We start from the raw sequence: 56,260 nt of genomic DNA on the forward strand, positions 1-56,260 counted from the left end.
GGGCGGCGGTGTCGTCCAGATGAAAAGGCTGGGGGTCAAACTGCGCAGCAAAGGCTTTGATCTGGGCCTCGTCCATGGCGTGTTCGCCGCTTTTGAACTGGTCGCCGACAGCCAGGTCGTCCAGGTACCTGGGTTGCAACGCAGCCGCTGCAGATTGCTCGATGGGGTTGGAAGCCTGGGTGTCCGTCATGGCGTGGGCGCTTTCATTGGAAGATGGAGGTGAGTGAATGGCGCGCTCAAGCCGCAGCCGGGCGGGCTAAGCGGGCTTCACGGATCGGCAGATTGACCAGTGCCGCGCCCACGGCCAGCACGATGTCGATGTACCAAACCCAGTCATAGCTGCCCGTGGCCTGGAACACCGTGCCGCCCAGGTAGGCGCCAAAGAACCCACCCACCTGGTGCGCCAGCATCACGATGCCAAACAGCATGGCCATGTTGGCGGTGCCAAACATCTTGGCGACCAGGCCGACCGTGGGCGGCACGGTAGAAAGGAACGTGACGCCCATCACCGCTGCAAAAATCAGCACCACGGCGGGCGTCTTGGGTGCAAACAAAAAGATCAGCACCGCCAAACCGCGCGTGGCGTACAGCAGCGACAGCAGCGACTTCATGCGCCAGCGCCCCACGGCCCAGCCCATGGCGAGGCTGCCCACGATGTTGAACAGGCCAATCATGGCCAAGGCCCAGCCGCCCACCTCGGGCGCCAGACCGCAGGCGGCGATCACGCCCGGCAGGTGCGTGGCCAAAAACGCCACATGAAAGCCGCACACCAAAAAGCCCGCCGCCAGATACCGGTAGCTCGGGGTGGCCAGCGCCTGGGCAATCGCCTCGCGCGCAGTCAGCGCCTTTTGCCCTGACGCGGCAGCGGCTTGCGCCGCCAGCGCGTTGGAGTTGCCCTTGAGCACCCACACCGCTGGCAGCGCCAGCAGCACCAGCACACCCAGCCACTGCATGGCGCTGGCCCAGCCCACAGCCGCCGTCAGGCCAATGGCGATAGGCGCCATGATGAACTGGCCAAAAGAGCCGCCTGCATTGACGATGCCGCTGGCCAGCCCGCGTTTGTGCGCGGGCACCAGCCGTGCCGTGGCGGCCATCAGCACCGATGGCCCCGCCATGCCCGCGCCGCCTGCGGCCAGCACGCCAATCGCGAAAATCAACCCGGCCGTGGTGGTCATGTAGGGCGTGATGAAGGTGCCCAGCGCTACCAGCGCCACGCCCAGCAAAATCACCCGTCCCGTTCCAATGCGGTCGGCCACGGCTCCGGCAAAAGGTTGTGTCAGGCCCCACCAAAGCTGGCCAAACGCAAACGCCAGGCTGATGCTGCCAATGCCCAAGCCCGTGGATGTATTGAGGGACGAGAGGAACAAGCCCATGGTCTGGCGTGTGCCCATGGTGAGCGCGAAGGCCCCGGCGGCGGCCAGCAGCACCAGCCACAGGGCCAGCGGCACGGCGGCCGGGGTCGTCGTTTTTGCGGGGCTGTTATTCGCCATGGTCCGCCTCCTGCGCGGGCAGTGCGGCCAGCAAGGCCAGCGAGTCGTCCACCAGCGCGTGCAGCGCCATCACACGGTCTGCGCCCAATGTTTCGTTCAGTGCCAGTTGGGCCGCCTTCCAGTGGCGCTTGGCTTCGGCGCGCTTGTCGCGACCGGTGTCGGTGATGTGCACCAGGCGGCTGCGGGCATCGGCGCCCGCTTCCAGCGTCACCCAGCCCGCATCGATCAGGGGACGCAGGTTGCGCGTCAGTGTGGAGGCATCCATCTTCATGACCACGGCCAAGTCTCCCGGCCGGATGGGCCCGAGTTTGAGCACATGCGACAGCAAGGAATACTGTGTCGTCTTGAGCCCGCTCTGCGCCATCTCGACGTCGTAATGGTGGGCCACGCGACGCATCAGCTGGCGCAGTTTGAAGTTGGTGCACCCCTGCGGCAGAACCTGTAGAGCAGGCGGTGCGGCAGAGTCCACGGTGAAGGTGTTGGCTTGCATAGATTTAATTGTATCTGCAATAATTGCATATGCAACTTAGTGATTAAGACCCCATTTCTGACCAGGACACCCCATGACATCACACAACCACCTTGAACACTGGCTTGCGCAAGAGCGCGACATCCTTGCGCAGCTGGACGCTGGCCCCGGCCCGGGCGTGGCCCGGCGTGAGCAGATCGCCCACATGACGGGCCTTGAACAAATGCAGGCCATGCTGCGCGCCGAACTGCCCTACGCCGCCATTGCCAAGACGCTGGATTTTCTGATCGTGGAAGTGGGCGAAGGCACGGCCATTTTTCAGGGCACACCGCGCCTGGAGCACCTCAACCCCATGGGCACGGTGCACGGCGGCTGGTTTGCCACCCTGCTCGACTCGGCCCTGGGTTGTGCCGTGCACACCCGCATGGAGCCAGGGCGCGGCTACACCACGGCCGAGCTGGGCATCAACCTGGTCAAAGCCATCACGCCCAAGGTGCAGCGCGTGCGTGCCGAAGGCCGTGTGATCCACTGCGGGCGCCAACTGGCCACGGCCGAGGCGCGCCTGGTGGGGCCAGACGGCACGCTCTATGCCCACGCCACCACCACCTGCCTGGTTTTTGACTTGCCCGCACAATCAAAGGCATGAAATTCCTCCACACGATGCTGCGCGTTGGCAACCTTCAACGCTCGATTGACTTCTATACCCAGGTGCTGGGCATGCAACTGCTGCGCCAGTCTGAGAACCCCGAGTACAAATATTCGCTGGCCTTTTTGGGCTTTGACGGTGGCAACCCGGGCCAGGCCGAGATCGAGCTGACCTACAACTGGGGTACCGAAAGCTACGACATGGGCACGGCCTATGGGCACATCGCCTTGGGTGTGCCCGATGCGTATGCCGCGTGCGAGAAGATCAAGACCTCGGGTGGCAACGTGACGCGCGAAGCGGGCCCCGTGAAAGGCGGCACCACAGTGATCGCGTTTGTGACCGATCCGGATGGGTACAAGATCGAGTTGATCCAACGCGCCGAGGGCACGGGTGGCGCGGGTCTGCGGTAATCAATTGCTGCTAAAACGATAGCTACTTGCACATGATTCACTAGCGCAAGCAGCCATTTTTGCCATAAAAAACCCGGCAGCGCCGGGTTTTTTGTTGCAGGCACAGGCAACGCTTACAGGGCGCCCAGCGTCACTTCCACGCGGCGCGCTTCAGCGTTGCTGCCGGTAGCCGTGGTTTCTTCGGGCTTCTTCAGCTCCACCTTGTCTTCGGCCACGCCCAGGCCCTTGAGCGCATCGCGCACGGCAAGGGCGCGTTGCTTGGCCAATTCTGCGTTCAGAGCAGCGTCGCCCGTGGCGTCATGAAAACCCGACACCACCGCCTTCTTGCCCTCTGCCACACCCTTGACCACGTCGGCCAGGGCTTCGTTGGCGCCAGCGGCAAGGTCTGCCTTGGCGCTGGCAAAGTAGAACTTCACCACGCCGTTTTCCACACGCACGCTGGCAGTGTCATCTGCTGCCTCAGCAGCAGCGGGCGCGGCTGGCGCGTTGCTTGCAACCGCTGCCGCCTCGGGCTTGGCCGAAGCCTTGGCGCCCACACGCTGGACCACCACAGTGCCCACGACCACAGAGATCACCAGCGCAATCAGTGCAAACAGAAAACCGAGGGCAAAACGTTGTTGGCTATCGTCGTCAGAGCTGGACATGGATGATCCCTGTAGTGAGTAAGAAAAAATGGATGCCGTGGCCGTGGTAAACCCATCGAAACACAAGCCCCTGGCCACTTGTAGCAAAGCTTTCGATTGTAGAGTGATCCCATGACGAATCTGCCCGCGCCCTTGCGAGATCCGGCCCCCATGCTGGAGCGTGCTCTGCTGGACTGGGGCGGCCACGAGGATTTGTGGGTCTTTGGCTACGGCTCGCTCATCTGGCGCCCGGATTTTGACTATGCAGAGCGCCGCCCGGCCAAGGTGCATGGCTGGCACCGGGCCCTGAAGATGTGGAGCCGCATCAACCGGGGCACCCCCGAATGCCCGGGCCTGGTGTTTGGCATGCTCTCGGGCGGCAGTTGCCGGGGCATGGTGTTCCGGGTGGACAAGGCCCATGCCCGGCAGGTCATGATCAACCTGTGGCAGCGCGAAATGGTCACCGCCGTGTACGACCCGCGCTGGCTGGTCTGCCAGACCCCCCACGGCCCGGTGCGTGCCCTGGCCTTTACCCTGTCGCGCAGAAGCCCCAACCATACGGGCGAGCTGCCTGACCACGAATACCGCCGTATTTTTGAGCAGGCCTGCGGGCGCTATGGCACCACGCGCGACTACGCCCAGGCCACCTTTGACGAGCTGCGCAAGCATGGTATTCACGACCGGGCCCTGGCCCGTTTGATGGCGCTGGCAAAAAAAGAGATGTAGTTCGCGGCTGGCGCAGATAGGATGGCAGGCCACCGCTTGCGGCTGACCGCGGTGCTGCGCGGTGTTCCTCTGTCTATGTTTTAAGGAGAGTGGGTCATGAAGGCTCGTTTCACCCTGTCGATTCTGTCGTCGCTTGCTGCATTGGCGCTGGCAGGCTGCGCGTCGTCCTACATCAGCAACCGCGCCAGTGCCAAACTGGAACCCACGCGTGGCAACACCACGAGTGGCAGCGTGACCTTTGTCCAGACCGGCGATGGCGTGCGCATTTCTGGAGAAATCCGGGGCCTCAAGCCCGATTCAGAGCACGGTTTTCATGTGCATGAAAAGGGCGATTGCTCCAGCGGCGACGGCATGAGCGCCGGTGGGCATTTCAACCCCACAGGCAAGGCGCATGGCCACCACGGCGCAGGAGACCACCACACCGGTGATTTGCCTAGCCTCAAGGCCGACAAGTACGGCGTGGCCGCGTTCAGCTTTGTGTCGCACAGCGTGAGTGTGGCGGGCCCCACCACCGACATCATTGGCAAAGGCCTGATCGTCCACCGAGACCCCGACGACTACAAGACGCAGCCCACAGGCAACGCCGGCCCCCGCCTGGCCTGCGCTGTCATCACCGCAAGCAAGTAGCCCCAGCGGCCTTTCGGACTTGGAAACCGTCAGCGGCAACGGGGCCGCAGCGGTTCATTTTCGCGTTCGGCAGGCCAAATCCGACAGACTCCCTGAAGGGAGCCGTTGACTGCGGGCCTTCTTTCATGCCAACAGGGCGCATGAATGCGGGTGTTGACCGCCTTGTGGCCCCCATGAAAAGACTGTGAACAGCGCCTCAGAACGCCGTCACCCCTGAGGTGAGCACCGTGGTGCGTCTGCCAACAATCGCGCGGCGCGGTCCAGGTCCTGCACGGTGTCTACATCGGTCACCGTGCCCATGTCTTCCACCTCCACCCAACGCACCCTGCCCTGCTGCGCCTGCTCGCGCACCACGCTGGCAGCCCCCTGCTCGCCTGTCAGGGCCAAAAGCCCCGGCAGGCATTCTGCTGCAAAGCCCACCGGGTGACCACGCTCGCCGTGGTGCACCGGCATGGCTACGGCGCAATCCGCCAGGGCGGCTGCGATGGTGCGCAGGGTTGCAGGTTGTATCAGTGGCAGATCCCCTGGCAGCACCAACCAGCCGGCGGCATCCGCTGTCGTGCGCACCGCCGCTGCGATCGAATCACCCATGCCCGGGTGCCCCACATCCTCCAGATGCCAGGGCAAACCGCTGGCGCGCACGGCGGCCAGCGTGTGCTCCAGCACCGTTGTGCTGCCCAAGGGCGCGCGCAGCTTGTGCACGGCGCCGCCTGATGCCGCAAACCGCTCACCCCGGCCGGAGGCCAGGACCAGCACCACGGGCTGGGTGGGTGACGAGCTGCGGCTCTCAGTGGCCATCACGCCAGTTTGAACGGCAGCTCACGCGGCGTTTTGCCCGTGATCTTCGCAATGGCGTTGGCAAACGCCGGTGCCAGCGGTGGCAGGCCGGGCTCGCCCATGCCCTTCGGTGGGTCGGCGCTGGGCACGATGTGCACAGTCACTTGCGGCATGTCGGTGATGCGCGGCACGGCGTAGTCGCCAAAGTTGCTTTGCTCTACAACCCCATCCTTCAGCGTGATGGCGCCACCGGTCAGGCACATGCCCAGGCCCATCAGCGCAGCGCCCTGCACCTGCGCCTCCACGCTTTTGGGGTTGACCACCAGGTTGCAGTGCACACCGGCCGTGATGCTGTGCAGCTTGGGTGTGCCATCCTTCACGGAGGCCTCGACCACATACGCCACCACCGACTCAAACGACTCGTGCACCGCCACGCCCCAGGCACGGCCGACTGCCAGTTTCTTCTTGCCATAGCCCGACTGGGCCACGGCCAGCTGCAGCGCGGCCTTGTGGCGCGGGTGCTTGTCGCCCATCAGGGCCATGCGGTAGGCCACAGGGTCTTGCTGGGTGGCGCGGGCTACTTCGTCGATCAGCGTTTCCATGGCGTAGGCGGTGTGGGTAGAACCCACACTGCGCCACCACAGCACCGGTACGTTCACATCCGGGTGGTGCACCGACAGCTTCATGGGCACGTCATACGGCTCCTTCATGCCCTCCACAGCCGTGGCATCGATACCGTTCTTGACCATGAAGGACTCGAACGGTGAGCCCTTGGTGATGGACTGGCCGACGATGGTGTGGTCCCACGCCAGGATCTTGCCCTGCGCGTCAAAGCCGATTTCTGCGCGGTGCACATGCATGGGGCGGTAGTAGCCGCCCTTGACGTCGTCCTCGCGGCTCCACAGCGTGCGCACGGGCGCGGTAATGCCCGCCGTGCGTGCCGCCTTGGCGACGCCACAGGCTTCCACCACGTAGTCGCTAGTGGGAATGGCGCGGCGGCCAAAGCCGCCACCAGCCATCTGGGTGTGCACCTTGATGTTCTGCGGCTGCAGGCCCAGTGTTTTGGCGGCAGCCATGGCGTCCAGACCGGGCATTTGGGTGCCCATCCAGAGTTCGGCCTTGTCGCCGTCGAGTTTGACGGTGCAGTTCAGCGGCTCCATGGGAGCGTGTGCCAGGTAAGGGAACACAAATTCAGCGCTGATCTTCTTGGGTGCGGTGGCCAGCGGCGCCATGTCGGCCTGCATGGCCACGTTGCCGGGCTTGGTGGCCAGCTCGCGGTACTGCGCCAGCAGTGCCGTGGTGTCAGGCTTGCCCACCGCGCTGGTGTCCCATTCCACCTTCAGCGCATCGCGCCCCTGCTTGGCGGGCCAGTAGCCGTCGGCCACGATGGCCACGCCCTCGCCGCCCCGGTCGGTGGGCACGCGCAGCACAGCCTTCACCCCCTTGAAGGCCTTGGCGGCACTGTCGTCCAGCGATTTGAGCTTGGCGCCAAACACCGGCGGGCGTGCGACCACAGCGGTCAACATGCCGGGCAGGCGCACGTCAATGCCGTAATCCTGCTGGCCGCTCGACTTGGCCTTGGCATCCAGCCGCCCGGTGGGCTTGCCGATCAGGCGGAACTGCTTGGGGTCTTTCAGGGTGACTTTTTCGGGCACGGGCTGTTTCATGGCCGCTTCGGCCAGCGCGCCGTAGCCCAGTTTTTTGCCGCCGGGGCCGACAACGAAGCCGCTGCTGGTGCGCAGTGCCGAGGCATCCACGCCCCACTGTGCCGCAGCGGCAGACACCAGCATGGCGCGGGTGCGGGCGCCCAGTTCGCGGTACTGGGTGTACGAGTTCTTGATGGAGTTGGAGCCACCCGTGAGGTGCATGCCCATCATCGGGTCGGCATAGGCCTGGTTGGCATCGCCGTGCACGCTGCGCACACGGCTCCAGTCGGCATCCAGCTCTTCGGCCAGGATCATGGGCAGGCCGGTTTGCACGCCCTGGCCAAAATCCAGCCGGTTGATGGTGACGGTGACCGTGCCATCGGCGTCGATGCGCACAAAGGCCGAGGGTTGCTCGAAGGGCTTGAGGCCGGCGGGTGTGCTGGCGGCACCGGTGCCCTGCGCGCTGGCGACCAGCGGGAACGCGCCCAGCGCAAAACCCGAAGCGGCCGACACCTTGAGGAAGGTGCGGCGCGCCACGCCATTTAGCCCGTCAGGCGCTCCTGAATTAGTAGCTTCTTGCGCTTTATCCATAAGCGCTTGAAGGTGTTTTGGCATTAAACGATGTGCCTGGCCCTGCAGGGCATTGGAGTCGAAGTGCATGGTGTTCTCCTTCAATCAAGCCAAGGTTTTGGCAGCGTCATGGATGGCCGCGCGAATGCGCACATAGGTGCCGCAGCGGCACACATTGCCTGCCATGGCGGCGTCAATGTCGGCGTCGGTGGGCTTCTTCTTGCCTTGCAGCAGCGCCGTGGCGCTCATGATCTGGCCGCTCTGGCAATAGCCGCACTGCGCCACGTCGTGCTTGACCCACGCGGCGTGCACCGCCTTGCCCACCTTGTCGTTGGCCGTGACGGACTCAATGGTGGTGATCTTCTGGCCCACAGCGGCCGAGATCGGCGTGATGCAGGAGCGGATGGGTGCTCCGTTCAGATGCACCGTGCAGGCGCCACACAAGGCCTGGCCACAGCCAAACTTGGTGCCTGTCATGCCCAGCGTGTCGCGCAGGGCCCAGAGGATGGGGGTGGATTCATCGGCATCCACTGCCGTGTTTTTGCCGTTGATATGGAGGGTGGGCATCGTGGAACTCCTTGGGGTGAAGGACAGCGCTCAAAAGCACAGCGCAAGCAGTTGCGGCTTGGGCTTGCGCTTGGGCCGCATGGTTTTTTTAAGAGAATAATTATTCGATTAAACCGCAAAATACAAAACCGTGCTCGTCAGGCCTTGAGTGCATCCCAACACAAGCCGAAGGCCATTTGGTGCACCGCATCGTCGTCGGGTAGCACCTGGGTGCGGATCAGATTGCCAGTCTCGCGCACCGACCCGACCAGGCTGGCAGTGAGCAACGGTATGGGCACCGCTTTCAGAATTTCTTGCCGCTGGCCTTCTTCCATCAACGCAAAGAATCCGGCCATCAGGCGGGTCGAAAACTCGCGATTGCCATCGGTGAACCAGGGCGAGTTGTAGTACTGCTCCTGAAACACCACTTCAGCGTACTGATCCAGTCGATGCCGCAGCAGGTTGCCCCAGGCGCGCCGTACGCGTGCACGGTAGGGCATGCCGGGCACGATGCCATTCATGATGCGGGCCGCTGTCACGGTCTTGGCATCCTGATAGAGCTGGCTGATGAGTTCATCCTTGGACGGGTAATACACGTACAGCGTGCTGGTGGCCATGCCGGCCGTGCGCGCAATCTCGGCCATGGTCAGGCCACTCAGGCCGGTCTGGGCCACCAGATCAAAGGTGGCCTGGGCTATGGCACGTTGCTTGTCGTCGTCTTTGGGTTTCATCGCCGGGCCAATGTAAGCGAATATTCATTCGACGACAACCATGACACCGCCGCCCCCTGAAGCACGGTGGCCACCCGCTGAATCACGCCGTGCACAATCGCACCCATGACCACCTCCATCGCCGACCTTCGCAAGAGCTACGAGCGCGCCGAACTCAACGAAGACGCCTCGCACGCCGCCCCGCTGCAGCAGTTTGACCAATGGCTGAAAGAAGCCATCAGCGCCGAAGTGCCCGAACCCAACGCCATGACCGTGGCCACCGTAGGCAGTGACCTGCGTCCCAGCACCCGCATTGTGCTCATCAAGGGCTATGACGAGCGTGGCATCGTCTGGTTTACCAACTACGACAGCCGCAAGGGCCGCCAGATTGCTGGCAACCCCTATGCCGCGTTGCAGTTCCACTGGGTGGAGTTGGAGCGCGTGGTGCGCATCGAAGGCATTGTGGAGAAGGTCAGCGACGCAGAAAGCGACGAATACTTTTCCAGCCGCCCGCTGGATTCCCGCATCGGCGCCTGGGCCAGCCCACAAAGCCAGGTGATCTCAGGCCGCGGTGTGCTGGTGGCCAACGCCGCCAAGTACGGCGCGCAGTTCATGCTGAAACCGCCCCGCCCGCCTCACTGGGGCGGCTATCGCTTAAAGCCTGACCAGTGGGAGTTCTGGCAGGGGCGCAAGAGCCGCCTGCATGACCGGTTGCGGTACCGGATGGATGGTGGCGAATGGGTGCGGGAGCGGCTGGCGCCCTGAACCTACCCTCTGGCGTACAAGCGTTGACGAGGAGCGAGGGGCTCTCGCAGATCTTGGTGGGCGTCAACGATTTCGTCAGCGCCATGATGTGCCACCAGCCCGTCACGCCCACCTTGGGTGCCACTCAGCGCTGGGTGCATCTCTCCCTCGCTCTTCGTCGGCCGACCTTGTCTCACGGCCCACGCCCTGGGGGCTTGCCAGATAACGGCTTTTGCCGCCGGCCGCCACGCGCCGGTTGATCGCCGTGCTGGCCGGGGCACGTCACCCATGACGGCCACTGCGATGGAGTGGTGGCCGCTCGAACTGCCGTTCATGGCGCCAACCACCTGCGCTGCAACTCCCGGTCCTCCCTCATTTACAGGTAGGACATCATTGTTGTATGATGGGCATCATGCGAAAAACGCCCGTTAACCAACGCACGGCCGCCAAAGAGGCCTCGCACGAGCGCATCGTGGATGTAGCGTCGCGTGCCATCCGCCGCAGCGGGTACGGCGGTACGGGTGTCGCTGACATCATGAAAGAAGCAGGGCTCACGCACGGCGCTTTCTACGCCCACTTTGATTCCCGCGAGGCCATGCTGGCGGAGGCCGCCGACCGAGCAGGCGCCGTCGCCAATGCCGCCGCCGCCGAGATCGTTGCGGCAGTGTCGCCGGAACAATCACTGCGGGTCCTCCTGAACACCTACCTGTCCAAAGAGCACATTCACGGAGTTGAAAACGGCTGCCCTGTGTCGGCCCTTGGGTCGGAAATGCCTCGGCAATCGCCAGAGGTGCGCCGAGCAGCCACGCTGCGCATCAAAGAAATGATCGACCTGGTTGCGCGGCAGATGCCCGACTGGGGACAGCCCGGCGCCCACGAGCGCGCGCTGGCCACGGTAGCGTCGATGGTAGGTACGCTGATGCTGGCCCGTGCGGTGGACGAGGCGGCGTTGTCCGATGCATTTTGCGCGGCAACCCTTAAAAACCTGGGCTGCGCAGACGCGTGATGGATTTCAATTCCACACGCGGTTTTTTTAATCTTTATGTATGATGATTATCATGTGAAATTAATAATGTCCTACCACCAAATTATTTTAATTTTCGCCCAGTTCAACAGGACATCGAACGCATGAAAGCATTCATCCTTGAGCGCTACGGAAAAACCCAGCGACTCAAAGCCACTGATATTCCTGATCCAGACCTGCGTGATGATGAGGTGTTGATCGAAGTCCACGCAGCCGGTGTCAACCTGCTGGATTCCAAGATTCGCAGCGGTGAATTCAAGCTGATATTGCCTTACCGCACACCCTTTGTTTTAGGGCACGACGTTGCCGGAGTGGTCACCGGGGTGGGTCGCAGCGTCAAGCGCTTCAAGGTCGGAGACGAGGTGTATTCTAGGCCCGACGATTTTCGTATCGGCACCTTTGCAGAGTATGTGGCGGTCAAAGAATATTCAGTCGCCATCAAGCCTCGCAATCTCACCATGGCAGAGGCCGCCTCCGTTCCACTCGCGGGATTGACCGCGTGGCAAGCGCTGGTCGAAACGGCCCAGCTGAAAGAGGGGCAGAAGGTTTTCATCCAGGCGGGATCTGGTGGCGTTGGCACATTTGCCATTCAACTGGCCAAATACCTGGGTGCCACGGTGGCGACCACCACCGGGCCCGACAACATCGCTTGGGTCAAAGATCTGGGTGCCGATATCGTTATCGACTATCGCAAGAACGATTTCGAACAAATCGTCAACAACTACGATCTGGTGTTGAACAGCCAGGACAGCGAGACGCTCACCAAGTCCATCAATGTGCTCAAGCCTGGCGGGCACCTCATTTCCATCTCCGGCCCGCCCGATCCGGCGTTTGCTGAAGCCATCCGGGGCCCCTGGTTTCTGAAGCTGGCCACTCGTATCCTGAGTTTTGGCGTGCGCAAAAAGGCCAAGAGCCACAACGTGCAGTATTCATTTCTCTTCATGCGAGCCAACGGCCACCAATTGAGCCAGATCACGCCGCTCATCGAATCCGGCGCTATCCGCCCTGTGGTGGACAAGGTATTTCCGTTTGATTCGACCAATGAAGCCTTGGCCTACGTCGAAAGTGGACGCGCCAAAGGAAAGGTGGTGATCAAGGTGCGCTGATAAACCGCCGCTTCATTCAATGGCATGCACTTTAATATGATGATCATCATATTGAATGGATTTTCAATACCCAGGAGCTTTTTATGAATATTCAAAATGCAGTTGTTCTCGTCACCGGCGCCAACCGTGGAATCGGTTTGGCATTTGCCCGCCAGTTGCTCGCACGGGGGGCGCGCAAGGTTTATGCAGCCGCTCGAGACCCTTCCACAGTGATGTTGGAAGGCGTCGAGGCCTTGCAACTCGATGTGACTTCGATGGAGCAGATCCAGGCGGCCGCCCGCAAGGCATCGGACGTAAGCCTGGTCATCAACAATGCGGGTGTCGCCCAGCCCGGGGGCTTTCTGGCAGAGGACAGTGATGCCGTCGCACGCCGGATTTTCGAAACCAATTTCTTCGGCGTGCTGAACATGAGCAGAACATTTGCGCCCGTGCTCAAGGCCAATGGGGGTGGCGCACTGCTCAATGTGCTGTCGGTCGCGTCCTGGGTCAACGCAGGCGATCTGGCGGCATATTCAGCCAGCAAGTCGGCAGCATGGTCGCTGACCAACGCGCTGCGCCACGAGCTGTTGAACCAAAAGACCCAGGTGCTGGGCTTGCACATGGGCTATGTGGATACCGATCTGACGCGGGGTTTTGATGTACCCAAAACCAGCGCCGAAGACATTGTTCAGCGTGCACTCGATGGCCTTGAAGCCGGCTCCGATGAAGTGCTGGCCGACGCGATCACCCAGCAGGTCAAGCAAGGGTTGACGGCACCCCACCCTGTCTACCTGACTGCTGTGAAGTAGGCGAATCTACAGCTCCGACATGCCAGCGCCCCCGGCACGCCCGGTCCATACGTTGGGTGCGCAGGCGTGTCGCGCCAAAAAAAAAACGTCAAGCCACCACCCAGCGCGTCACCGCCACAATCACCACTGGCATCGTCACCAGCCCAAGTGCCGTAGACACCGCCACGCTCGCCGTCACTTCATCTTCAGCCACCCCATACCGCTGCGAAAACAGAAACACGTTGGCCCCCACGGGCAGTGAGGCCGCTACGATCATCACCGCCAGGGGCATGCCCGACAGGCCCAGCGCCCAGCCCAGGGCAGCCAGCACGATGGGGTGCACCACACATTTGACGAGTGCGATGCGCATCGCTGCCTTGAACTGGTGGCCGACCTTGGTGAAGGCCAGCGTCACGCCCACCAGCAACAGTGCGATGGGCCCCAGGGCCTGGCCCAGCAGTTGCAGCGGCTTGCCCACCACCTCGGGCAGCACCAGGCCGGTCTGCGCAAACACAAGGCCTGCAATGATGGGCAGCGGTACCGGGTGCACGATGCCATTGCGGATGGCTTGCAGCACCGTGCGCCACATTGGCTGGTGCACCCCGCCCTCCCGGCCTGCATGCTCACGCGCAGCGGCCAGCTCAAACACCACGGTGGCGGCCGTGAGCAGGATGAGCGAGTGCACCGAGATCAGCGTGAACAGCGTAACCAGCCCCGCATCGCCAAACACCAGGCCCACCAGCGGCACGCCAATCATCAGCGTGTTGCTGAAGGTGTTGGCCAACGCCCGCGCCGCGCCCAGGCTGGTAAAGCCCTGCACTGCCAGTGTGGCCGCGTACACCACGCCAAAGGCCACGAAATAAATGCCCACGGGGCCAAAATTGAGGTCTTCAATGTGCACCGTGCTCATGGTGCGAAACAGGAGTGCGGGCGTGAGCACCATGAAGACCAGGTTGGCCAGGTCCTTCACCGCTTCGGCGCGTATCCAGCCACGCCGTCCCACAAAGAAACCGATGGCGATAAACAAAATAACGGGGATCAGTGAGGCAAAGACAGGGGAGTTCACGGAGAAAGGCGCACCATGGCAACAACAATGGGCGCCGATTGTCCCCCATGGGTCTACTGCGTGGGTGGGTGAATGGCCGTGGTCAACCCGCCAGTCTGCGGCGCAGGTGGTGGGCTGTTGCGCTCAAGCGGGCATGCACCACCGCTCAGATGGCCTGATTGCAGTTGCAGTCGCCGTCGAAAGTGCATTTTTCTGTGCCTGGGTCACGTTGTTGTCTCCTTGCCGTATGCTGCCCTGCCACGAACCTCCAGCGACCAGGTTGGTCATGCCTGTGGTGGTGTGTGCCACCCTGGTTTTGGTGGGCCCGCGTGCCCACCCGTGCGCTGGAGCTGACCGGCACGCGGGTGGCGCTTTCACTGGGCCCGTCCGTCCCTATCGTTGCGCGGCCGCCAGCGGACTAGGCCCCAGCCACAGGCCACTGCGCAGGCCCTCAGGCCGCTCTGGCGACCACACCTGCGCGCTGGACTCCCAGGTTTCCTGCTGCACATTCAACCCGGCAAATACCCCATAGCCCTGGCCTGCGCGGATCTCGCCGCCCGCACACAGGCCCTCTCCGGCGCGGATTGATCCGCGGACGCGGATCCCTTCACCCGCCTTGATGCCCCAGCCCGCCTCCAGATGCTGCACCCCGGCAATGGCACCGCCCACAAGGATGCCCTGCCCCACGCGCAGGCTCTGGGTGCCGGTCAAATGGCCGCCTACCCGCAGGCCCTTGCCGCACTCCATTGGGCCGTGGCCGATCAGGTCTTGCCCCACAACGGCACCGCCCTTCAGTGCCAGCTTGCCGTGGCACACCGCGTCCCACCCGGCCCGCAGGTCGCCGCCGCAGATGATGTCGCCCTCGGCCTCCACCCCCCAGGCTGCCCGCACATCGCCACCCGCCTGCAGCAGGCCCTGGCTCACGACGCCACCCGCCACGCGAATGTCCTCCCCCGCCGCGATGGACAACCCGGCCCGCAGCCCGCCACCCGCCCGAATGGAGCGGCCGGCCTGAATCACCGTGGACACATCAATGCTGCCGCGTACCTCCACCGTGCCGGCAAACACAATGGCATCGGCCTCCAGCCGATCTACCAACAACACAGCGGTGGTGGGGCCAAACTGCGACAGCAGCCAGCACGCATCACCCACCCGCCCGGCGTTGACCAGCGTGTCCAGCGCCTCCTGGTAGCCACTGCCGTCTTCTACATGGCGGCTGAACCACCGAAACCCTTCGGCGCAAGGGTTCTTGGCCCGGAGGAATTTTTTGGTGAACTCCATCGCTCTCACCCCTGGCGCAGGCGTTGGGACGGTGGATGAACAGGGTGCGACCAGATGGGCGTGGGCCCACGTGCATGAATGGGGTGCATGAGACATCTCCGAAAGGGAGCGGCCCGCGCTGATGCAACGCTCGACGAATCGGGGTATCAGTGGGCCGCCATCGCGCTGAGTGGGTGCCCGGCGATGGATGTGGTGCGCAAAAGAGGGGGAAAGTGTTATCGCCGGGCGGAGGAATGTGCGACCGGCTTGTAGGGCCAGATCTCACGCACCACCATGGCGCCCCCGCCCACACACCAACAGCCGCACATGGGGCCGGGGTGGGGAAATGCTGGGGGCTGAAAACGCACAGGGCGGATGGTATCAGCGCACGGGTATCGCACTGAATCACGAGGGTTTGGGGCAGCCATTCGGGCTTTAAGGCCGAACGCCGCCATTCTTTTAAAACCAAAACGAATAATAAGCAGCACCAAAATGCACCTTGGGTTATACTTCGGCCCGTTGCAGTCACGGCTCTTGACGCGTGCAGTCACCGCAACGCCTGCCAAAAGGCGTAATCCTTTCCACGCAGGCCGTCTTTAGCGACCTTTGTTTGTTGCCCAGTGGGTCTGTAGAGCTGCAGCCCACCGCGTCCCTTGATGCTCACGCAGGTCGTTTACAAACCTGCCATCCCGATTGAATTCCATTTCACAGACCGCTATTTCCATGGGCCAGTACGTCGTTTCGCCCTCGACACACCCGACCGACTGTGGCCGCTTTCGCGCCTCCTTCTCGGTCCAGCGTTCCCAGAGCAACGGCAGCTACTGCCGCGTGTTCCGTTTTGACAAAGCCTTTGCTTCGCGCGAAGCCGCCCGGCTCTTTGCCGTCACCCAGGGCTGGCTGCAAACGTGCATGCAGCACCCGCCCGCGTGCTGATTGGTTGATTAATTGATTGATGAATGACGATCTGCTCAAACCAGATCCCATCCACCCCCATTTCCGGTTGCTGCGGGCTCCCGATCCGCACATTCGTACCCCCATGGTGCGCCATGCGTTGCACACCTCAATTTAGAAAGGCTCTTCTTCCATGAGTATCAAAATCTATGTGGGCAACTTGCCCTACTCCGTCACCGATTCCAGCCTGGAAAGCAACTTTGCCGAGTTTGGCGCCGTCTCGTCCGCCAAGGTCATGATGGACCGCGAAACCGGCCGCTCCAAAGGCTTCGGTTTTGTCGAAATGGCAACGGCTGAAGTGGCCCAGGCTGCCATCACCGCCCTGCACGGCGTGTCCGTGGACGGGCGCTCGATTGTGGTCAACCTGGCCCGCCCCCGCGAAGCCACTGGCGGCGCTGGTGGTAACAGCAGCACGAACGGCTATCGCGCAAGCGGCCGCTCGGACGTGGGTTATGGCACAGGCGGCTACGGCGGCGGTCGTTACTGATCCGACCCAGTAACCACCCGGTGAAAAACCGGCTCTGAGGAGCCGGTTTTTTTTCGTCCCGTGTGAACGTTGAGGATTGGGCCCAATCCACTATATTAAAGATAGCTACCAGCGCTTGATGTATATGCGCTAGAGGCCAAAAACAATCAAATTCTGGTGATTAAAATAACGGGCTTGCCCCGCTGATGCTGTCGGTGTCTTGAGAGACGCCCACACTCCAAATCGGTGGATAGAGCCTATTTTTGGGGAAAACAAGACATGACAAGCATCACCGAAGACCTGCGCTTTGTAGGCATTGATGACGAAGGCTATGCGCAGGCGGTTGCCGCCGCCAAGGCCTTCACCTATGGCGATGACCAATCGGGCTTCGCCTTCACGGGCAAGGCCACGCTGATGTTCCAGCGTGAAAGCGAAGAATGGGGCCACGGCGCGTTCAGCAGCACGCCCCTCATTCGTTTTATTGACCCGATGCAGGGCGCGCCCGAGGCGCAAGACCCGCAAGAGGAAGATTTTCTGCAGGCAGTCGGCGACCGCGTCACGTTCTTGCACGTTCCATCACAGTGCCAGGACATGTTGGTCGATGACGTGTGGGGCATCGATTGCGAGTTTTTGATGTTTGCCATGCCCCACCCTCAGGACGAAGGCGCAACGGCCTGGCTGCTCATCCCAGGGCCCGACCACCGCGTCATCTCGTCCAAGCAGACCATGCAGGACTACCAGTTCGCAGAACTGAAGAACGCCGCCGCAACGCTGGGTTTTGACGACTCCGAAGCGCCAAAGCCGCACTGATCCCCTGACGAAGGGCTGCTGAGCTGAACCGGCCTTGTCGTCGGCCGCTCAGCGTTTGCGGCGACCTTACAGGTGGAAGTCGCCCGCAGCTTCCGGCTGATACAGGACTTTCTCAATGCGGATATGGCGTGTCCGATCGTTCACGCGCCAGTCGAAGGCATCGCCCTCTTTGTAGCCCAGGATCGCCATGCCAATGCCAGAGCAAATCGACAGCTTCCCGGCACGGTCGTCCGCGTCCTCGGGGTAGACCAGCGCCACTTCTGCGTCCTCATCGTCCAGCCGCACCAAGGCCCTGGAGTTCATCGTGACGACGTCAGGCGCTACCTGCCGCGAGTCGACCACGATGGCCCGCTCGATCTCATGCTCCAGCTCAAAAATATCGGGCGCCCGTTCCACCGCGAGCAAGCTCGTGAGTCGGGCTTTGTCGATTTCGGTGATGTGGATATCGGTGACGTAATCTGCAGGGCTGTCGCGCAGAAGCTGGAGATAGCGGTTCGACGTGATCGAGAACGAGTGGGGGGCATGGGCCTGGCTCTCCCGCAAAAACCCACAGTGCTCAAAGGCCCGCAACGAGCGTGTGTTGTCTGCGTGGATCTTGGCGATGAGCTTCTCGGCCCGCATGTCGAAAAAAGCCAGCTTCATGCCTTCGCGAAGGGTGCTGACCCCCAGCTTGCGCCCCCAGTTGTCGCGGTTGCCAATCACCAGCACCATCTCGCAGTCGGTGCCCGACTTGACCAGCCGCACAAACCCCACGGGCACGTCATGCCGGTCGTAGGCCATGAAGAAACGGCCACCCTGGTTGAACAAATGGGTCAGCGTCGGCAGCTGCACCCGGCCGACGACCTGTTCAATAAAGCGTGACACATGGCGCGAATCGCTCAGGTAGCGGGTGACGTCCTCGTCCTCCAACCAGTCCATGAGCTTGAGCGCGTCGGCCCGAGTGATCTCGGGACACAGAGAAATGAAAGGCTTGGTCATATCTTCACCACGGTTGGCTGTAAGAATGAAAGCCCTTCCTGGCGGGCTGAACTCAGCCACGACGGTTCTTTCGATAAGGCGCGGATTGTAGGACAGCGCGGGTGCGGGGAATTGAGGCGTTGTGGAACCCGTACGGATGAGTGCGGCAAGTGGGGCGTGTTCCGGTGAGTCGCAACGGGCTACGTCGTACCTCAAAGCGGACAAATGCACTGGAAGTCCCCCAGCGAAACCACCGAAAACCAGAACGGAACGAGGAAGGCAAGCTATGTGACAGCCTCGCAGGCAACTGTCCCTGACACGCTTTATTGAAACACGCACACACCCAATGACTGGCTTTTGGCGCGGTACATGGCGGTGTCTGCAGCGCGCAGGTAGTCGTCGACCGTCGCCAGCCTGGACGCGCTGCTGATCAATCCGATACTCGCACCACTGATCACGGTGTGCCCGCCAATCACGTAAGGTACTTCCAGGGCGGCGGTAATCTGTTGGGCGCGCTGGCGGGCTTCAGCGGGATCAATGGACTCCAGCAGCACATTGAACTCGTCGCCACCCATGCGGGCGACCAGATCCACCGCCCGCACGCAGGATTCGAGCCGCCGCGCCACCTGTTGCAATAGCTGGTCACCCACATGGTGTCCGTAGCTGTCGTTGACGGCCTTGAACCCGTTGAGGTCCAGGAGCAGCACGGCGAACATCGTGGCTCCATCGCGTGTCGCCACGCCACCACCGTTCACCCCCTCGTTCTGATGCAGCGCGATGAGTTGCGCGAGGCGATCGCGGAACAGTGGCCGGCCGGGCAAGTTGGTCAGCGCATCGTAGGAGCTGCCACGCTCGGCCAGATCGCTCAACGATCCCGCCATGCGCACCGCAACGCCCTCTTCCAACTCGGCGAGCCCGCGCCAATTGACCCACACCGGCCGCCCAGCCCCGTGAAACGCGCGGAAGTCCACCGAAAAGTTCGGGCTGTTTCCGGACAGGTGCCGGCGATAGGCCTCCTGCACGCGCCCGCGATCCTCGGGATCGATGAGTTGCTCCAAAAAGCGCCAGCCTCCGTCATGCACCAAATCGGCGCTACCCAGCCCGACGATCTGGAGAAAACGCCCGGACACATGCAGGGCGTCCGTTTGCAAGTCCCAGTACCAGATGCCGTCATTGGATCCGCGGGTCGCCAGCGAATAGCGGTTTTCGGACCGCACCAACTCGAGTTCGGTGTTCTTCTGTTGGGTGACGTCGATCATCAGGCCGATCATGCGGTTCGGCCGCCCCGGCTCGACCACCGCGCGGCACAGATCGCGCACCCACACGACCTTGCCAGACTTGGCAATCAACCGGTAACTCATCTCATAGGCACGGCTGTGCGTGGCGTTGTAGGCAGCATCGTCGATCACGAGGGCCTGCGCCAGGTCATCGGGATGCACATGCGCCCGCCAGAAGTTAGGGTCAGCCCGCCACTCCTCGACGGAGTAACCGAACAAGCGTTCGACTTGCGGGCTCAGAAAGGTATTGCCCACGCCGATTTCAGCCTCCCAAACCACGCCGTCAATGGTTTCCAGCAAGCGCAGAAAGCGCTGGCGAATTTCCACCAGCACCTGCTCGGTGACCTCGGTGATCTCGATCAGGACACCCTGGCGGCTGATCACCCGATCCGCCGCATCCGTCTCCGGGTGGAGCTGCAGACGCACCCAGCGATAGTCCGCGTTGGCAAAACGCAAGCGGAACACTGGCATGCCCGAGCGCATGGTGCCGATATCGTCGGCATGCACGAATTCAAGCAAAGATCTGCCGAGCGCCTCCGCCACCGAATGGCCGGTGAGCTTGCACCACGCCGGATTCAGATAAGTGATCTCCCACAGCGCATCGGTTTGCACCACCGCCTCGGGTAGCAGTTGCAGCAGGTTTGCGGACGGCGTGGGCGTGATGGGCATGCAGGGCTATTGCAAGATAGGGTCAGATATATACCGGGCAGCGCTGAACCAGTCCTTCGCGCGTCGCGCAACCCGGTTTTGGGCGGCCTGCTGCAGTGCCAATCCCATTGTTAAATCGGGCGCGCGTCATCACCAGGACTCAGGCAGCGTCGCCTGAACGGATCGGAAAATCAACCGCTTAAAACCGAGTATGGCATGCATCCAAGCCGCCTTTGGACTCGGTGCTTTGGATGGTTTTAGGCCGCATGAGGTGTGCGAGCCAGCAACGCCCTCCCTCGCCACTGGCTCGCTCGCATCGCGACGGCATCACCCGTCAGAACGCTACCTTCACCCCCACCGTCACATTGCGGCCCATCAATGGCGCGGCGTTCTTGATGAACGAGGTGTGGGCATACGCCAAGCGGTCGGTCAGGTTGTTCGCCTTCAAATACACCTGCCAGGGCGAGCCGTTGCTCAGCTGGCCGTTGTAGCTGATGCCCAGGTTCAGCATGCCGTAGCCGGGCGTGGCGGTTTCAAAGTCGGCCACGCGGTTCTGGCGGGCCACCTGCACCCATTCCACCTGGCCTTCCCAGGCCTGCCAGTTGGCGTCCAGCCGCACACCGGCGCGGGTGGCCGGGATGCGCGGCAGCAGGCCACCGCCGTCGGCCAGCCGGGCGCGCACGGTGTCGCCAAACAGGGTGATGCCGAAGTTGCGGTTCAGGCGCTGGCGCACCTGGCCTTCGATGCCGGTGAAGGTGGCGTCGGCCTGGCTGTATTGCAGCAGTTGCAGGCCGTCCACTTCATCCAGCGTGCGGCCGTAGATGTAGTTGTTGATACGGTTCTTGAACACACTGACGCCAAAGGTGGTGTCGCCGCTGGTTTTGCGCAGGCTGACGTCGATGTTTTGCGAAATTTCTGACTTCAGGTTGGCGTTGCCACGCTCATACGTGCTGGTGGCCATGTGCAGGCCTTGGGCGTACAGCTCTTCGGCGGTGGGGGCGCGGCTGGCGTGGGTGAACGAGGTGCCCACCTGGTAGCCAGGCGTGAACTTCCACACCGCGCCCAGCGACGCGGACGTGCCGTTGTGGCTGCGCTCGATGCTGCTGGTCTGGGCCTCGGCCGTCTGGCGGTCGTGGCGCAGTGCGGCTTCAAAGCGCCAGTCGCCCAGGCGGTATTCCTCCAGCGCAAAGAAGCCGAGCTTGCGGGTGATGGTGGGCTCGACATAGGCTTCTGCGCCGTCTGCGGCGAACTTGCGTTGCGAGGTTTGCAGGCCGATCAGGCCCTTGAACCCAGCAATGGGCTCGTGTTGCAGCTCGACGCGGGTGTCGTAGGCCTTGTTCTTGAAGGTGGTGCTGATGGCACCGTCCTCGACCTCGTCGTGTACGTAGTCGGTCACGCCTGCGCGCAGGCGCAGGGCCGAGAAGCCTGCAAACGGGTTGCGCAGCTCGCCCCGGATATCGAAGCGTTCACTGCGCAGGTCGACCACGGGCACATCCCCCGCAGCGGCGCCATGGTCGTGGCCGTCGCCTTCCTCTTCGCCCGCATGCGCGCCGCAGTGCAGGTGGTCACCATGGGTGTGGCAGCCTTCAAAACTGTGGTTGTGGCCGGGCAGGCCGTATTTGGCAGTCTGGCGCGTGTAGGCGGCGCCCAGGTAGCCCTGGTCGCCCACCCACGACAAGCCCACGCTGCCGGTGTCGGTGCGGTTGAAGCTGCCCAGCACCTTGTTGCCGCCTGACCAACCTTTGCCCACACCGTAGTCGCCTGCATCGCGCGCCACGCCTTCGACATGCACAGCCAGGTTGCCAGCGCCACCGGTCAGCGAGAAGGCCCCTGCCCCCTCGCGGGCGCCGGTGTTGGCGCGCAGCTCGGCGCTGCCTTCGTAGCCCTTTTGCGGGACGGCGGTGGGGATTTTTCCGTCCAGCACGTTGACCACACCGCCCACTGCGCCGTTGCCGTACAGCAGGGCCGACGGGCCGCGCAGCACCTCGATCTGCGTGGCCAGCAGGGGCTCGGACACCACGGCGTGGTCGGGGCTGATGGTGGAGGCGTCGTGCAGCTCGGCGCCGTCGCTCAGCACCTTGACGCGGGGGCCGTCCATGCCGCGAATGATCGGGCGGCTGGCACCAGCGCCAAAGTGGCTGCTGGTGATGCCGGGTTCGCTGTTCAGTGTTTCGCCCAGCGTGCCCTCGCGGCGGCGCACGAGTTCGTCGCCCTCCAGCACGGAGACGGGAGTGGTCATGTCGTTGGCGCCCAGTTGCAGGCCGCTGGCGGACACGGTGACGGGGGGCAGGCTGGGCGCGGCATCAACCGCCGCAGGGGTCGCTGCGCTTGGTGGGGTCTGTGCATGGGCGGTGCCCGCGCCTGACAGCGCCAGCAGGGTGGCGAGCGCCACGGGGTGCAGGGTGGGACGGTTGCGGCGGGTTGCGCAACGGGGGGCCAGGGAGGGGTGAGTCATGGTGGTTGTTTGCAGAAGGGGCATGCGCGGCGCTGGCCAGGTCAGGCCAGATGCGCTCACGCACGCGGCCTCACGCCACAGGGCGCGAGGCTATGAATAAAAAATGCCTATCGCGCTTGATGAACAAGCGCTGGCAGCTATGAAATCAGGAGTAATGAGCGGCGCCCAGCCGGTACGCCCCCAATGAGGCCTGCTCGGCCTGTGCACGCGACGCCACAGGCGCATGTGCCATCCATGCCCACACAGCACAGCACAGGGCCTGGCGTGACGGCGATTGCGCAGCAACGCAGGAGGTTCAGGGGCGCGGCGCGTCAGGCCATCGGCGGGCCGCGCGCCTGGAACAGCGCCACATGCACAGCGCCTGTCCGCCCTGCAGGGGGCATGGGCAGTGCCTGCGGTGGCACCGCTTCGGGCAACGCCAGGGGGGCGCTGTGCATTGCATCGCCCAGCGCCAACTGGTCGAGCAACAGGCAATCCACTGCAGCAGCGTGGTGGGGAAGCAGCAATGGCAGCAAATACCCGTGGCTCTGTGCCGCCGGTGGAGGCGCTGCATTTGCCGTAGATTCCGTGGGGGACGTTGTGGCCCATGCCAGGGCTTGTTGCCCCGCATGCACCCGGCCCAGCGTGCTGCCGTGCGCCACTTGGTGCAGCCGCCCCAGCGTGGGCACCACCACCAGGGTCAGTAGCAGCCATGCCAACGCCAGGCGCTGCGCGACACTGCGCCAGGGCGCGCCCCGCCCCGTGCTGCGCAAGGCAGCGGTCAGCGCGAAGGGGTGTGGGCGAAAAGTGCGGATCACTGAAACCGGGGTCGACGTTGCGTGGGAAGGTCCTCGATTATTTCACTGGCACCGCTTCCACCACTCGGTAATACAAGCCGTACTGGTCGTTGGTGAGCACGGTGAATTTGCCCTCTACCACCACGGGTTCCAGCGAGTAGCGCACCGGCGTCTTGGCCTTGACCTCGACCATGCTCTCGGGGCCGCCGGGCGTGCAAAAAGAGCAGGTCAGCGGCACGGACGTGAGCAGAAAATGCGTCTGCGTCGGCTTGGCATCCAGTGGCACCATAAAACCCTGGATGCGCTGCACGGTCTTGTCCATGCCCTTTTGTGCCTCGTTGAACACGGGCAGGATGCCGTCCTTCGTGGTTTTTTTGGTCAGATCGGTCAGCACCGACCATGGCACCACATCATTGCGCTGGGGCAATGGCGCGATGGGGCTGTTGGGGCTGTGGTAGCCAGCGCCCGAACCCGATGGCACGGCAGTGCCTGTGCCCGCAGGCAGCGGCGACGACAGCATCGGTGGGGCCGCCGACGCCTCTTTGGCACGCTCGAAGGCGCCGGGTGCAGGTTTGGTGGCACCGCCTTGCTGGGCCTGTGTGCCGCCCGCCAACGCCAGTGCGGCCACCATGCCAATGAGGCGGAGCGTTGGGCCGTGGGTGGGTGTGGGGGTCAAGGCACGGGGCATGGCGGGCAATCTCGGTAAAAGCGGGGAACAGGCGATCAATGCGCGTGTTTCATGCCGCAGTATTTTCCGATAGCCAGGCTCTTGCAGGCGGCTTGCAGGTCTTTCTGGCATGGCTCGTGGCCCTTGCCCGACTCCAGGCATTTGGCCGCGGCCTCGTGCGCAACGGCCATGGCGCGGTGGCGCGCGACATCTTCCTGGGTGTCTTTGTCGTTGTGGGCCTGGGCGTGTGCCAGGGCACCGACGAGCAGCATGGGGGCCACGGCGAGTGCGGTGAGGAGCTTTTTCATGAAGAGCCTTTCAGGTCGGTTGATTTGAAAACAGGAATGTGCGGACGGACTGATCAAGGCTGGCCGAGCAGGTCTGCCACGTCGGTGTTGTAGGCCTGCAGGGCGGGCAACAACGCCGCCAGCGCTGCCACACCCGCTGCCAGCAGCGGCACGCCCGCCTCGGCAGGCAGCCACACCAGGCCGGTCACCGGCAACAGCCCTTGCGCCTGCAGCGCCCAGCCCAGGCCATGGGCCAAAACATGGCCCAGCAGCAGGCCCAACGCCGAAGCCAGCGCGGCCAGCCATAGCGCCTCCCACAGCACCAGCCCGGCCACACGGCCTGGTGGGGCGCCCAGCATGCGCAGCATGGCCAGGTCGGCCCGGCGCTCGCGCACGGCGTTCCACAGCGCGATGAACACGCTGAGCGCGGCCACGGCCAGCAGCACGCCGCCAAAGGCGCGCAGCACATCGGCGCCCACACCCAGCAGGCGCAGCAGGCGCGTGACCTCGATGGCGGGCGCTGCCGCCTGCAGGGCGGTGTCTGCGTTGATCTGGCGCGGCAAAGTGACGGCGGCCATGGGCGTGCGGTAGCGCACCAGCGCCACGGTCACCTCGCGCTCGTCCTTCAATATTTCCAGGTCTTCGGCATCGTTGGCCGTGGCGGTCTCGTGCACCATCCAGACCGATTCGGTGCTGGTGAGAATGAGCCGGTCGAGCACACAGCCGCAGGGCGCCAGCACGCCGCTCACGCGGTAGGGGTGGTTGCCATGGGCGTGCCCTCCTCCACCCAGCCCGTGGCTGCCGATGAAGGTGGCGCCCACCAGCGGCGCGTCTGCATGGCTGGCTTTCACAATGCCGCGCGCTACGCTGGCACCCAGCACAGCATCCATGGGCTGCGGCCACAGGGCGCCTTCTGCCAATGTGGCTTCGTAGTGCGCCACGTAGTCGGGTGTGGTGCCCACGATGCGAAAGCCCTGGTAGCTGTCGCCCAGGCTGAGCGGGATGACCTGCGCCACTAGCGGGTTCTTCTGCAGCGCCTGCACCTCTTGCAGCGGAATGTTGCCGGTGGGTACGTCGATGTGGAACACCCCCGCCAGGATGAGCTGCAGCGGGCTGCCCTTGGCACCCACCACCAGATCAATGCCCGCGAGGTCGCGTTCAAACGCATCGTCGAGCTGCGTGGCCACCAGCAGCACCAGCGTGATGGCAGCCAGGCCCAGCGTGAGCACCAGCAGGTTGAGCACGGCGGCCAGAGGGCGGGACCACAGATAGCGCCAGGACAGGCGGGCCAGTTTGAATACTCCTGAATTCATAGCTGCTCAGGCATATTCAACCGGCGCTCCGTGCCGATTTCATTCAAATCGAGGGTCTGGACACCCGCCAGGGCGGACACCACACGCTGGTCGTGCGTGGCAATCACCAAGCTGGCATCGCAGGCGACGGCGCTGTGCTGCAGCAGGGCCAGCGCATCGGCAGCGGCCTCGTCGTCCAGGCTGGCGGTGGGTTCGTCGGCCAGCAGCACCTGCGGCACCAACAGCACCGCCCGCGCCAGCGCAACGCGCTGCGCCTGCCCGCCGGAGAGCTGGTGCGGCTTGCGGGCGGCCAGCTCGGCCACACCCACTTGGGCGAGTGCGCGGTGGATGGCGGCATCGTCACGCGGCAGCCCGGCCGCAAAGTACGCCAGCGCCAGGTTGTCCGCCACGGTGAGTGCGCTGCTGAGGTACAGCTTTTGCGGCAAGAAGCCAATGCTGCGCGCGCGCCAGGCATCGATCTCGGCCCCGCGCTGCGTGCCCAGCTGCGTACCCGCCACAAACAAATCGCCGCTGCTGGCACCGCGCAGCCCCGCCATCAGCGACAGCCAGGTGGACTTGCCCGTGCCCGAGCGCCCCCGCACCAACAGCGTGCCGCCTTGGCGCAGGTCTACATCGGGGAAGCGCAACGGAGCGGCGCCGCCCGTGGCATAGGTATGCGAAAGGCCCCGGGTGCGGATCATGCGGCGGCGCCCTCAGCGGGGTGCGCGCAGTCTGCACAGCGCCCGTGCACCGCAATATCGACCGCCAGGCTTTCATGCCCCGCCGTGGCCAGCGCCTGCAGCACCTGCTTGAGCGCGGTCTGCACCTTGGCCGATCCCTGCGACAGTCGGAACTGGCGGTGGCAGTCGTCGCATTCAAACCGGGGCGCCGCGCCCTCTTCCCCTGCGGCGCCCGTGCGTAGCGTGTAACGCGGGCGGTATCGACTTGTTTGTGTAGCAGCCCGGCCGCCGCAAACCGGTCGAGCATGCGGTAGACGGTGACCTTGTTGACCGCAGCGCCGGCATTGGCGAGTGCGGCTTCTACTTCGGATTCAGACAGCGCGGCTTCGGGGCGGGCCTGGTACAGCGCCGCCAGTGCCCGCGTGGCACGGGTGGCGCGAAGGCCGCGCGGCAGCGACCAAGGCTGGGCATGTTCGGATGAAGTGGTCGGGGTGGGCATGGAAGGTACGGTTGGCGGACAAGGGCCGCAACGCAATTGGGTTGCATTATGCCTGCCCAAAACGCACGCACAGACTCCACTGCCGCGAGCAGCAAAATGAAGGCAACCCAGGGTGATGCAGCGACCCAGCCGCTAAGCGACCAAGCAACCCAGGGCAAAGCCCTCGTTTTGCCACAAGCAAACCCGATTTCCTGGTGCGGGTGGGTTGTCTGCGGTCGCCAACCTGAGGGCGCTGGCCGGGGCGCGGTGTGCGGCGCTTCAACACCCAATGAGCTACTAATCAGGTTTGGCAGACCCATTCGGCTGGCCTCACCCGCCACCTGTGGCTTCATTGCAGCACCCAAGCGCGGGGCGTCCCCGCAGGCCGTCAAAGAGTGGCGTGCATCTGGCGGGCCCGGTTAGGGAATCCTCTGCACGAATCAGGTGGTAAGGGTGCGCTGCGGATCGGGATGGGGCTGCAAGGCGCAAAACGCAGCAATAGCCGTAGCTATGGCGAGTATTTGCAACACGGCAGACCGCCCGGGGCCGCAGATGCACACGGCACGCTGATTCGTTCAGAGGGTCCTTAACCCCATCAGGTGATTGAGGGCCCGGTGCGGAGCGATTACCCCCCGATCTTGGTGACCGAGTTGGTTTTGAACAGTTTGGTATCCGCATCTGTTTTCAAGGCGCTGAAGGCGTTTTCCCCCAGCCTGAATCCATACCAGCACAGATTCGTACTGTTTCCCCATTTGGTGAATTTTTTGGGCGCGCAGAATTTTCCGTCTTCCTCCACAGTCCAGGTGCCTTCTACCGGTGAGTCTGTTCGGCTTGAATAATGCGATCCAGTGCCGGTTATTTTGCCGTCCACCGAAAAGAACAACTCTTCTTCGCCTTGGCCGTTGGGCCATTTTTGCTGAATCCGCATCGGCATTAATGCCATGATTTCGGCTTTTGTGTTTTGTTTTCCGCCCTTTTCCAACAGCTCGCCCACTGTGCTTTGCGCCATTGCGCCAGCGCCCAGGGTAAGGCCCATCAAGGCAAATATCCACCGAACAGATTGATTTTTCATGACCAAATGCTCCATCAACAAAGAGGCTCCATCGCGGATCCAAAAATTTTACGAAGCCACCGCGCTGCCCGGTCTGCGTGAAAACCCTGCGGAGCTTCATTCAAAGCAGCCAAAATGGCAGTGGCATTTCTTTGGGCGATGAATCCCCATAATATCGCCTTACTGCACAGACCTCTCTGGCACCACCCCAAGGGTAGGGTGAAAAATGCCGCTCCGGGCCGTCGCCCAGTGGTATGGAAGGACGCGGGGCGTTATCTCACCCCTTCAAATACCGCGCAAACGTCTTGCGAAACTTCTCGACCTTCGGCCCCACCACAAAAGCGCAATACCCCGCGTTCGGGTGGTTTGCAAAGTAATCCTGGTGATACGCCTCGGCCGTGCTGTAGTTTTGCAGCGGCTTTACCTCGGTAGTGATGGGCGCGCCAAACAGTTTGTCTTGCGACATCTGGCGGATCATGTGGCTGGCCGCCTCGCCGTCTTCGGGCTTGTCGAAGTAAATACCGCTGCGGTACTGCGTGCCCACATCGTTGCCTTGGCGGTTGAGGGTGGTCGGGTCGTGGGTGTGGAAGAAGATTTCCAGGACTTCTTCGAGGCTGATCTCGTCGGCGTCGTAAGTCAGGCGCACCACCTCGGCATGGCCGGTGTCGCCCTGGCAGATCTGCTCGTACGTGGGCTGGATGGTTTGGCCGTTGGTGTAGCCACTTTCCACGTCGGTGACGCCGCGCACGCGGTCAAAAACCGCTTCGGTGCACCAAAAGCAGCCACCGCCCAGGGTGATGGTTTGCAGGTTGTGGGCCATGTATTTCTCCATGCGATGAAAGTTCTAAGCATGGTACGCGGCCACGTTCGCCGCCGGGCGAGCGGGGGCATTGCGCGGCCCCCACGGCAGCGCTACTCGTATCGGCGCCCCTGCGCCATCAGCTCGGGCGTGCCAATGACAGCGTTCAATCCGTCAAAGTCGAGCATCTGGTCTTTGAAGGGCGCAGTGGTTTGGTGCGCGTGCAGGCTGGCGTAATAGCCCTGCAGCGTGTGCGCCACGGCGCGGGCCGTGCCACCCGGGAAAATCACGATGCGAAAGCCGCGCTGCTGCAGCTCGGCCGCGCTCTGAATGGGTGTCTTGCCGCCTTCGACCATGTTGGCCAGCAGCGGGATGCGGTGGGCAAAGCGCTGGCAGGCCGCGTCCATCTGCTCGGGGGTGCGCAGGGCTTCGATGAAGAGCGCGTCCACACCGCACTCCAGATACGCCTCGGCGCGGTCGAATGCGGCGTCGATGCCCTCCACAGCCAGCGCGTCGGTGCGGGCCAGGATCAAGGTGTGGGTGCTGCGGCGTACGTCCAGCGCGGCCTTGAGCTTGCCGCACATCTCGGCCACCGGCACCACGGTTTTGCCGTCGAGGTGGCCACAGCGTTTGGGAAAGCCCTGGTCTTCAATTTGCACCATGGCCGCACCCGCGCGCTCAAAGCCGCGCACGGTGCGCTGGGTGTTCAGTGCGTTGCCAAAACCGGTGTCGGCATCCACGATGACCGGCGTGCGCACGCGTTCGGTGATGCGGGCCAGGGTGTCTTCGACCTCGGTGTAGGTGGTCAGGCCCACGTCGGAGCGGCCGAGGCGCGTGTAGGCAATGGACGCGCCGGAGAGGTACAGCGCCTCGAAGCCCGCCTGCTCGGCCACCAGGGCGCTCAGGGCGTCGTACACGCCGGGGGCCAGGATGGCGCGGGGTTCGCGCACGCGTTGGTGCAACGATGGATGGTGGGATGGGGTGGTCATGGTTTCAGTCTTCCGAATACTTCACCAGTTCGGCCGCCGTGTGCGCGGCGATGTACCCACCGGCCACGGCGCTGAGCAGGCCGTTGCCGGAGAGATACCCCCACACGGCATCGCCCGACACGCCACGTGCCGCGCCGCCTGCGGCCAGCAGATTGGGAAAAGGCTGGCCGCCCTGCCCCAGCACGCGGCACTGGGCGTCGATGTCGAGCCCGCCCTGGGTGTGGAACAACGCGCCGGTCACCTTGACCGCGCAGAACGGTGCCTGCAGCGGGCGGGTAAACATGCGGCGATTTGAGTCTTTTTGGCCGCTGGTGCCTGTGGTACTTGCCAGAGTAGCTATCAATTTTGATTCTTCGCAACCGATGACCGCCGCCAGCGCCTGCACGCTGTCGCAGTGCTTCACGGCACCGGCTGCCTCGGCATCGACAAAGTCAGGGAAAGTGCGCGCCAGCGCAAGGATGGGCGCGTCGAACACGTTCCACGCCACGCCGCCCGGTTGCGCCAGCACATGCACCGAAGCCTCGGAGTAGCCCTGCGTCTCGTCGTGAAAGCGCTCGCCCAGCGCATTGACCTGGATGCCGCCTTCCATCATCAGCGCCCATGAGATCAGCGCGCCCTGCGGAATGGCCCAGGAACCGTGGCCTTGGTAGCCGCCCAGGTCGGCCAGCTGCGCGCCCAGCTCTCGGCCCCAGGCGATGGCGCTGCCGTCGTTGCCGGTGTGGCCTGCGAACAGGGCATCTCCCATCTCGGGCAGCAGCTCGCGCACCATGGCCGGGTTGCCGCCAAAGCCGTTGCAGGCCAGGATGAGTGCGTCGCAAGCTAGGTGCTCCAGCGTGCCGTCAGGCCGCTCGTAGCCCACGCCGATCACGCGCTGCTGGGTGTCGACCCACAACTCGCGCACCGTGGCTTCGGTGATGAGGGGAATGTCGGCTGCTGTGACCGCATTGGCCAGACGTCCCATCAGGCCCACACCGGTCTTTTCGGGCGTGGCGTGCATGCGGCGCACGCTGTGGCCGGGGTACAAGAATCCATCGAGCACCTGCCACTGCAGCCCGTGGCGCTGCTGCAGCGCGTCGAGCGCGGGGCCGATGGCCTGGGCATAGGCATCGACCAGATGCGGCGCAGCCCTGCCCTTGGCCTTGGCGCTGATGTCGGCGGCGAATTGTGCAGGGCTGTCGTTGATACCCGCCGAACGTTGCACCTGTGTGCCGGGCGCGGGGATGAAGCCGGATGACAGAGCGGATGAGCCCTGCGGCGTGGCATCGCGCTCCAGCACAGCGCAGTCCACACCGGCGTCGTGCAGCATCAGCGCCGCCGTGAGGCCACAGGCGCCGCCGCCCACGATGAGCACAGGCACATGTGCGTCCTGCACGACGGTGCCGGGCATGTGCTCGGCGTGGCAGATGCGGGGCGTGCTGATGCGCGTATTTGTGCGCGTGTTCATGCAGAAGCGGCCACCACTGCGGCAGCAAAATCGGCACAGGTCAGCACCCGGGCCACGTTGGCCATGTCGGCCACCGAGGTGTCGTGCACCTCCTGCTTGAAGGCCGCGCAGCCATCGGACAGCACCAGAGTGTTGTAGTCGCGCATGTGCGCGTCGCGCACCGTGCTGGCCACACCGCCGTTGGTGACGATGCCGCACACCGCCACGGTGGTGATGCCCGCGCGGCGCAGCACCCAGTCGAGCTGGGTGTTGAAGAAGGCCGAGTACGCGACCTTGCACACTGACACATCCACCCACGGCGCGATCTCTGGCACATGGGCCTGGCCCGCGCTGCCTGGGGCAAAGTCGCCGCGCCGCAGAAAGGGGCGCAAGGCCTTGAGGTGCGGCGACACCATGGGTTCGCCCTGCGCATCGGGCCACAGGGTGAACTGGCTGCCCACCACCATGCCGCCTGCCGCCTTGAGCGCCTTGGCCACCGCTGCCACGCGGGGTGGCAAGGCCTGGGCGGCTGCGCTCACCGCACCGCCGCGCGCGTAGGCACCGTCGGCGGCCAGAAAGTCGTTTTGCAGGTCGATGATGACCAGCGCCGTATGGCGCGGGTCGATGGTGCCGTGGCTCATGCCGCGCCCTCCGCGTCGGCCCGCACCAGCAGGTTGCCCAGCGGATCGACCGTGGCGCTGAAGCCAGGTTCCAGCCACACCGTGGTGTCGGGTTGCTCCAGGATGGCCGGGCCGTCGATGCGGGTGCCTACGGGCAGGTCCAGCCGTGCGTGGCGCGCAGCGTCCCACCAGCGGCCGGCATGGAACACGCGCTGCACGCCGAGGGACGGGTTCACCGTGGTCGTTTGGGGTGCCAGCACCGTCAGGTCGAACTTGGGGCGCACGCCCACGCGGGCGTAGCGCAGGTTCATCACCCGCACCGCAATGCCGTCGAGCACGCGGCCAAAAGCGGCGCGGTAGGCGGTCTCGAACGCGGCGCGGATGCCGTCGTGGCTCAGCGCATCGGCGGCAACAGGCACCTGCACGGTGTGCGTCTGCCCGGCGTAGAGCATGTCGAGCGCAATGACTTCCTGCACGCTCACAAACTTCACGCCCGCCGAATCCAGGCGCTGCTGGCAGGTGGCCGCGAGCGTGGCCACTCGCTGGCGCAGGTCGGCCACGTCCAGGTCGGCCAGGGGTTTGTTCAGCGTCTGCACCGCGTCGTGGCGCATGTCAGCCATCACACAGCCCAGGGCCGAGGTGACGCCGGGGTAGCGCGGCACGATGCCTGTGCCCACACCCACTTCGCGCATCATGGCGCACACGTGCAGCGCACCGCCGCCGCCAAACGGCATGTAGGCAAACTGGCGCGGGTCGTGCCCGCGCTCGATGGACACCACGCGCACGGCGCCCGCCATCTTGGCGTTGGCCACCGTGAGGATGGCTTCGGCGGCTGCCATCACGTCCAGGCCCAGGGGTTGGGCAACATGGGTCTCAATGGCGTCACGCGACTTTTGCGCGTCCATGGCGGCCAGCAGGCCACCGCCCAGGGGCCGGTCGGCAGCGATGCGGCCCAGCAGCACATTGGCGTCCGTCACTGTGGGGCGCGTGTTGCCCCGGCCATAACAAGCCGGGCCGGGGATGCTGCCGGCCGACTCGGGGCCCACCTGCAGCATGCCGCTGGCGTCTACCGAGGCAATCGATCCGCCACCCGCGCCGATGGTCTCGATCTGGATCATGGGCGAGCGCACGACCATGCCGAACTCGATGGCAGTCTGCGCGGCCAGTGCGGCCTCGCCCTTGGCGACCAGTGACACGTCGAACGAGGTGCCACCCATGTCGCCCGTGATCGCGTCGGGGAACCCTGCCGCCCGCGCAATGGCGGCACAGGCAATCACCCCCGCTGCGGGGCCCGAGAGCGCGGTGCGCACCGGTACATCACAGGCCGTTTGGCGCGACATCACGCCGCCATTGCTCTGCACGATGAGCAGCTCGCCGCCAAAGCCCTGCGTGCGCAGATCGCCTTCGAGCCGCTCCAGGTAGCTGCCCACCACGGGCTGCAGGGCGGCATTGAGCGTGGCGGTGGAGCAGCGCTCGAACTCGCGGATTTCGGGCAGCACCTCGCTCGCGGCTGTCACATGCGGGTTGGGCCACAGGCTGCGCACGGCGGCCACGGCGGCCTGCTCGTTGGCCGGATTGGCGTAGGTGTTGATGAAGAACACGCAGACGGCCTCGCAGCCCGCGTCGATCAAGGCCTGGGCCTGGGTCTTGACCTGTTCGATGTCCACGGGGGTGTGCACCGTGCCATCGGCCAGCACGCGCTCGTCCACCTCCAGCCGCAGGTTGCGCGGCACGATGGGCTCGAAGCTGCCGCGCAGGCCCCAGGTCTGCGGCCGGTCGCGGCGGCGCATTTCCAGTACATCACGAAAGCCGCGTGTGGTGATGATGCCGGTGCGAGCCACCTTGCGCTCCAGCAGCGCATTGGTGCCCACAGTGGTGCCGTGCACGATGGTGGCGATCTGCGCGGCCGAATCGGCCACGCGCGCCACGCCGTTCATGAAACCGCGCGCCTCCTCGCCCCGGGTGCTGGGCACCTTGACGATGCGGGCGCTGCCATCGCGCTCGTCCAGCACGAACAAGTCGGTGAAGGTGCCGCCCACATCCACGCCGACAACGTACGACGCCTCGCTCGAAGCCTGATCCGAAACCTTGCCGTTCATTCCTTGCCTTTCAGTGCATTCAGTGCGGTTGGCGCCGTCACATAGCCCATTGCCAAATCCTTGTCACGGGCTACCGCATCCCGTGCGGCCGGGGCCCCGTAGCCGCCGCCGCCGGGTGTTGACAGTTGCACGCGCTCGCCCTGCTTCAGACGGATGCCGATCATCTTGGAGCGCATGGGTGGCTGCTTCCATTCACTATTATTTTCATAGCTGAAGACGTTCATGGAACCTGCACTACCGCCCGAAATGCCTTGGGGTGCTGCCTTGCCGCGCTCGCCAAAGATGAACACCTCGGCGTCTTGCTCCAGCAGTTCGATCTCGTAGATGGCTCCCAGCCCGCCGCGGTGCTGGCCGTCGCCGCCCGAATCGGGTCGCAGCGCCCATTGGGTGAAGCGCACGGGGTAGGCAGCCTCCAGAATTTCGAGCGGCGGGATGGTGGCGGTGGAGATGGGCGCGTTGCCGTGGCTCAGGCCATCGCCATCGCTGTGCCCGCCGTGGCCGCCACCAAAAAAGCTGAACATCACCCAGCGCTGGCCCTTGCGCGCGGCGTCGGTACGCAGCCCGGCGATGGACAGTGCGTTGATGGTGCCGTAGGCCTGCGCCATGGCACGCTTGGGGTCGGCCTGCGCGGTGGCGCTGAAGATCACATCGATCATGCGCAGGATGGTCTCGGTGTAGCCGCCCACGGGGCGCGGGCGTGCGGCACTGATGACGAGGCCATCTGGCAGCACGAAGTCCACCGCGTCCAGCACGCCCGCGTTGGCGGGCACGTCGGGAAACAGGTGCTTGAGCGCCACATAGCACGCCGCAATCGCCGTGGCGCGCGAGATGTTGACGGGCCCCGCGCACTGCGGCGAGGTGCGCGAGAAGTCGAGCGTGAGGCGCTCGCCCAGCACCGTCATGTCGAGCGCAATCGTCAGCGCCTCGTCCTTCACGCCATCGTTGTCCAGGATGTCGCTGAAGCTGTAGCGGCCATCGGGCAGCGCGGCAATGTGCGACTGCATGAGCTTCACGGCGCGGGTGCGCAGCTCGCCCATGGCCTGCTGCACCACGGCGTCGCCATACTGGTCCAGCAGGTCGTTCAGGCGGCGTTCGCCCAGGTCCAGCGCCGCGAGCTGGCCGTTCAGGTCGCCCCACAGACTGTCGGGCAGGCGGGTGTTGGCCTTGAGGATGGCGAGCACGTCGTCCTCAAACACCCCGGCGCGCACGATGCGCACGGGCGGAATCTGCACCGCCTCTTGCCAGCACTCGGTGGCGGCCGGGTTGTAGTTGCCGGGCACGTTACCGCCCACGTCATGCCAGTGCGCGGCCGAGGCCAGAAAGCAGTAGAGCTTGCCGTGGCGAAAGAAAGGCCGCACCAGCTTGAAGTCGTTGGCGTGGGTGCCGCCTTCGTAGGGGTCGTTGAACAGCCAGGTGTCGCCTGCGGTGATGCCGCCGCGCTCGCCCGCGGCCCGCATGGCCGCGCGCACGGCAAACGCCATGGCGCCCACAAACACAGGCAGGCCCGATTTGCCCTGCACCAGCGTGTCGCCACTGATGGCGTCGTACAGGCCGTGGCAGGCATCGTGCGCCTCGGCAATGATGGGGTTGAACGCGCTGCGGTACAGCGTGGCGTCCATCTCGTCGGCGATCTGCTCCAGCCTGCCGCGCAAGACGGCCAGGGTGACGGGGTCCATCGAGGGCGGTGCGGTTTTTGTGTCGTGTTCAGCCATTGATGGCCTCCTTGCCAAAGCGGGTGCGCAGCTGGTTCAGCAGGCCGCCAGCGCGCACCATGTCCATGAGAAACGGGGGAATCGGGTCGCAGGCCAGCGCACGGCCCTGGGGGGTGATGACGGCGGGTGCCTGCCAGTCGAGCGTGATGGCATCACCTTCACCCAGTGAATCCACTGCATCGGCCTCGGCGCAGGTCAGCAGCAGCAGGCCCAGGTTGAAGGCGTTGCGAAAGTAAAGGCCGCTGAACGACGGCGCGATGACCGCCACAATGCCCAGGCGCACCAGCACGGCAGCCGCCTGTTCGCGCGAGGAACCGATGCCGAAGTTGGGGCCTGCAACGATCACATCGCCCTTGCGCACGCCCCCCACGAAATCGGGGCGCACGGATTCGAGGCAGTGGCGGGCCAGCACGTCCAGACCGTGCTTCATGGCGTGGCCGGGGGCGAGCACATCGGTGTCGATGTCGGCGCCCAGTTTCCAGACCCTGTGGGTGCTTGTCATGCGAGTACCTCCCGGGGGTCGGTGATGCAACCGCGCACGGCCGACGCTGCCACGGTGTAGGGCGATGCCAGGTACACCTGTGCGGTGGCCGAGCCCATGCGGCCCTTGAAGTTGCGGGCAGTGCTGGAGATGACGGTGGTGTTGTCGCCCACCGTGTCGCCGTAACCTGCGCACGCACCACAGGTGGTGGGGAACAGCTCGGCACCCGCGTCCTGCAGTACCTGCAGCACGCCCTCGTCGCGGGCGGCGGCCTGGTCCTGCTGGCTGGCGGGGGCCACCATCAGGCGCACGCCGGGTGCGACGCGCTGGCCACGCAGCACGGCGGCGACGGCGCGCAGGTCGTCGAGCTTGGCGCCGGTACAAGCGCCGATGTAAGCCACATCAATCGCCTGGCCTGCGTGCTGGGCCACTGGTGCGGCGTTGGCCGGGCTGTGGGGCGCAGCGACCTGGGGGGCGAGCGTTGCGGCATCAAAACAGTGGCGGGTGAGCGGTGCGTCTGCGTCCGTTTGCCAAGTGTCCAGATTCTGCATTTCGGAGGGTGGTACGCCATGGGCAGCAAGCCATTCGCATGTGGTGGCGTCCGGCGCAATCAGGCCCACCTGCGCGCCCAGCTCGGCGCTCATGTTGGAGAGCGTCATGCGCTCTTGCATGCTGAGCGCCTGCACAGCAGGGCCCGCAAACTCCACCGCCTGGTACTGGCCGCCATTCATGCCAAAGCGGCCAATCATGTGCAGCATCATGTCCTTGGCCGTCACACCTTGGCCCAACTGGCCGCTCCAGTGCATCTGCAGGGTGTGGGGTACGCGCAGCCAGATATCGCCGGTCACCACCACGCCCAGCATCTCGGTGCTGCCGATGCCAAACATGTAAGCACCGAACGCACCACCGGTGGGCGAATGCGAGTCGCCGCCCACGCAGAACATGCCGGGGCGAATGTGCCCATGCTGGGGCACCACCACATGGCAGATGCCCTGGCCGTCGTACACATGGGGCAGGTTTTGCTCCTTCGCCCAGTCGCGCGCAATGCGCACGATGCGGCGCGATTCTTCGTCGCGCTCGGGCAGGTAGTGGTCCATGACGAGGACCACACGGGATTTGTCCCAGATCTGCGCGCCCAGCTCATCAAGCATGGGCTTGAGGCGCCGGGGGCCAGACGAATCGTGGAACATCGCCAGGTCCACCCGGCAGTTGACGATGTCACCGGGCGTGACGCTGGCGCGGCCGCTGGCGCGTGCCACCAGCTTCTGCGCCAGGGTGCTGGCGGCAACAGGATGGGCGGCAGTCATTCGGGTTTGGCTCCGGCAAACTTCACCACCTTGGCCCAGCGCGGGATTTCGGCCTGTACAAAGCGCGCGAACTCTTCCGGGCTGTTGCCCACGGGCACGGCACCCTCCAGCTCCAGGCGCTTTTTCACGTCGGGCGTGGCAATGGCTTGGCGTGCCGCGTCGCTGAGGCGTTTGGCCAGCTCGGGGTTCATCTGCCCCGGGCCAAACAGGCCGAACCAGGCGCTCGATTCGTAGCCTGGAAGCACCTCGGCGATGGCGGGCACATCGGGAAAGGCAGGCAGGCGCTTGGCACTGGTCACGCCCAGTGCCTTGAGCTTGCCTGCGCGGATTTGCGCCTGGGCATTGCCCACGGCGGCAAACATCAGGTCGACCTGCCCTGCAAGCACGTCCTGTAGCGCCGGGGCCGTGCCACGGTACGGAATGTTCACGATATAGGCGCCCGACTGCATCTTGAAGGCATCGCCCGCCAGGTGCAGCGACGAGCCCACCGCACCAATCGCAAAGTTGAGCTTGCCGGGCTGGGCCTTGGCCAGCGCAATCAGCTCACGCACATCTTTGGCAGGCAGCGAGGGGTGGGCCACCAGCACCGAGGGCGAGGTGGCCACGCAGGTCAGCGGTGTGAAGTCTTTGACAGGGTCGAACGGCAGTGTGGGGTACAGGCTGGCGTTGATGGCATGGCTGGTGAAGCTCATGAGCAGCGTGTTGCCGTCGGGTGCAGCCTTGGCCACTGCATCGGCGGCGATATTGCCGCCCGCACCGGGCCGGTTCTCGACGATCACGGTGCGGCCCAGCAGGCGGCCCATTTCAGTGGACAGGGTGCGCGCCAGGGTGTCGGTGGAGCCGCCGGCCGGGGCGCCGACCAGGATGCGGATGGGCGCAGACTGCGCCCAGGCCCGCCCGCCCAGCAGCGCGGCGCAAGCGGGGGCCAAGGCTTGGAGGATTTGGCGGCGTTGGATCATGGTGTGTGGTCTCCTTCGGTCACAGCGCAGGCATCGGCGTGCCTTTGGGCAGGAATGGCATGGACAGATGGCATGGGGTGCGAGTCACAAGCCCAGATAGGCGCGGCGCAGGTCATCGCTGCGCAGCAACTCATCGGGTGCACCTGAAAAGCGGATGCTGCCGTTTTCCATCACGTAGGCGCGGTCGGCAATTTCCAGCGACTGGCCTACGTTCTGCTCGACCAGCAACACTGCCAACCCGGTGGAGCGCAGCTGGCGGATCAGGCCGAACATCTCTTCCACCAGCAGGGGCGACAGGCCCAATGAGGGCTCGTCCAGGATCAGCAGTCGGGGTTCGGCCATCAGGCCTCGGCCAATGGCCAGCATCTGCTGCTCGCCGCCGCTCATGGTGCCCGCGAGCTGGGTGGTGCGTTCCTTGAGGCGCGGGAAAGTGGCAAACACCTTGTCGATGTTGTCTGCCCGGCGTTCTCGCGCGCGGGTGAAGCTGCCCAATGCCAGGTTCTCCAGCACGCTGAGGTTGGGGAAAACCTTGCGCCCCTCGGGTACCTGGATCAGCCCGGCCTTGACCACCTGCGTGTAGTGCGCGCCACTAAGGTCGGCCCCATCAAACACCACCCTGCCCTGCCAGGCTTTGTAGATGCCGCACACCACGTTGTTGAGGGTGGATTTGCCCGCACCATTGCTGCCCAGCAATGCCACGGTTTCGCCGGGGTTCACATGCAGGTCTACCCCCCGCAGCACCTCGACCCTGCCGTAGCCGCCGCGCAGGCCCTGGATGTTCAGGAGTGGCGTGGTCTTAGGGGAATCGGTAGCGTTCATGCTGCCACCCCCTGCGCTGCGGCACGCAGCCGTGCGGCGGTGCCATGGCCCAGATAGGCCTCGATCACACGCTCGTCCGCCGTAACTTGCGCCGGGCTGCCCTGTGCAATCAACTGGCCTTGGGCCAGCACCCACACATGCTCGGCCAGGTTCATCACGGCCTGCATCACGTGCTCGATCATCAGCACAGTGACACCACCGTCGGCAATGCCGCGCACCACGGGAATCATCTCGGCAATCTCCTGGGGGTTGAGGCCAGCCAGCACTTCGTCGAGCAGCAGCAGGCGCGGTTGGGTGGCCAGCGCACGGGCCAGCTCCAGGCGCTTGCGGCCAGCCACGGTGAGGTCGGCAGCGGGCTTGTCCAATTGGGGCAGCAGGCCCACCCGGGCCGCCACGTCGGTGGCCAGCGCCAGTGCGGCACGGCGGTCGGGTTCTTTCAGGTGGGCGCCCACCGCAATGTTTTCGCGCACGGTCTGCGCAGCAAAAGGCTGAACGATCTGGAAAGTGCGCGTCATGCCCAGGCGGGCGTTCACGTGGGGTGCCTGGCCGGTGATGTCGTGGCCCGCAAAGCGCACCGATCCCGTATCGGGCCTCACAAAACCAGACATCAACGCAAACAGCGTGGTCTTGCCTGCGCCGTTGGGGCCAATCAGCGCGGTCAGCGAGCCCTCGGGCACGGTAAGGCTCACGTTTTGCACGGCCTTGAGCCCTCCAAACGACTTGCTCAGGCCACTGAGTTGCAACAGGTCATTCGCCATGGCGGCCTCCCGAGCGTTTCCATACGGCAATCACCGATTGCCCGATGCCCGCAATACCGCGCGGCAAAAACATCACGATGAGCACCAGCACCACGCCATAAATCACCATGTTGATGCCCGGCAGCTGGCCAAACAGGTTGCGCGTAACGTCTGCCAGCACGTGCAGCACCAGTGCTCCCAGCACCGGGCCCCACACGGTGCCGATACCGCCCACGATGGCGGCCACCAAGGCCTCGACCGATGTCACCGAGCCATAGGCAATGCCGGGATCGATGTACTGAAACACCTGCACATAGAAGGCCCCGGCCGCGCCCATGAAGCCACCCGAGAGCGCGATGGCACCCATCTTCACCTTGAAGGGGTTGACGCCAATGGCGCGTGCGGCGTCTTCGTTGTCACGCACGGCCTGCAGCCAGGCGCCGAAGCGCGAGTTCTTGAGCCACCAGCTCACCAGCAGCGCCAGGGTGACGAGGGCCAGAATCAAAAACACATAGCCCTTGCGCGAGCCGAACTGCATGTTGCCCAGCGATTCCTTGAGAGGCAGCATGAGGCCCACGCCCGCGCCGGTGAACGGCACCGACAGCGCCAGGATGCGGAACACCTCGGCAAACGCCAGCGTGACCAGCGCAAAGTACGAGCCTTTGAGCCCGTAGCGGAACGACAGCCCGCCTACAAACAACCCCACCAGCGCACTGCCCGCCACGGCCATGGGCAGGGCTACCCAGGGGTTGATGCCCCCTGCATCTGCGCGATGGCCTGAATGTAGGCGCCCGTGCCAAAAAACAGCGCGTGGCCAAACGAGAACTGCCCGCCGAAGCCGCCCAGAATGTTCCAGGCCTGGGCCAGCAAGGCGGCGTAAAGCGCCATCATCACGAAGTTGAGCAGCACGCCGGAGTCCGAAATGCCGGTGATCGCCGCCACCACAGCGGCGAACAATCCAATGGTCCAGAGTTGCTTCACGGCTTGGCTCCAAAAAGGCCCTGCGGGCGAAACAGCAACACCGCGATGAAGATGGCAAAAATGCCGATCTGCCCCAACGATTCGCCCAGATACAAGCCGCCCAGCGACTCCACGACCCCAATCAACAGGCCGCCCACCAGCGCCCCCGTAAAGCTGCCCATACCGCCCAGCACCACGATGGTGAAGGCCACCAAAACAAAGCCGCTGCCCACCTGCGGGTTGACGTAATAGGCTGGGAGCAGAAAACACGCGGCGGCCCCCAGGCAGGCCAGGCCAATGCCAAAACTCATGGCGTACACATGGTCCACGTTGATGCCCATGAGCTTGGCGCCGTGTTTTTCACGCGCCACTGCGCGGATCGCGCGGCCCAGGTCTGTTTTGCCGACGATCCACAGCAACACACCCGACACCACCAACGCCCCGGCAAACGCCACCAGCTTGGGCAAGGCGATCATGGCGGGCCCTACCGCCACCGTGGTCAGGGTGTAAGACGTTTCGATGGTGCGGGTGTCCGACTTGAAGAACAGCAACGCCAGGTTCTCCATCACGATGGAGATGCCCAGCGTGACAAGAAGAATGTTCTCGTCCTTGCCGTGGCTGGCGCGGTTGATGACCAGCCGCTGCAGCGCATATCCCAGTGCGAACATGCCGGGCACCAGGATAGGCAAGGCCAGATAAGGGTCCAGCCCGAAGTGCTGCTTGAGCAGGTACACCGCATACAACGCCAGCATCAGCGATGCGCCGTGCGCAAAGTTGATGATGTGCAGCACGCCATAGATCAGCGTGAGACCGAGCGCGATCAGGGCATAGACCGCGCCCGTCGTCAGGCCGTTCAGGATGGAGGGAAAGAGAATGCTGAGCTCAAACATGGGTGTGGAGTCCGGCGTTCAGGCAAAGGCGCGGCCTGGCACCAGGGTTTCTGGCGCCTTGCTGGCCCGTGCATGCACGGCCGGTGATTGCGTGGTTTCAGGCCTTCAGCGGGAAGAGCGGGTCGGCTTCGCGGTAGTCGCGCGGGATGATGACCTTGATGTCTTTGTTGAGCACCTGGGTCATGAGCGGCTGGGCACCCTGGTTCTGTCCATTGACGAATTTGGTGGCACCGTACGGCATGATGTGGTCGGCAAAAGTGCTCTTTTCGAGCGCGTCGATGAGGGCGGCGCGGTCCATCGACTTGGCGCGCTCCAGCGCATCGGCCAGCAGCCACATCGAGGTGTAGGTCATGAACAACTCGTAGCTGAAGAACAGGCCCTTGGCCTCCACGCGTTTTTTCAGATCCTGCGCGCGCTTGTCTTTGGGGTTGAACCAGTGGTTGCAGTCGATGATTCCGTTGGCCGCGTCCGGAAACTCCTTGACGAACTTGTAGCTCGATGCCGCGCCGCCCAGCACCGAATAAATCGCCTTGGGCGTGACCTTTTGCTGCTGCATGGTGCGCACCAGCAGCGCGTATTCGTTGTAGTAGTTGGCGGGGATGACGATGTCGGGGTTGATCGCCTTCATGCGCAGCACGATGTTGTTGAAATCGCGCGTGGGGTTGGCGTGCTTGACGGTTTCCTTGACCTCGTAGCCATAGCCGGGCAGCTCACGCGCCAGCAATGCCGCCGTGCCCGAGCCAAACAGCGACTCCTCATGGATGATCATCACGGTCTTGGCGGGCTTGCCGGCTGACGTGTTCAACACGTGCAGGTTAGCCACCGCCGTTTCGGCGCATTTTTTGTAGCCGGGGCCAAAGCGGAAGGTATTTTTCAGGCCCCGCTCGACAATCTGGTCGGCCACGCCCACATCCACGATGTGTGGCAGGTTGTATTTGGCAGCGGCCTGGGTGGTAGCCAGACAGATGGCCGATGCAAAGGCACCGACCACGGCCGACACACCGGCTTCGTTCATTTTTTCGACCTCGGCCGCACCGGCCTGGGGCTGCGACTGTGCATCGCCCAATAGGGGCTCGATCTTGGCGCCGCCCAGAGACTTGATGCCACCGGCCTTGTTGATGTCCTCGATGGCCATCATGGCGCCTTCGCGGCACTGCTGGCCCGAATACGCCAGCGCCCCGGTCACAGGGTGGAGCACACCGACCTTGACGGTTTTGGCCTGCGCGCCTCCCACCAAAGGAAACGCCATGGCCGACGCGGCGGCGGCCGACTGTGACATGAAATGACGGCGGGTACTCATGGGCATTCTCCTGATGTGAGGGTAGGAAGGGGTGAAGTGGGGCGTGATGATTTCAGTGGAACTGGGCGGACAACTCTTTGCTCACCCAGACCTTGGCGTCGATGCTGCCCACGCGGGACAGCTGCATTTCATACTCGTAGCGATCGGGCCGGTACAAACCATGGAGCCACTGCACCGGGCGCTCCTGGTCGTCGTAGATCAGGCGGCGCACTGCCAGCAGCGCAGAGCCCACGGCAATGTCCAGATGCCGTGCCACCACGGCATCTGCCAGCTTGGCCGAAATCGTCTGGTGGGCGCGACCCACCTTCACGCCGGACTCTTCCAGCAAGACCAGGATGGGCTTGCGCGCCAGTTCACGGCGGCCAAACTGCCGCGCAATATCCGCGGGCACATAGGTGGTGATATGGGACAAGGGGCCCTCGCGTGTGCTGCGCACGCGTACCGCTTTCTGTACGGAGTCGCCTACCCCGATCTGCAGGGCTGAGGCCACGGCGCTTGATGCGGTGACGGTGTCCACATCCAGCACCTTGACGGAGGTGCGCAGGCCCATGCTGACCAGGTTCTCCAACAGGCCGGTGAGGTGCGCACGGTTGCTTTCGCCCTCGCCCGCCGTGCCGTTGGCAGTGCCCAGCGCGGGTGGCACAGGGCGTGTGCCCCGGCCGGGCTCGCGCGAGATCATGCCCTCGCCTTCCAGCAACTCCAGCGCGCGGCGCACGGTCACGCGTGCTACCGCAAACTGGCGCATCAGCGCCAACTCACCGGGCAGGCCCTCGGCAAAACGGCCTTCCTGCAACTGTTCGCGCAACACCAGATAGATCTGGTGGTACTTTGGCAGAGGCAGGTTGTTTGCGGGCATGACAGTCATATTAAGAAAAGTTCTAATGTCCTGTCAATAAGACATTTGAAGGCAAAACTTTCCGTGGCGCAGACATTTGATAAGCAGGTGCATCACGTCGAACCCGAGCAACCAACATGCCAACGATGGCCGCACTCTGTGGGTGCTGTGTAAAGCCAAGTTCTTTGCGGGAGTAAAACGACAGGGCTGCATTGACGCTCTGACGGGCATTGGCTATATTACTAACCGGTCAGTCATTAACAATGAGCACCTTGTCCCCTACGCCCATCCCCTCTTCTGCAGCATCCGGCACCAAGCGCGAACGCCGCAAGGAGGCCCGCCCCGGCGAGCTACTGGAAGCCGCGCTGGATCTCTTTGTCGAAAAGGGGTTTGCTGCCACGCGGGTTGATGAGGTGGCCGCGCGGGCCGGGGTGTCCAAGGGCACGCTGTTTCTGTACTTTCCCAGCAAGGAAGAGCTTTTCAAGGCGGTGGTGCGCGAGAACATCGCTGGGCGATTTGCAGAATGGAACAACGAGCTGGAAACCTTTGCGGGCACTACCAGCAACGTTCTGCGTTATTGCTACCAGGTCTGGTGGGAGCGCGTCGGCAGCACCAAGGCGTCGGGCATCACCAAGCTGATGCTCAGCGAAGCGCAGAATTTCCCAGAGATTGCTCAGTTCTACCAGCAAGAGGTCATCTTGCCTGGCCAGGCACTGATACGCCGCATCCTGGAGCGCGGCATTGCGCGGGGGGAGTTTCGCCCGGTGAACATGGACTATGCCGTTTATCTGGTGCTCGCACCCATGATCTTCCTCATGATGTGGAAGCACTCGGTGGGCGCCTGTGTGCCGGACGCGCTGGGCCTGACCCCGGAGCTGTATATCGAGACGCAGATCGACAACATACTGCATGGGCTGTGTGTGCGGCCCGACGCAGCTTCTCCTCCCCCTCCTCCCTTGGCATGACCATGAAACGCTGGATTCCCTGGATGGCTGCGGCCATCGTTGTTGTGCTGCTGGGCGTTGGTATCTTGCGTGCCATGGCTGCACGGCAGGCGCAGCAAAAAGCACTGACCGATGCCACGGCACAGCGGGCCGATGCGCCGATGCAGCTGGGCGCAGACGAAGTATTGCTTGTCAAGCAGCACCAGCTTTCGCTCGGAGTGCCCGTTACGGGTTCTTTGCGGGCCGTGGATTCGGCCATGGTGAAGGCACGCGTAGGCGGCGAACTCCAGGGGCTGGCCGTGCGCGAGGGCGACAGTGTCAAGGCCGGGCAAGAAGTCGCGCGCATCGACCCCACCGAGGCAAGGGCGCGACTGCGCCAGGCGCAGCAACAGGCCGATGCAGCCAAGTCCCAGGTCGATATCAATCAGCGTCAGTACACCAACAACCGCGCCCTGGTAGACCAGGGATTCATCTCGGCCACCGCGCTCGTCACGTCACAGGCCAGTCTGGAGGCGGCGCAGTCCAGCTACCAGGCAGCCGTGTCGGCGACTGACGTGGCGCGCAAAGCGCTGGATGACACCGTGCTGAAGAGCCCTATCAGCGGATTGGTGGCGCAGCGACTGGCTCAGCCGGGAGAGCGGGTGGCGATTGATGCCCGCATCATCGAAGTCGTGGACTTGTCGCGCCTGGAGCTGGAAGCCTTGCTGAGCCCCGCAGATTCTGTGGCGGTGCGCGTGGGTCAGAAAGCGCAGCTCGTCGTGGAGGGCATATCTGCCCCGGTGCCGGCCACCGTGGTGCGCATCAACCCCAGCGCCCAGGTGGGCAGCCGCACCGTGCCGGTCTATCTTCGCGTGGACCAGACCCAAGCCGAGGCGCCATTGCGCCAGGGCCTTTTTGTGCAGGGCACGCTGGATACGGGCCGTGCCGATGTTCTGGCGGTGCCGCTGGATGCGGTGCGTACCGACAAGCCTGCGCCCTATTTGCAGACGCTCAACAACGGCCGAGTGGCTCATATCCAGGTCAAGACAGGGGCGCGCGCTGTGGTGAATGGGCAGACCCTGGTAGCCGTGGAAGGGGTGCCTGCAGGAACCTCCGTGGTTGCGGGCCGGATCGGCTCTCTGCGCGAAGGCACTGCGGTGTCAACGGCTGCGGCTGCAGTCGTTTTGCCTGCAGCGTCCCGCGCGGCGCCCTGAGGGCTTAGACCTGCTATGTGGTTCACCAAAGTCAGCCTCAAAAACCCCGTGTTCGCCACGATGGTGATGCTCGCCATCGTCGTGCTGGGCCTGTTCTCGTACCAGCGCCTCAAGGTCGATCAGTTTCCCAACATCGATTTCCCGGTGGTCGTGGTGACGGTGGACTACCCCGGTGCGTCACCTGAAATCGTTGAGAGCGAAGTCACCAAGAAGATCGAGGAAGGCGTTAACTCGATTGCGGGCATCAACGCCCTCACCTCGCGCAGCTATGAAGGCACCGCCGTTGTCATCATCGAGTTCCAGCTGCACATCGATGGGCGCAAGGCCGCCGAGGACGTGCGCGAGAAGGTCGCCACCGTGCGCCCCAACCTGCGCACCGAGGTCAAGGAGCCGCGCGTGCTGCGCTTTGATCCGGCCAGCCGCGCCGTATGGTCGCTGGCCGTACTGCCCGAGGAAAACTCCAATCGCAGCGCGGTGGAGCTGACCACCTGGGCCGAGCAGATCCTGAAAAAACGCCTGGAGAACGTGCGCGGCGTGGGCGCGGTGAACCTGGTGGGCGCCACCAAGCGCGAGATCAACATTTACCTGAACCCGCAGACGCTCGAAGCGTTTGGCGTGACGCCCGACCAGGTGGCGCAAGCCGTGCGCAACGAGAACCAGGACCTGCCCGTGGGCTCCATCCGGTCGCGGGCGCAGGAGCGCGTGGTGCAGATCGACGCCCGCATGGAACGGCCCGAGGACTTTGGCAAGATCATCGTGGCGCGCAAAAACGGCGCGCCTGTGCGGCTGGACCAAGTCGCCCGTGTGAACGATGGCGCGCAGGAGGTCGAGAGCCTGGCGCTGTACAACGGCCAGCGCACGCTGCTGCTGTCGGTGCAGAAATCTCAGGGCGAAAACACCATTGAAGTGGTCGACGGCCTGAACGCCGCCGTGGCCGAACTCAAAGGCCAGCTGCCCTCCGGCGTGCGGCTGGAGACCATTGGCGACAGCGCCCGCCCCATCCGCGTGGCGGTGAACAACGTGCGCCAGACGTTGATCGAGGGTGCGATCCTCACGGTGCTCATCGTCTTTTTGTTCTTGAACTCCTGGCGCTCCACGGTGATCACCGGGCTGACCCTGCCGATTGCACTGATTGGCACTTTCCTGTTTATGAACATGTTCGGCTTCACCATCAACATGATCACGTTGATGGCGCTCTCCCTGTGCGTGGGCCTGTTGATCGACGACGCCATCGTGGTGCGCGAGAACATCGTGCGCCATGTGCAGATGGGCAAATCCGCCTACAACGCGGCCATGGATGGCACGCAGGAGATTGGCCTTGCCGTGCTGGCCACTACCTTGTCCATCGTGGCGGTGTTCATGCCCATCGGCTTCATGGGCGGCATCATTGGCAAGTTCTTCCATGAGTTCGGCATCACCATCGTGGCGGCGGTGATGATCTCGATGTTTGTGAGCTTCACGCTCGACCCCATGCTGTCTAGCCTCTGGCACGACCCGAGCATCCACAGCCACGGCCAGAAGACCGAACCCGTCACGTTCTACGACAAAACCATTGGCCGCATCACGGGCTGGTTTGACCGCGCCACCGATGCGCTGGCCGAGGGCTACCAGCGCATCCTGCGCTGGTCGCTGGTCCACAAGCTCGCCACCATGGGTATTGCGCTGGCCATTTTTGTGCTGAGCATCGTCATGGTCCCTCTGCTAGGCACCGAGTTCGTGCCCAAGGCCGATTTTTCCGAAACCACCCTCAATTTCTACACACCTGTGGGCTCGTCGCTCGAAGCCACCGAGGCCAAGGCCCGGCAGGTGGAAGGCATCCTGCGTGAAATGCCCGAGGTGCGCTATACGCTGGCCACCATCAACACCGGCAACGCCCAGGGCAAGATGTACGCCAGTATCTATGTGCGCCTCGTGGACCGCAAGGACCGAAGCCGTAGCGTCGACCAGATGTCCGATGTGCTGCGCGAGCGGCTGAAAAGTGTTCCCGGCATCACCGTCACCCATGTCGGACTGCTGGACGCCGTGGGCGGGCAAAAGCAGGTGGAGTTTTCGCTGCAGGGCCCGGACCTCCAGGAACTGGAGCGGCTGACCAAAATCGTCACCGAAAAAATCCGTGACATCCCAGGCCTGGTGGATCTGGACACCAGCGCCAAGCCCGACAAGCCGGTGATTGCACTGGAAGTGCGGCGCGATGTTGCGTCTGACCTGGGCCTGTCCGTCGCGCCCATGGCCGCCTCGTTGCGCACGCTGGTGGCGGGCACCACGGTGGGTAACTGGCGTGCCCCTGACGACCAGACCTATGACGTGAACGTGCGGCTGGCGCCCGAAGCCCGCACCGCCCCACAGGACCTGGAGCGCCTGCCTTTTGCCATGGCCGGTACGGATGGCACCACCCGCATCGTGCGGCTGAATCAGGTGGCTCGCGTGACCGAATCCACTGGCGCCAATCAGATCAACCGGCGCGACCTGACACGCGAGGTGGCCGTGAATACCAACGTGGCAAAACGCTCGGCGGGCGAGGTGTCTGCCGACATCAAGAAGGCGTTGGAGACCGTGACCTTCCCGCCCGGCTACCGCTACCAGTTTGGCGGCTCCACCAAGAACATGGCCGAGTCGTTTGGTTACGCCATCTCGGCGTTGGCCATGGCCATCATCTTCATCTACATGATCCTGGCGAGCCAGTTCAAGAGCTTTTTGCAGCCGCTGGCGCTCATGACTTCGCTGCCGCTCACGCTGATCGGCGTGGTGCTGGCGCTGCTGATGTTCCGCTCCACACTGTCGATGTTCTCGATCATTGGCGTGGTGATGCTGATGGGCCTGGTCACCAAAAACGCCATCCTGCTGGTGGACTTTGCGATCCGCGCCCGCGAAGAACATGTGAACGACCAGGGCCAGACCATGCCAGGCCTGCCCCGGGCCGACGCGCTGTTGCTGGCCGCACGGGTGCGGCTGCGCCCCATCCTCATGACGACGCTGGCCATGATTTTCGGCATGGTGCCCCTGGCGTTTGCGCTCTCCGAAGGCTCGGAACAGCGTGCGCCCATGGGCCAGGCCGTGATTGGCGGGGTCATTACCTCGTCGCTGCTGACGCTGGTGGTGGTGCCTGTGGTCTATTGCTACATGGACGATTTGGCCAATTGGGCACTGCGCAAGATGGGCCGTGCCCAGACGATCGCGGAGGCCTCTAAAATCAAGGGTTTGTCCTGATCGTCCCGACATCTGCCCCCACGGAGAAATTCCATGAACCTGCCCCTGAACACGTCCGCCAACATCAGCGATCCTATTGCCCAGGCCCGCTACAACATGATCGAGCAGCAGATCCGACCCTGGAACGTGCTCGACTTCGACGTGCTGGAACTGCTCGCCGTGGTGCGCCGCGAAGATTTTGTGCCACCGGCCTACCACGGCATGGCGTTCATGGACATTGAAATCCCCCTGCTGGGCAACGACGCTGAAGAAGCTGTGCGCCTGGGCCACAGCATGCTGCAACCGCGTGTGGAAGCGCGCATCCTGCAAGACCTGCAAATCAAGCCCACCGACCGCGTGCTCGAAATTGGCGCGGGTTCGGGCTACATGGCCGCCCTGCTGGCCCACCGTGCGGAGCGCGTGGTGTCGCTCGAAATCAATGCGGAACTGGCTGAAATGGCCCGCGAAAACCTGCGTGATGCCGGCATCCAGAATGCCGACGTTCGCCAGGCTGACGGCGCCCGTGATGCCATTCCCGATGGCCCGTTCGACGTGATCGTGCTCAGCGGCTCCGTGGCCGAGGTGCCCAGTGCCTTGCTCGCCCTGCTGCGCGACGGTGGCCGCCTGGGCGCCATTGTGGGCAACGAGCCTGTGATGCGTTTCACCCTGACCCGCCGCACCGGTGAGCGTTTTGAGACCACGTCGCCCTGGGACACCATCGCGCCACGCTTGGTGAACTTCCCTGAGCCGTCCGGCTTCACGTTCTGACCTTGGCCCCTTCGGAGTTCTGCATGATCGATCACGTCCGCCCCGCCCAACTGTCTGCCTGGTTCGCCACGGCACCCGAGGGCAGCCAACCCTTGGTGCTGGACGTACGCGAGCCCTGGGAGCTGCAAACTGCCAGCGTGCGCGCTGACGGGTTTGAGCTGGTCGCCATCCCCATGGGCGACTTGCCCACGCGACTGGCCGAACTGAACCCCGGCCGTCCGATTGCATGCCTGTGCCACCACGGTGCACGCAGCCTGCGGGTGGCCGCGTTCCTGCAAAGCAACGGTTTTGAGCAGTTGGCCAACATCACCGGAGGCATTGACGCCTGGTCGCATGAAAACGACCCCGGTGTGCCACGGTATTGACGTGGAATGACGCCGTTGACCGTCCCGCCCCCTCCTCTATCGCACCGCAGATTCTTCCGAAGGACCTCCATGACACCGTTCCGGCCTCTCTCCCTGTCACTACTGTCCCTGGCGCTGGGCGCGGCGCTCAGCGCCCCTGCGCAGGCACAGAGCCTGCTCGACCTGGTGGAATCGGCCCGCACGTATGACACCGCCTGGCAATCTGCCCGGGCCCAGCTGGATGCTGCTTCGCGCCGTGCCGATCAGGCCCGCGCCGGCCTGCTGCCCACCGCCGCGCTGACCAGCGGGCTGACCCGCTCTAACGTGGAGCTGAGCAGGCCCAAGATTGAAAACACCGGCACGGCCCAGACAGTGGGCATCAATGCCTCACAGCCCCTGTACCGGCCGGCCAACCGCATCAATCTGGAGCAAGGCCAGCGCGGTATCGACGTGGCCCAGGCGCAGCTCGATGCCGCGACGCAGGACCTGCTGGTGCGCGTGAGTCAGGCCTATTTCGATGTGCTGGCAGCGCAAGATACGCTGACTTTCGTACAAGCCCAGAAAGCGGCCGTTTCCGAGCAGCTGGCCTCAGCCAAACGCAATTTTGAGGTGGGGACGACCACCGTGACGGACTCCCGCGAAGCGCAGGCCCGGTACGACCTGGTGATTGCACAGGAGATCGCAGCCGAGAACGATCTGCGCGTCAAACGCCTGGCGCTGGACCAACTCGTGGGCATCACGGGGACCAAACCTCAACCGCTCGCCCTGCCGCTGCAATTGCCTGGCGTCCAACCCGACAACGTGGTCACGTGGGTGGACACCGCGCGCGACCAGCAGCCTGGTGTGCGCCAGGCCGCCATTGCGCTGGATATTGCACGCCTGGAGACCAAGAAGGCCGAAACCGGTCACCTGCCCACGGTCGACCTGCAGGCGGGTTACAACGTCACGCGCAACCTGCATGGCACCATCAACTCGCCTGGCGTCACTGCCCGCAGCAATGCGGCCAGCGTGGGCGTGGCGCTGAATTTGCCGCTGTTTGCAGGCTTTGCGGTGCAGAACCGGGTCAAGGAAACGCTGGCCTTGGAAGAGAAAGCCACGGCCGACCTGGAAACCGCCCGCCGCAATGTGGCCCAAGCCACCCGCGCAGCCTTCTTCGGCGTGCAGTCTGGCCAAGGCCAGGTGTTGGCGCTGGAGGCCGCAGAAGCCTCCAGCCAAAGCGCGCTGGACGCCAACAAGCTCGGCTACCAGGTGGGTGTGCGCATCAACATTGATGTGCTCAATGCCCAAAGCCAGCTGTACCAGACGAAACGCGACTTGGCCCAGGCGCGCTACAACGTGCTGCTGGGCGCACTCAAGCTGCGCCAGGCTGCCGGCACGCTCGCGCAGCAAGACATCGAGGCTCTCAACGCCTTGCTGGTCAAGTAAGCAAAAAGTAGGAACACCGCCAAAGGGTTCCATGCCGCCTCGCCCATGCAGGCAGGCCTACAGCCCGCTGGGTTCCTCCTCTGCAGGCAGAGGCTGAACGATGGCCAGAACGGCCTGCACGGTGGCATGTGCCGCTCCCCGGTGGGCTGTGGCGAAACGGATGGCGCGCTCGCTGGCAGTGGCTTGTGCGGCGGGGTTCAAGGCCAGTTCTGCAGCCAATGCCATTCCAGCACCGATGTCTGACACCCGCTGCGCGGCACCGGCCTCACACGCCAGTTCGGCCGCCTCGGCAAAATTGAAAGTGTGGAGGCCCAACACCACCGGACAGCCGCAGGCTGCGGCCTCGATCAGGTTCTGGCCGCCCAGCGGGGCAAAGCTGCCCCCCAGCAGGGCGACGTCCGCCAAGCCGTAGTAAAACGCCATTTCGCCCAGCGAGTCGCCCAGCCACACATCGGCAGTGTCGGGGCCTGTGGCCCAGGTACTGCGGCGAGACACGGTGAGACCGGCACGTTGCAGCAGCTGGTGCACCTCATCAAAACGCTGGGGGTGGCGCGGCACGATCAACCATTGCACACCGGCAGCTACCGTTGCAGATGCTATGTTTCCGATAGCTTTCGGCGCATTATCTGCCTGCGCTAGAGGCTGTTTTGGCTTGAAGTTCGCCAGCCACAGGGCTTCTTCGCCCTCCCGGCTGCTGGCCAGCATGACGACGGGACGACCCGCTTGCGCTCGCCAGTGCTGGCCCCGAGCCAACAGGGCTGCATCTGGCACCACGTCGAACTTCAGATTGCCAAAAACACCCTGCACCTTGGCGCCCACAGCTTTCAGGCGGGCCGCGTCGTCCTGCGTTTGTGCCCAAACCGCCGTCAGCCCCGCATAAGCGGGCCGCGCCAATGGCATCACGCGCTGCGCCTTGCGCAAGGACCTGGCATTGAAGCGCGCATTGGCCAGCACCAGCGGAATGCCCCGCTTCTGGCAGCCCGCCACAAGGTTGGGCCAGACTTCGGTTTCCATCAGGATGCCGATGGCCGGCCGGAACTTGCGCAGAAAGCGGGCCACCGTCCCAGGGGTGTCCCAGGGCTGCCATACCTGCACATCCCCGGATTGCAGCAGTTTTTCACCCTCGGCGCGGCCCGTGGCTGTGCCATGGGTGAGCAGCAGACGCACTCCAGGCAGTTGCTCGCGCAATTCGGCCAACAAGATGGCTGCCGCACGGGTTTCGCCCAGCGACACGGCATGCACCCACACAAACCGGCCCAGCGGGTCGGTGCTGCTGTGGGGCATCAGGCTGTCGAGGGTTCTCCGGTAGCGCCCAAACCGTTCACCCATGGCCTGGCCGTAACCGGGTTCCACCACGGCACGGCGGCGCAGCTTGCGCAGCAGCAAGGGCTGAGCACACCAGGTGAGCAGCGAGTACAGGGCGCGTGCGGCGTTCATACGGCCTGGTCCAGTTCTGCCACCGGGTCCAACTCAAACATCCACGCGCTGCCGACACGCGGGTGGGCATCTGCCATTGCGGCAGCCATGTGCAAAGGGTGGGGTACGGAGGAGGTCACGCGAAGGACAGGCAGACAGGCAGGCAGACGATGGGCTGGGGGTTAGAGGATGGTGCGCCACTACAACGCGAAGGAGGCGGGGCTTTGACGGCCCTTTCCCCTCGCCAGCGCAGACCGTTTCAATGGCTGGCCGCGCCCACATGGGCATCCGGTTTGACACGGTGGAGCAGCGCGAGCATGGTGGCCTCTATGCGTGCCAGCGCCTCGGTGGTGTGCCCTTCAAAGCGCAGCACCAGCACCGGGGTGGTGTTGCTGGCGCGGATCAGGCCAAAACCATCGGGCCAATCGACACGCAGACCATCGATGGTGTTGATCTGTGCAGGGGCGGCAAACGTTTCAGCGGCCAGCGCTTGCAGCTGCGCCGTGAGGCGGTGCGGCTCGCCCTCGGCACAGGCCACGTTCAGCTCGGGGGTGGAGTGGCTGGTGGGCAAGGCGTTGAGCACGGCGCTCGGGTCGCTGCTTTTGCTCAATATCTCCAACAGACGGCAGCCCGCATAGGTGCCGTCGTCAAACCCGTACCAGCGCTCCTTGAAGAAGATATGGCCGCTCATTTCGCCACCGAGCGGGGAGTTGGTCTCCTTCATGCGGGCTTTGATGAGCGAGTGGCCGGTCTTGAACATCACGGGCACGCCGCCTGCGGCCGCAATGGCCGGTGCCAGGCGCTGGGTGCACTTCACGTCGAAGATGATCTCGCCGCCGGGCACGCGCGAGAGCACGTCTTGCGCAAACAGCATCATCTGGCGGTCGGGGAAGATATTGGTGCCTTCCTTGGTCACGATGCCCAGGCGGTCACCGTCGCCATCAAAAGCCAGGCCCAGTTCGGCGTCGCTGGTCTTCAGGGCGTTGATCAAATCGCGCAGGTTCTCAGGCTTGCTCGGGTCGGGATGGTGGTTGGGGAAGTTGCCGTCCACCTCGGAAAACAGCTCGATCACCTCGCAGCCCAGCGCGCGGAAGATGTCGGGGGCCGACGCGCCCGCAATGCCGTTGCCGCAGTCGACCACGATCTTGAGTGGGCGGGCGAGTTTGATGTCGCCCACGATGCGCTCGGTGTAGGCGGGCAGTACGTCCACAGGGCGCACTGAGCCGCCGGGCGTCAGCTTCCAGCTTTCCTGCTCCATGGTGCGGCGCAGGCCCTGAATCTCTTCACCATAGATGGCACGGCCGTTGAGCACCATCTTGAAGCCGTTGTAGTCCTTGGGGTTGTGGCTGCCGGTGACCTGGATACCGCTGCGGCACAGCGTGCTGGCCGCAAAGTACAAGAGTGGTGTGGTGACCAGGCCCACGTCGATCACCTCGATGCCCACCTCCATCAGCCCCTGGATCAGCGCCGCCGACATGGCCGGGCCCGAGAGTCGCCCATCGCGTCCCACGGCCACAGTGGTCTGCCCCTCGGCACGCGCCGCCGTACCAAAAGCACGCCCGAGGCCCAAGGCCACTTCTTCGTTCAGGGTCGACGGCACGATGCCGCGAATGTCATAGGCTTTGAAAATAGCGGGCGTCGGTTGCACGTAGAAGGGCCTTTCGAGAAAGGTAAATGGGACGAAGAACCTGTTCCCCAAGGCGGTGAACAGTCGGCCGCATTGTAGGCGTCGGCCTTTCTACTGCCTGTCAGCCCGTGCCAGGGGCCGAGACGTGCGAGGCACATGTCCGAAAACGGCCAGTGCCAGCGTGGCGGCCTCCTATGATCGGGCCCATGACTTTGCCCCCAGCGCCCTCCTCCACAGCCACCCACGCAGCGCCCCCTGCGTCGGACGAGGGCCGTTACCTGGCGCTGCAGACGCGCGATGCGCGTTTTGACGGGCATTTTTTCACTGGCGTGACCTCTACCGGTATCTACTGCCGCCCCGTGTGCGCCGTGCGTACCCCTCGGCGCGAAAACTGCCGTTTCTTTGCGCTGGCGGCCCAGGCAGAGAGCGCGGGCTTTCGCCCTTGCCTGCGCTGCCGGCCTGAGCTGGCACCCCAGTCGCTGGTGTGGTCGGTGCAGGACGCCAGCGGCATCTTGGTGCAGCAGGCTGTGCGTTTGCTGGATGCCCCCGACCTGTGGGCTGACAGGGCCCCCGCACCCGCAAGCTCTCCGCGCACCGAAGAAACCCAAGGCGCTACCGTGGCCCGTTTGGCACAGCGCCTGGGCGTGAGCGACCGGCACCTGCGACGCATCTTTGAAGCCGCCCTGGGCGTCTCGCCCCTGCAATACCTGCAGACCCGGCGGCTCCTGACGGCCAAGCAGCTGCTGACTGACACCACCATGCCGGTGACGCAGGTCGCCCTGGCCAGTGGGTTTGCCAGCGTGCGGCGCTTCAATGCCGCTTTTTCGGGGCACTATGGCCTGAATCCGACACAACTGCGGCGCAGCGGCGGCGGCGACGTCACAACGCCAGGCACGGGCCGCCCCCCCCGCAACAGTGCGTTGCGCCTGGCCTGGCGCCCGCCTTTTGACGTGGACGCCCTGCTGGCCTTCTTTGAAAAACGGCAGTTTCATGGGGTGGAATGGGTCATACACAGCGATGACGGCCCCTGCTTGCGGCGCACGGTGCGCTTGCCGAGCGCCAGCACCGGGCTGGCGCAGGAAACCACCGGCTGGCTCAGTGCCTGTTTTGATGTGGCACGCCGCCAGGTGCTGCTGCAAACCAGCGACAGTCTGTACCCCGTGCTGCCGCTGGTGATCCGGCGCGTGCGCGCCATGCTGGACCTCGATGCGGACCCCATTGCCATCAACGCCGTGCTGCACCCGCATTTCCCACAAGGCGATGGACTGCGTGTGCCCGGCGCTTTCGACGGCTTTGAGCTGGCGGTGCGCGCGGTGCTGGGCCAACAAATCACCGTGGCAGCCGCCCGCACGCTGGGTCAGCGTCTGGTGGAGCGGCTGGGTGAACCCATCAACACCCCCTGGCCTGAGTTGCATCGTTTGTTTCCGACTCCGGCCTTGCTGGCCG

53 protein-coding genes and 2 pseudogenes (2 of these 55 running past the window's edge) are annotated in these 56,260 nt (G+C 64.2%); 18 read left to right on the top strand and 37 right to left on the bottom strand.

The features are described 5' to 3' along the window. The 3 genes in view from CLU85_RS11655 to CLU85_RS11665 are tightly spaced (at most 46 nt apart) and all read right to left on the bottom strand, a layout consistent with a single transcriptional unit that may run on beyond the window. Positions 1–190: the 5' portion of a MaoC family dehydratase gene (locus CLU85_RS11655; RefSeq protein WP_232727799.1), read on the bottom strand. Its footprint begins 329 nt before the window's first position; 190 of the gene's 519 nt are visible here — the first part of the coding sequence; the start codon lies at positions 188–190; the stop codon falls past the left edge of the window. A gap of 46 nt (positions 191–236) precedes the next feature. Then, positions 237–1,490 (bottom strand): MFS transporter, encoded by a 1,254-nt coding sequence (locus CLU85_RS11660; protein WP_100410405.1) that lies wholly within the window; start codon positions 1,488–1,490, stop codon positions 237–239. Then, positions 1,480–1,980, bottom strand: coding sequence for a MarR family winged helix-turn-helix transcriptional regulator (locus CLU85_RS11665; protein ID WP_100410406.1), 501 nt, complete (start codon positions 1,978–1,980; stop codon positions 1,480–1,482). The genes CLU85_RS11660 and CLU85_RS11665 overlap by 11 nt, the downstream gene beginning before the upstream one ends. 73 nt (positions 1,981–2,053) lie before the next feature. Between CLU85_RS11665 and CLU85_RS11670 the strand changes: the two genes are divergently transcribed. Both CLU85_RS11670 and gloA read left to right on the top strand, forming a co-directional pair. Beyond that, entirely contained in the window at positions 2,054–2,605 is a 552-nt protein-coding gene (locus tag CLU85_RS11670; protein WP_100410407.1) for a PaaI family thioesterase, read from the top strand. After that, entirely contained in the window at positions 2,602–3,015 is a 414-nt protein-coding gene (gene gloA / locus CLU85_RS11675) for a lactoylglutathione lyase (RefSeq protein ID WP_100410408.1), read from the top strand. Before CLU85_RS11670 ends, gloA begins: the two co-directional genes overlap by 4 nt. 113 nt (positions 3,016–3,128) lie before the next feature. Here the strand turns inward: gloA and CLU85_RS11680 are convergent, their stop codons facing one another. Continuing rightward, entirely contained in the window at positions 3,129–3,659 is a 531-nt protein-coding gene (locus CLU85_RS11680) for an OmpA family protein (RefSeq protein WP_100410409.1), read from the bottom strand. A 111-nt stretch (positions 3,660–3,770) separates the two neighbouring features. Between CLU85_RS11680 and CLU85_RS11685 the strand changes: the two genes are divergently transcribed. Together CLU85_RS11685 and CLU85_RS11690 are read left to right on the top strand one after the other, a co-directional pair. Next, complete coding sequence (locus CLU85_RS11685) at positions 3,771–4,364, top strand: gamma-glutamylcyclotransferase (RefSeq protein WP_100410410.1); 594 nt, start codon at positions 3,771–3,773, stop codon at positions 4,362–4,364. A 96-nt stretch (positions 4,365–4,460) separates the two neighbouring features. Then, positions 4,461–4,991: a superoxide dismutase family protein gene (locus tag CLU85_RS11690; RefSeq protein ID WP_100410411.1), complete on the top strand. Its 531-nt coding sequence runs from the start codon at positions 4,461–4,463 to the stop codon at positions 4,989–4,991. A gap of 207 nt (positions 4,992–5,198) precedes the next feature. On the opposite strand, the gene CLU85_RS11695 is transcribed toward CLU85_RS11690, so the two are convergent. The 4 genes from CLU85_RS11695 to CLU85_RS11710 form a co-directional block, all read right to left on the bottom strand. Continuing rightward, positions 5,199–5,789, bottom strand: coding sequence for an NTP transferase domain-containing protein (locus CLU85_RS11695; RefSeq protein WP_100410412.1), 591 nt, complete (start codon positions 5,787–5,789; stop codon positions 5,199–5,201). Then, entirely contained in the window at positions 5,789–8,074 is a 2,286-nt protein-coding gene (locus CLU85_RS11700; protein WP_100410413.1) for a xanthine dehydrogenase family protein molybdopterin-binding subunit, read from the bottom strand. Before CLU85_RS11700 ends, CLU85_RS11695 begins: the two co-directional genes overlap by 1 nt. A 15-nt stretch (positions 8,075–8,089) precedes the next feature. Then, positions 8,090–8,551 carry a (2Fe-2S)-binding protein gene (locus CLU85_RS11705; RefSeq protein WP_100410414.1) on the bottom strand — a complete coding sequence of 154 codons (462 nt, stop codon included), beginning with the start codon at positions 8,549–8,551 and terminating at the stop codon, positions 8,090–8,092. Positions 8,552–8,688: 137 nt separating this feature from the next. Then, entirely contained in the window at positions 8,689–9,261 is a 573-nt protein-coding gene (locus tag CLU85_RS11710; RefSeq protein ID WP_100410415.1) for a TetR/AcrR family transcriptional regulator, read from the bottom strand. A 105-nt stretch (positions 9,262–9,366) separates the two neighbouring features. On the opposite strand from CLU85_RS11710, the gene pdxH reads away from it, so the two are divergent. From pdxH to CLU85_RS11730, 4 genes are all read left to right on the top strand, one after another. After that, positions 9,367–10,005 carry a pyridoxamine 5'-phosphate oxidase gene (gene pdxH / locus CLU85_RS11715; protein WP_100410416.1) on the top strand — a complete coding sequence of 213 codons (639 nt, stop codon included), beginning with the start codon at positions 9,367–9,369 and terminating at the stop codon, positions 10,003–10,005. A gap of 379 nt (positions 10,006–10,384) precedes the next feature. Then, a complete protein-coding gene (locus tag CLU85_RS11720; RefSeq protein WP_100410417.1) occupies positions 10,385–10,990 on the top strand; it encodes a TetR/AcrR family transcriptional regulator in 606 nt (201 codons plus the stop codon). 122 nt (positions 10,991–11,112) lie between these two features. Beyond that, complete coding sequence (locus CLU85_RS11725; protein ID WP_100410418.1) at positions 11,113–12,114, top strand: NADP-dependent oxidoreductase; 1,002 nt, start codon at positions 11,113–11,115, stop codon at positions 12,112–12,114. 83 nt (positions 12,115–12,197) lie between these two features. Then, positions 12,198–12,902, top strand: a complete 705-nt coding sequence (locus tag CLU85_RS11730) for an SDR family oxidoreductase (protein WP_100410419.1) — start codon at positions 12,198–12,200, stop codon at positions 12,900–12,902. An 88-nt stretch (positions 12,903–12,990) separates the two neighbouring features. On the opposite strand, the gene CLU85_RS11735 is transcribed toward CLU85_RS11730, so the two are convergent. Then, entirely contained in the window at positions 12,991–13,947 is a 957-nt protein-coding gene (locus CLU85_RS11735; protein WP_100410420.1) for an AEC family transporter, read from the bottom strand. Positions 13,948–14,319: 372 nt separating this feature from the next. Continuing rightward, entirely contained in the window at positions 14,320–15,207 is an 888-nt protein-coding gene (locus tag CLU85_RS11740) for a hypothetical protein (RefSeq protein WP_100410421.1), read from the bottom strand. Between the two features lie 702 nt (positions 15,208–15,909). Between CLU85_RS11740 and CLU85_RS11745 the strand changes: the two genes are divergently transcribed. From CLU85_RS11745 to CLU85_RS11755, 3 genes are all read left to right on the top strand, one after another. Next, a complete protein-coding gene (locus tag CLU85_RS11745; protein WP_100410422.1) occupies positions 15,910–16,119 on the top strand; it encodes a hypothetical protein in 210 nt (69 codons plus the stop codon). 151 nt (positions 16,120–16,270) lie between these two features. Next, positions 16,271–16,624 carry an RNA-binding protein gene (locus CLU85_RS11750; RefSeq protein WP_100410423.1) on the top strand — a complete coding sequence of 118 codons (354 nt, stop codon included), beginning with the start codon at positions 16,271–16,273 and terminating at the stop codon, positions 16,622–16,624. A gap of 258 nt (positions 16,625–16,882) precedes the next feature. Beyond that, entirely contained in the window at positions 16,883–17,413 is a 531-nt protein-coding gene (locus CLU85_RS11755) for a hypothetical protein (protein ID WP_100410424.1), read from the top strand. A gap of 66 nt (positions 17,414–17,479) precedes the next feature. Here CLU85_RS11755 and CLU85_RS11760 read toward each other — a convergent pair whose 3' ends face one another. The 25 genes and pseudogenes from CLU85_RS11760 to CLU85_RS11880 all read right to left on the bottom strand — a co-directional run bounded on the left by CLU85_RS11760 (position 17,480) and on the right by CLU85_RS11880 (position 43,941). Next, on the bottom strand, positions 17,480–18,391 hold the full coding sequence (locus CLU85_RS11760) for a bifunctional GNAT family N-acetyltransferase/nucleoside diphosphate kinase regulator (RefSeq protein ID WP_100410425.1): 912 nt from the start codon (positions 18,389–18,391) through the stop codon (positions 17,480–17,482). Between the two features lie 302 nt (positions 18,392–18,693). Next, entirely contained in the window at positions 18,694–20,316 is a 1,623-nt protein-coding gene (locus tag CLU85_RS11765; protein ID WP_100410426.1) for a sensor domain-containing diguanylate cyclase, read from the bottom strand. A 313-nt stretch (positions 20,317–20,629) separates the two neighbouring features. After that, on the bottom strand, positions 20,630–22,750 hold the full coding sequence (locus tag CLU85_RS11770) for a TonB-dependent receptor domain-containing protein (RefSeq protein ID WP_100410427.1): 2,121 nt from the start codon (positions 22,748–22,750) through the stop codon (positions 20,630–20,632). 311 nt (positions 22,751–23,061) lie between these two features. Beyond that, positions 23,062–23,547 (bottom strand): hypothetical protein, encoded by a 486-nt coding sequence (locus CLU85_RS11775; RefSeq protein WP_232727800.1) that lies wholly within the window; start codon positions 23,545–23,547, stop codon positions 23,062–23,064. 37 nt (positions 23,548–23,584) lie between these two features. Then, positions 23,585–24,214, bottom strand: a complete 630-nt coding sequence (locus CLU85_RS11780; protein WP_232727801.1) for a DUF3299 domain-containing protein — start codon at positions 24,212–24,214, stop codon at positions 23,585–23,587. 35 nt (positions 24,215–24,249) lie between these two features. Further along, positions 24,250–24,501, bottom strand: coding sequence for a hypothetical protein (locus CLU85_RS11785; RefSeq protein WP_100410428.1), 252 nt, complete (start codon positions 24,499–24,501; stop codon positions 24,250–24,252). Positions 24,502–24,554: 53 nt separating this feature from the next. Continuing rightward, positions 24,555–25,793 carry an FtsX-like permease family protein gene (locus tag CLU85_RS11790; protein WP_100410429.1) on the bottom strand — a complete coding sequence of 413 codons (1,239 nt, stop codon included), beginning with the start codon at positions 25,791–25,793 and terminating at the stop codon, positions 24,555–24,557. Then, positions 25,790–26,473 carry an ABC transporter ATP-binding protein gene (locus CLU85_RS11795; protein ID WP_100410430.1) on the bottom strand — a complete coding sequence of 228 codons (684 nt, stop codon included), beginning with the start codon at positions 26,471–26,473 and terminating at the stop codon, positions 25,790–25,792. Before CLU85_RS11795 ends, CLU85_RS11790 begins: the two co-directional genes overlap by 4 nt. Next, positions 26,470–26,951: pseudogene (locus tag CLU85_RS11800) on the bottom strand (transcriptional repressor). The gene CLU85_RS11795 and the pseudogene CLU85_RS11800 overlap by 4 nt, the downstream one beginning before the upstream one ends. A 604-nt stretch (positions 26,952–27,555) precedes the next feature. Continuing rightward, positions 27,556–28,002, bottom strand: a complete 447-nt coding sequence (locus tag CLU85_RS11805) for a hypothetical protein (protein ID WP_157803959.1) — start codon at positions 28,000–28,002, stop codon at positions 27,556–27,558. Positions 28,003–28,258: 256 nt separating this feature from the next. Further along, complete coding sequence (msrA, locus tag CLU85_RS11810) at positions 28,259–28,801, bottom strand: peptide-methionine (S)-S-oxide reductase MsrA (protein WP_100410432.1); 543 nt, start codon at positions 28,799–28,801, stop codon at positions 28,259–28,261. A gap of 92 nt (positions 28,802–28,893) precedes the next feature. Continuing rightward, the gene (locus CLU85_RS11815) at positions 28,894–29,769 is read right to left on the bottom strand and encodes an oxaloacetate decarboxylase (protein WP_100410433.1); all 876 of its coding nucleotides are present in this window, start codon (positions 29,767–29,769) and stop codon (positions 28,894–28,896) included. 4 nt (positions 29,770–29,773) lie between these two features. Next, positions 29,774–31,156, bottom strand: a complete 1,383-nt coding sequence (locus CLU85_RS11820; RefSeq protein ID WP_100412503.1) for an FAD-dependent oxidoreductase — start codon at positions 31,154–31,156, stop codon at positions 29,774–29,776. Between the two features lie 53 nt (positions 31,157–31,209). After that, positions 31,210–31,833, bottom strand: a complete 624-nt coding sequence (locus tag CLU85_RS11825; RefSeq protein WP_100410434.1) for a cysteine hydrolase family protein — start codon at positions 31,831–31,833, stop codon at positions 31,210–31,212. Then, entirely contained in the window at positions 31,830–33,911 is a 2,082-nt protein-coding gene (locus tag CLU85_RS11830) for a hydantoinase/oxoprolinase family protein (protein WP_100410435.1), read from the bottom strand. The genes CLU85_RS11825 and CLU85_RS11830 overlap by 4 nt, the downstream gene beginning before the upstream one ends. Then, a complete protein-coding gene (locus tag CLU85_RS11835; protein WP_198509177.1) occupies positions 33,908–35,623 on the bottom strand; it encodes a hydantoinase B/oxoprolinase family protein in 1,716 nt (571 codons plus the stop codon). Before CLU85_RS11835 ends, CLU85_RS11830 begins: the two co-directional genes overlap by 4 nt. Beyond that, positions 35,616–36,125 carry a 3-isopropylmalate dehydratase gene (locus tag CLU85_RS11840; RefSeq protein ID WP_100410436.1) on the bottom strand — a complete coding sequence of 170 codons (510 nt, stop codon included), beginning with the start codon at positions 36,123–36,125 and terminating at the stop codon, positions 35,616–35,618. Before CLU85_RS11840 ends, CLU85_RS11835 begins: the two co-directional genes overlap by 8 nt. After that, on the bottom strand, positions 36,122–37,411 hold the full coding sequence (locus tag CLU85_RS11845) for a 3-isopropylmalate dehydratase large subunit (protein ID WP_100410437.1): 1,290 nt from the start codon (positions 37,409–37,411) through the stop codon (positions 36,122–36,124). Before CLU85_RS11845 ends, CLU85_RS11840 begins: the two co-directional genes overlap by 4 nt. Then, positions 37,408–38,370 (bottom strand): tripartite tricarboxylate transporter substrate binding protein, encoded by a 963-nt coding sequence (locus tag CLU85_RS11850; protein ID WP_100410438.1) that lies wholly within the window; start codon positions 38,368–38,370, stop codon positions 37,408–37,410. The genes CLU85_RS11845 and CLU85_RS11850 overlap by 4 nt, the downstream gene beginning before the upstream one ends. Positions 38,371–38,454: 84 nt before the next feature. Then, complete coding sequence (locus tag CLU85_RS11855) at positions 38,455–39,189, bottom strand: ABC transporter ATP-binding protein (RefSeq protein ID WP_100410439.1); 735 nt, start codon at positions 39,187–39,189, stop codon at positions 38,455–38,457. Continuing rightward, positions 39,186–39,947, bottom strand: a complete 762-nt coding sequence (locus tag CLU85_RS11860; RefSeq protein WP_100410440.1) for an ABC transporter ATP-binding protein — start codon at positions 39,945–39,947, stop codon at positions 39,186–39,188. Before CLU85_RS11860 ends, CLU85_RS11855 begins: the two co-directional genes overlap by 4 nt. Continuing rightward, positions 39,937–40,907, bottom strand: a pseudogene (locus tag CLU85_RS11865) (branched-chain amino acid ABC transporter permease). The gene CLU85_RS11860 and the pseudogene CLU85_RS11865 overlap by 11 nt, the downstream one beginning before the upstream one ends. Further along, positions 40,904–41,776: a branched-chain amino acid ABC transporter permease gene (locus tag CLU85_RS11870; protein WP_100410441.1), complete on the bottom strand. Its 873-nt coding sequence runs from the start codon at positions 41,774–41,776 to the stop codon at positions 40,904–40,906. Before CLU85_RS11870 ends, CLU85_RS11865 begins: the two are co-directional and overlap by 4 nt. Positions 41,777–41,873: 97 nt before the next feature. Next, complete coding sequence (locus tag CLU85_RS11875; protein ID WP_100410442.1) at positions 41,874–43,076, bottom strand: ABC transporter substrate-binding protein; 1,203 nt, start codon at positions 43,074–43,076, stop codon at positions 41,874–41,876. 52 nt (positions 43,077–43,128) lie between these two features. After that, positions 43,129–43,941: a GntR family transcriptional regulator gene (locus tag CLU85_RS11880; RefSeq protein ID WP_198509178.1), complete on the bottom strand. Its 813-nt coding sequence runs from the start codon at positions 43,939–43,941 to the stop codon at positions 43,129–43,131. Positions 43,942–44,174: 233 nt separating this feature from the next. Between CLU85_RS11880 and CLU85_RS11885 the strand changes: the two genes are divergently transcribed. The 6 genes from CLU85_RS11885 to CLU85_RS11910 all read left to right on the top strand — a co-directional run bounded on the left by CLU85_RS11885 (position 44,175) and on the right by CLU85_RS11910 (position 51,771). Continuing rightward, positions 44,175–44,876, top strand: coding sequence for a TetR/AcrR family transcriptional regulator (locus tag CLU85_RS11885; protein WP_100410443.1), 702 nt, complete (start codon positions 44,175–44,177; stop codon positions 44,874–44,876). A 2-nt stretch (positions 44,877–44,878) separates the two neighbouring features. Then, positions 44,879–46,048: an efflux RND transporter periplasmic adaptor subunit gene (locus tag CLU85_RS11890; RefSeq protein WP_100410444.1), complete on the top strand. Its 1,170-nt coding sequence runs from the start codon at positions 44,879–44,881 to the stop codon at positions 46,046–46,048. Positions 46,049–46,063: 15 nt separating this feature from the next. Next, on the top strand, positions 46,064–49,255 hold the full coding sequence (locus CLU85_RS11895; RefSeq protein WP_100410445.1) for an efflux RND transporter permease subunit: 3,192 nt from the start codon (positions 46,064–46,066) through the stop codon (positions 49,253–49,255). A gap of 33 nt (positions 49,256–49,288) precedes the next feature. Beyond that, entirely contained in the window at positions 49,289–50,002 is a 714-nt protein-coding gene (locus tag CLU85_RS11900) for a protein-L-isoaspartate O-methyltransferase (RefSeq protein WP_100410446.1), read from the top strand. Between the two features lie 23 nt (positions 50,003–50,025). Then, positions 50,026–50,367 (top strand): rhodanese-like domain-containing protein, encoded by a 342-nt coding sequence (locus tag CLU85_RS11905; RefSeq protein WP_100410447.1) that lies wholly within the window; start codon positions 50,026–50,028, stop codon positions 50,365–50,367. A 69-nt stretch (positions 50,368–50,436) separates the two neighbouring features. Then, positions 50,437–51,771, top strand: a complete 1,335-nt coding sequence (locus CLU85_RS11910; RefSeq protein ID WP_100410448.1) for a TolC family outer membrane protein — start codon at positions 50,437–50,439, stop codon at positions 51,769–51,771. A gap of 57 nt (positions 51,772–51,828) precedes the next feature. On the opposite strand, the gene CLU85_RS11915 is transcribed toward CLU85_RS11910, so the two are convergent. Both CLU85_RS11915 and CLU85_RS11920 read right to left on the bottom strand, forming a co-directional pair. Next, positions 51,829–53,208, bottom strand: a complete 1,380-nt coding sequence (locus CLU85_RS11915) for a 3-deoxy-D-manno-octulosonic acid transferase (protein ID WP_100410449.1) — start codon at positions 53,206–53,208, stop codon at positions 51,829–51,831. Positions 53,209–53,446: 238 nt separating this feature from the next. Next, positions 53,447–54,835 carry a phosphomannomutase/phosphoglucomutase gene (locus CLU85_RS11920; protein WP_100410450.1) on the bottom strand — a complete coding sequence of 463 codons (1,389 nt, stop codon included), beginning with the start codon at positions 54,833–54,835 and terminating at the stop codon, positions 53,447–53,449. A gap of 185 nt (positions 54,836–55,020) precedes the next feature. Between CLU85_RS11920 and CLU85_RS11925 the strand changes: the two genes are divergently transcribed. Next, on the top strand, positions 55,021–56,260 hold the 5' portion of the coding sequence (locus CLU85_RS11925; protein ID WP_232727802.1) for a DNA-3-methyladenine glycosylase 2 family protein. 398 nt of this gene lie beyond the right edge of the window; 1,240 of the gene's 1,638 nt are visible here — the first part of the coding sequence; its start codon is at positions 55,021–55,023; the stop codon falls past the right edge of the window.

It is taken from the genome of Acidovorax sp. 69 (genome assembly GCF_002797445.1).
Lineage (GTDB): Bacteria > Pseudomonadota > Gammaproteobacteria > Burkholderiales > Burkholderiaceae_C > Acidovorax.

Coding starts and splice junctions, on each gene's coding strand:
- CLU85_RS11660 (WP_100410405.1), bottom strand. CDS start 1,490: ATGGCGAATAACAGCCCCGCAAAAACGACGACCCCGGCCGCCGTGCCG.
- CLU85_RS11665 (WP_100410406.1), bottom strand. CDS start 1,980: ATGCAAGCCAACACCTTCACCGTGGACTCTGCCGCACCGCCTGCTCTA.
- CLU85_RS11670 (WP_100410407.1), top strand. CDS start 2,054: ATGACATCACACAACCACCTTGAACACTGGCTTGCGCAAGAGCGCGAC.
- gloA (WP_100410408.1), top strand. CDS start 2,602: ATGAAATTCCTCCACACGATGCTGCGCGTTGGCAACCTTCAACGCTCG.
- CLU85_RS11680 (WP_100410409.1), bottom strand. CDS start 3,659: ATGTCCAGCTCTGACGACGATAGCCAACAACGTTTTGCCCTCGGTTTT.
- CLU85_RS11685 (WP_100410410.1), top strand. CDS start 3,771: ATGACGAATCTGCCCGCGCCCTTGCGAGATCCGGCCCCCATGCTGGAG.
- CLU85_RS11690 (WP_100410411.1), top strand. CDS start 4,461: ATGAAGGCTCGTTTCACCCTGTCGATTCTGTCGTCGCTTGCTGCATTG.
- CLU85_RS11695 (WP_100410412.1), bottom strand. CDS start 5,789: ATGGCCACTGAGAGCCGCAGCTCGTCACCCACCCAGCCCGTGGTGCTG.
- CLU85_RS11700 (WP_100410413.1), bottom strand. CDS start 8,074: ATGCACTTCGACTCCAATGCCCTGCAGGGCCAGGCACATCGTTTAATG.
- CLU85_RS11705 (WP_100410414.1), bottom strand. CDS start 8,551: ATGCCCACCCTCCATATCAACGGCAAAAACACGGCAGTGGATGCCGAT.
- CLU85_RS11710 (WP_100410415.1), bottom strand. CDS start 9,261: ATGAAACCCAAAGACGACGACAAGCAACGTGCCATAGCCCAGGCCACC.
- pdxH (WP_100410416.1), top strand. CDS start 9,367: ATGACCACCTCCATCGCCGACCTTCGCAAGAGCTACGAGCGCGCCGAA.
- CLU85_RS11720 (WP_100410417.1), top strand. CDS start 10,385: ATGATGGGCATCATGCGAAAAACGCCCGTTAACCAACGCACGGCCGCC.
- CLU85_RS11725 (WP_100410418.1), top strand. CDS start 11,113: ATGAAAGCATTCATCCTTGAGCGCTACGGAAAAACCCAGCGACTCAAA.
- CLU85_RS11730 (WP_100410419.1), top strand. CDS start 12,198: ATGAATATTCAAAATGCAGTTGTTCTCGTCACCGGCGCCAACCGTGGA.
- CLU85_RS11740 (WP_100410421.1), bottom strand. CDS start 15,207: ATGGAGTTCACCAAAAAATTCCTCCGGGCCAAGAACCCTTGCGCCGAA.
- CLU85_RS11745 (WP_100410422.1), top strand. CDS start 15,910: ATGGGCCAGTACGTCGTTTCGCCCTCGACACACCCGACCGACTGTGGC.
- CLU85_RS11750 (WP_100410423.1), top strand. CDS start 16,271: ATGAGTATCAAAATCTATGTGGGCAACTTGCCCTACTCCGTCACCGAT.
- CLU85_RS11755 (WP_100410424.1), top strand. CDS start 16,883: ATGACAAGCATCACCGAAGACCTGCGCTTTGTAGGCATTGATGACGAA.
- CLU85_RS11760 (WP_100410425.1), bottom strand. CDS start 18,391: ATGACCAAGCCTTTCATTTCTCTGTGTCCCGAGATCACTCGGGCCGAC.
- CLU85_RS11765 (WP_100410426.1), bottom strand. CDS start 20,316: ATGCCCATCACGCCCACGCCGTCCGCAAACCTGCTGCAACTGCTACCC.
- CLU85_RS11770 (WP_100410427.1), bottom strand. CDS start 22,750: ATGACTCACCCCTCCCTGGCCCCCCGTTGCGCAACCCGCCGCAACCGT.
- CLU85_RS11780 (WP_232727801.1), bottom strand. CDS start 24,214: ATGCCCCGTGCCTTGACCCCCACACCCACCCACGGCCCAACGCTCCGC.
- CLU85_RS11785 (WP_100410428.1), bottom strand. CDS start 24,501: ATGAAAAAGCTCCTCACCGCACTCGCCGTGGCCCCCATGCTGCTCGTC.
- CLU85_RS11790 (WP_100410429.1), bottom strand. CDS start 25,793: ATGAATTCAGGAGTATTCAAACTGGCCCGCCTGTCCTGGCGCTATCTG.
- CLU85_RS11795 (WP_100410430.1), bottom strand. CDS start 26,473: ATGATCCGCACCCGGGGCCTTTCGCATACCTATGCCACGGGCGGCGCC.
- CLU85_RS11805 (WP_157803959.1), bottom strand. CDS start 28,002: ATGAAAAATCAATCTGTTCGGTGGATATTTGCCTTGATGGGCCTTACC.
- msrA (WP_100410432.1), bottom strand. CDS start 28,801: ATGGCCCACAACCTGCAAACCATCACCCTGGGCGGTGGCTGCTTTTGG.
- CLU85_RS11815 (WP_100410433.1), bottom strand. CDS start 29,769: ATGACCACCCCATCCCACCATCCATCGTTGCACCAACGCGTGCGCGAA.
- CLU85_RS11820 (WP_100412503.1), bottom strand. CDS start 31,156: ATGCCCGGCACCGTCGTGCAGGACGCACATGTGCCTGTGCTCATCGTG.
- CLU85_RS11825 (WP_100410434.1), bottom strand. CDS start 31,833: ATGAGCCACGGCACCATCGACCCGCGCCATACGGCGCTGGTCATCATC.
- CLU85_RS11830 (WP_100410435.1), bottom strand. CDS start 33,911: ATGAACGGCAAGGTTTCGGATCAGGCTTCGAGCGAGGCGTCGTACGTT.
- CLU85_RS11835 (WP_198509177.1), bottom strand. CDS start 35,623: ATGGCTGAACACGACACAAAAACCGCACCGCCCTCGATGGACCCCGTC.
- CLU85_RS11840 (WP_100410436.1), bottom strand. CDS start 36,125: ATGACAAGCACCCACAGGGTCTGGAAACTGGGCGCCGACATCGACACC.
- CLU85_RS11845 (WP_100410437.1), bottom strand. CDS start 37,411: ATGACTGCCGCCCATCCTGTTGCCGCCAGCACCCTGGCGCAGAAGCTG.
- CLU85_RS11850 (WP_100410438.1), bottom strand. CDS start 38,370: ATGATCCAACGCCGCCAAATCCTCCAAGCCTTGGCCCCCGCTTGCGCC.
- CLU85_RS11855 (WP_100410439.1), bottom strand. CDS start 39,189: ATGAACGCTACCGATTCCCCTAAGACCACGCCACTCCTGAACATCCAG.
- CLU85_RS11860 (WP_100410440.1), bottom strand. CDS start 39,947: ATGGCGAATGACCTGTTGCAACTCAGTGGCCTGAGCAAGTCGTTTGGA.
- CLU85_RS11870 (WP_100410441.1), bottom strand. CDS start 41,776: ATGTTTGAGCTCAGCATTCTCTTTCCCTCCATCCTGAACGGCCTGACG.
- CLU85_RS11875 (WP_100410442.1), bottom strand. CDS start 43,076: ATGAGTACCCGCCGTCATTTCATGTCACAGTCGGCCGCCGCCGCGTCG.
- CLU85_RS11880 (WP_198509178.1), bottom strand. CDS start 43,941: ATGACTGTCATGCCCGCAAACAACCTGCCTCTGCCAAAGTACCACCAG.
- CLU85_RS11885 (WP_100410443.1), top strand. CDS start 44,175: ATGAGCACCTTGTCCCCTACGCCCATCCCCTCTTCTGCAGCATCCGGC.
- CLU85_RS11890 (WP_100410444.1), top strand. CDS start 44,879: ATGAAACGCTGGATTCCCTGGATGGCTGCGGCCATCGTTGTTGTGCTG.
- CLU85_RS11895 (WP_100410445.1), top strand. CDS start 46,064: ATGTGGTTCACCAAAGTCAGCCTCAAAAACCCCGTGTTCGCCACGATG.
- CLU85_RS11900 (WP_100410446.1), top strand. CDS start 49,289: ATGAACCTGCCCCTGAACACGTCCGCCAACATCAGCGATCCTATTGCC.
- CLU85_RS11905 (WP_100410447.1), top strand. CDS start 50,026: ATGATCGATCACGTCCGCCCCGCCCAACTGTCTGCCTGGTTCGCCACG.
- CLU85_RS11910 (WP_100410448.1), top strand. CDS start 50,437: ATGACACCGTTCCGGCCTCTCTCCCTGTCACTACTGTCCCTGGCGCTG.
- CLU85_RS11915 (WP_100410449.1), bottom strand. CDS start 53,208: ATGAACGCCGCACGCGCCCTGTACTCGCTGCTCACCTGGTGTGCTCAG.